The following is a 55,810-nucleotide window of genomic DNA, read 5'->3' on the forward strand; positions in this document are numbered from 1 at the left end:
CTATGCCCTTCCACTGACCTCCGGCGTCCTGCATGGCCGTTGCCCGCATGGTGAAGGAGACCGTTCCGCGGTTGATTTTGTGCAGCAGTCCTGAGCCCATGCCGAATGAGATATTCTCGGCCGAGAAGCCCATGCTTTCGAGCCGTCCCAGAATCATCTGAATGTCCTGAAGTGATACGCCATCCGATTGGAGCACCCGGACATTGCCATCTATGACCTTGAAACCCTTACCGTTGAGCCGCGTGCCAAAGGCATAGGCGAGCTGCGCGACGACCTGTACCGGTGTGTCGATAGGATCGCCACTGTCCGGACGCACGACAAGAACGCCACCCGCCTCTCGCACCTTCGCCTGAAGAGACTTGCCCCAGATTTCTGTGACCGCCGTATGGAGGTCGTAGCTGTCTGATACGACGGAATAGGCGCTGAAGCCGGAAAAGCGTTCGATCATGTTTGAATAAGCGTCAGTCTCACCGGCTTGGCCCCAAGCTGTGATGCTCGCATGTTCCGCAGACGGGATTGAATAGCCCGGCATATCGATGCCGTAATGCCGCCGTGCATGCAGGATCGCCGGCAGTGAATCCGAGCTGTTGAAGTGGACGAGATGTGCGGCGCCGCCGATGGCCGCCTGCTCGAGACTGGTGGTGCTCCTGCAGCCATAGTCGCTGATCCTGCTTGGCTGGAGCGCGGCAGGATCATCCGTCGTCCGATCGAGGAAAGGCTGAAGTGCAAGGCGAATGCGCCATGCAGTCGTGGCCACGGTCGACGGATACCAGATCGCGCGAAGCAAAGCGGTCTCCATATGCGAGGTCAACCAGGGCAGGTTCGGATCCGTATTGACGACCTGCATCATGGGCACGCCACGCCTGAGAGCCGCACCTTCGGGAATAGCTTCGATTCTCAGGGGCAGGTAGCCGCCATGAACGTCGACAATGCGCTGCCATCCCTCGCTGTCGAAAGGTTGCCCATGGACGCCCGCAATATCGGCAGCCTCCTTGATGTCCGCCATCACAATGGGCTGCGAGAGATACTCCTTGAGGAACATCTGCAAGCCGAAGAACATGAGCTCTGGACGAAACGACTGACCGCGCGTGGTCGCGACGGTGCTGATCGCCCGCGTACCTGCCGGATATTGCAGATACTGGCCGAGCTTGTAGCTGTCGGTGTTCAGGATCAGATTCTGTCTCATGCAGTCGATACTCTCGGTGGAATGCGCATCGACCCATATTGGGTGCTGTGCAATGCGCGAGGCTGACCCCTTTAGCATTTGTTAACCATGACGGCGCATGATTCCCGCTTGTCCATGCGACGTCTTCAAGGCCTGCCGACTAAGGACCGCCTGCCGATTGAATGCTAAGCGCCGCGATTTTTCCAGTTTCCGTCCATACCTCTTGATGAGGAACAGATGTTTACGCCCGTAGCGGGGGTGTCTGCCGCCCCCGCCCCACAGATCGGCTCGAAGCCTGCAGACGCTGCGCCAGTCGCGCGATCCGTCGCCACTGTGCCTGTTATGCAGCTGTCGGGCATGGCAGAGGCGGTGACTGGGCATCTGAATGTCGCGATGCTGTCACGGCCGAACGCTGATCCAGCCACAGTCATTGCCGATCTCATCGGGGAGGCACTCGGCATGGAGCGCCGCCCCGAAACGACAAGTGACTATCTCGGCCGGTTGGGCAACAGCCTCGCTGCCTTGTCTCCATCGGATCGGACGCGCCTACAGGCATTGGTGTCGAAAGCGCTCTCGTCTCTTCAGCTCGGAACCTTACTGGCGGCAATCCGGAACACTTCCGGCCCCGAATTGGTCGCCTTCACCCTCGATCTGGAAGCGTCGTTGGCGAAGAATGGCCAGTCGGCAGTCGTCCGTTCTTACCAAATGAACGAACTCGAGCAGCCCGTCTTATCAACGAAGGTGCCACCGTCGAACACCGCTGTGGCACAGAGCAACGGACAGTCTGTAGCCTCCCCATTGGAACAGACGAGATGGGAGCCTGCTGGACCCACAACGGGCCCAGTCGGGCGCGGCCAGACAGCCGCAGCAGAGGCGCTGTTACCGGCGGCGGGCAGACGGGTCGAAACTCTGAACTCCAACGGCCAGCAATTGTCGCGCACCGCCGGACCTGCCGTCGACCTCAATGCCACGACCGTAAAAATAAGCAGAGCGAATGCACCGGAGGGCGACGCCCGACCAGCGTCGCAGCCGCCGCTCACTCGAAACGAAACGGCCACTATCCCTGGTGCAACTCGAACGATGGATAGGTTGGGGCCGGACGCAAGGGTGACCGCAAGCAATCCGACGGCGACGCCAAGCCCCAAGCTGCCAAACTCCGCACAGGGCAAATCGGGCGCTCCGCCAGATGCTCCGCAACCCTTATCGAATATAGCGGATGGTGCGCCGGCGGTGCAGGCAAGGAAGGAAGGTCGCATACCCGACTTGCCGGTCTTCTTTGGCCCCACCGGTCCAGTGTCCATCCACGTCCCGTTTTCGCTCACGCCAGACATTGCGGATGAGGCCGAACTCTTGCGTGCACTACTGCGTTTGGGGTGGACGCAGGACGAGATGGAAATTGCCGATCAATCGGTCTCATCTCGCCATCCGCCAGAAAGCGGCCCAGCTGAGCAGGGTAGCCAATCCGCGGCTGCGCGAGGGCAGTTGGAAAAGGATGGCACCACGACGTCAGAGCAGCCGACCTTTTTCGAGGCGAAGGAGAAATCGAAACTCGCTCCCCCACCGCTTGCCTTTGAAGCCGCTGACTTCCACGCGCAAACCCAGATTCAGCGCGAAGGCCTCCCTTACGCGATCGTCCACTATCTCTTCGACGACCCGGCAGAGACCCAAGGACCGGCGCGTAGCGATGAGGAAGAGGATGACGCGGAGCAGCGAGAAAATCGTGAGGAAGAGGCAGGGAGCGAGAGCGACAATGAAGATGGCTCTGAGACCGAGATGTCGCTCGACGATGCAGATCAAATCGCTGAAGACTCAGCCCTCGACACCGAGCAGGGTTACTTGGTTCTGATCGATACAACGGAGATTGCAGACGATCGACAGGCTCCAAGGACCGCCACCCTACCGGCTCTATACGGCATAGACAGAGCGCAGGGTCTCTACCTGCGCCTGTCAGACGGCATCTGAACAAGACGCTCGAGGCATGAAAAAACCCGCCAGGATCGCTCCTGGCGGGTTCTTTATGATGCAAGCAACGAGAATTAGTCGTTGCTGCGGTTCTTCAGGGCTGCGCCCAGGATGTCGCCGAGCGAAGCGCCCGAGTCGGACGAACCGAACTGTGCGACGGCTTCCTTCTCTTCAGCGATCTCGAGAGCCTTGATCGACAGCATAACCTTGCGGTCCTTCTTGGAGAAGTTCGTGACGCGAGCGTCAAAAACCTGGCCAACAGAGAAGCGCTCAGGACGCTGGTCGTCACGGTCGCGAGCAAGGTCAGCGCGACGGATGAACGAGGTGATGTCTTCGTGAGCAACGAGCTTCACTTCAACGCCACCATCGTTGATCGCGATGACTTCGCAAGACACAACGGCGTTCTTGCGCAGGTCGCCGGAAGCGGCGGCATCGCCAACCGAGTCCTTGCCAAGCTGCTTGATGCCGAGCGAGATGCGTTCCTTCTCGACGTCAACATCGAGAACGACGGCCTTGACCACGTCACCCTTGTTGAACTCTTCGATGACCTGCTCGCCCGGACGGTTCCAGTCGAGATCCGACAGGTGAACCATGCCGTCAACGTCGCCTTCGAGGCCGATGAACAGGCCGAATTCGGTCTTGTTCTTGACTTCGCCTTCGACTTCAGTGCCGGCCGGATGGCTGAAGGCAAATGCCTGCCACGGGTTCTCGAGAGTCTGCTTGAGACCGAGCGAGATACGGCGCTTGGACGGATCGACTTCGAGGACGACAACGTCGACGTCCTGCGTGGTCGAAAGGATCTTGCCGGGATGAACGTTCTTCTTCGTCCAGGACATTTCCGAGATGTGGATCAGGCCTTCGATGCCCGGCTCCAGCTCGACGAATGCACCGTAGTCGGTGATGTTCGTGACGGTACCGGAGATCTTCTTGCCAACCGGGTACTTGGCAGCGATGCCATCCCACGGATCCGACTCGAGCTGCTTCATGCCGAGCGAGATGCGGTGGGTTTCCTGGTTGATGCGGATGATCTGAACCTTGACCGACTGGCCGATGGACAGGATTTCCGAAGGATGGTTGACGCGGCGCCATGCCATGTCGGTGACGTGCAGCAGGCCGTCGATGCCGCCGAGGTCAACGAACGCACCGTAATCGGTGATGTTCTTGACGACGCCGTCAACAACCTGGCCTTCTTCGAGGTTCTGAACGATTTCAGAACGCTGCTCGGCGCGGCTTTCTTCGAGAACCGTACGACGCGAAACAACGATGTTGCCGCGACGCTTGTCCATCTTGAGGATTTCGAAGGGCTGCGGGTTGTGCATCAGCGGGGTAACGTCGCGGATCGGACGGATGTCGACCTGCGAGCGCGGAAGGAAGGCAACGGCGCCGTCGAGGTCAACCGTGAAGCCGCCCTTGACCTGGTTGAAGATAACGCCTTCAACGCGCTCGCCAGCTTCGAACTTGGCTTCGAGCTTGATCCAGCTTTCTTCGCGGCGAGCCTTTTCGCGCGACAGAACAGCTTCGCCGAGAGCGTTTTCGATGCGCTCGACATAAACTTCGACTTCGTCGCCAACCTTCAGCGAACCGTCCTTGGAGCGGGCGCCGAATTCCTTGAGAGCGATGCGGCCTTCGACCTTGAGGCCGACGTCAACGATCGCGACGTCCTTCTCGATGGCCGTGACAATGCCCTTGGCGACATAGCCTTCGGCCAGATCGGTTTTGGCAAAGGATTCCTCGAGGAGGGCAGCAAAGTCCTCACGCGACGGGGTAGATACAGACATGGAAACTCCTAATCGCATCTTTTGGGATGCGCATGCGCCGGGGGTTGGTGTTGGTCATGGCCGATCCCGCATCCGCTCTACTGTGAGAGCAATCCGGCGCGAGGATGAGAAATCGGCTGAAGCGAGAGGACCGTTCCCCTCGCTGAGTTCATTTCGTCAAGGCAGCGTCGATCAGTGACTTCGCCGTCAAGAATGCGGCCTCTATACTCATTTCGGAAGTATCTAGCAAGTGCGCGTCTTCCGCAGGTTTCAACGGGCTGTCGGCGCGACCCATGTCGCGTTCGTCGCGCTTCTGCACATCGGCAAAAATCGAGGCAAAATCGGCCGCTCCACCCTTCGCCAGGATTTCGTCATAGCGACGTCGCGCACGCACATTTGGCGAAGCCGTCACATAGAGTTTCACATCCGCATCGGGGCAGACAACGGTGCCGATGTCGCGGCCGTCGAGGACAGTTCCTGGTTGGCGCACTGAAAAGGCGCGTTGCGCCTCGACCAGAGCCCGCCGCACGGCGGGCATCACGGCGATCTTGGATGCGGCCTCGCCGATTTCATGGGCAGACAGCACATCGCGGTCGAGCCCGGCCAGTTCGATGTCGAGCGCCATCCTCTCGGCCACGGCCTCGTCGTCCAGTGCCAACCCCTGATCGAGCAGGGCCTTGGCTGTCGCGCGATAGGTCAAGCCGGTATCGAGGTGGTGGAAGCCATAGGTTTCGGCGATCCGTCGCGACAATGTTCCTTTGCCAGCTGCGGCCGGCCCGTCGATGGCGATGATCATGCCTGTTGCCTATCCCCTTTGGTGACTGGTCTCTGGAACGTCTGTGCAGTGCAACTTTCAGGTCAGATACAGGCCCGTCGAGCTCTTGCCAAGCGATGACGCAGGCGCATGGGCTTGCCTTGAATGAAGGTCGCGGTGCCGCTCAGGGTGAGGGGTGCACGCGCAGCTGTACAAAAACCCTGAGTTTGCCTTTGACAGAAGGGATGGCAGCGATTAAGGGAGCCGACTACGGTTTGGCCGGCTTCGCGCCGGGCTGATGGCGCATGCCCCCTATTCTTCACGACTTCATGAGGCTTTGACAGTGGCGAAGGCAGAACTTGGAACGAAACGGACTTGCCCCGACACCGGCAAGAAATTCTACGACCTGAACAAGGATCCGATCGTGTCACCGTACACGAAGAAGTCCTGGCCGCTCTCCTACTTTGAGGAAACCTCGGTTGCCGCCATTATGGAGAAGGCTGAGGAAGAAGAGGTCGCGGAAGTCGATACCGAAAACACGGATGTCGAACTGGTCTCGCTCGAAGACGGTGATGACGCCGCCGGCGGCGACGACCTGCCGGATCTCGGTGACGACGAAGTCGAGATCGACGGCGACGACGATGACACCTTCCTGGAAGCCGATGAAGATGACGATGATGATGACATGACTGGTCTCATCGGCGTCACCGGCGACGACGACGAAGTCTGATTTTTCAAGGATTTCGAGCCCGGGCCTAAAAAAATGCCCGGGCTTTCATTTTTCGGCTTGCCATCTCCGACTGCCGGAAGTATCAAGCCGCCACCCCACCGGAAGCGTTGCTTTCAACGGGGTTCCCGGAGCCGGAATTCACCCGGTACCCTGATGGGGCTATAGCTCAGCTGGGAGAGCGCTTGCATGGCATGCAAGAGGTCAGCGGTTCGATCCCGCTTAGCTCCACCAAATTTTCCGACAACAGAACTATAAGGCACAAACCAGGTGTTGCGGACACCCGGCCTAGGCTCTTTGCTGTTTCCTATCTCATCCAGTGACGCAGTCGAACAGATTGCCGCGTTCGCGTTGCGCGCCTAGATCGACCTGGAACCAGTCGATGATCTTCCGGGTGTCGATGCTGATCTCGCCTTCGCGCAGGCGCAGCGTCAGACGGTGGTCACGGATGGCGATTGGAGTGCCAATATAAAGGCGGTCGGCGCCTGTGTCGTCTACGGTATCGATGGCGAAGCGCATCTGGGCTCCTGGCTGAAAAGTGATGCTGAAACCAATGACAATAGAGTGGGCTTCTAGTACGGCCTGCTTGAGTGAAGCTGGACATTTTTCGTCCCATTCCATCAGGTTGTTGGAGAAAGAGAGCGCATGTTCGTCATATCGAAGCTGTTCTGGATGCTGGCGCAGCCGCTTTCTCTGGTATTCTTCGGTGGGCTGGCGGCGCTTGCCCTTTTCGCGATTCGCCGGCGTAAGGCGGGGTTCGTTGTCCTGTCTCTGTCACTCTCCATACTCTTCTTGACGCTTTACACCACGCTCGGGACGGTTCTGCTCCAGCAGCTTGAAGCACGTTTTCCGCGACCAGATGCTGATCCGCACAGCGTTGCCTGCATGATTGTGCTGGGTGGCGCCTTCGAAACGGAAGTGACGACGTCGCGTGGCGGGATCGAACTCAATCAGGCCGCAGATCGATTCGTTGAAGCGCTCCGGCTCGCCGTCGCCAATCCGCAAGCGCGCATTCTGGTCTCTGGCGGTGATGGATCGCTCAGTGGCCAATACGAAGGGGATGCGGCAGCGTCGGTGCGGTATTTCCAGGCCTTCGGCATCGAGCGCTCACGTCTGATCGAGGAGCAGACATCGCGCAACACCGACGAGAATGTTGGAAACAGCCGCGTCCTGCTTCAGCAAGCCGGGCTCTCGAACTGCCTGCTGATCACGTCCGCGTTCCATATGCCGCGGGCGATGGGGCTCTTTCGCAAGCAGATGCTGGATGTGACGCCATGGCCCACAGATTTTCGGACGAGCGGAAAGGTGCGGTTTACTCTCGACTTCACGCAACCCACACTGAATGCCCAACAGACCGCAACGGCTGTGAGAGAATGGATAGGTCTTGCAAGTTACAGGCTGATGGGACGGATCGACGTGCTCTATCCCCAGCCATGAGCCTCATTTCTTCGAAATCGTCAGAAACTTGGTCCCGCGAACCCTGACCGTCATCTGGCAGGGCGCTTCGCCTTCTTTACGCTCGCAAAACTTCGGGTGCATCTTGAGGACGAAAACCATGTTGCCGAAGCGCTTGATAAAGTCGTAGGCGTAGATTTGAGCGGTGGCAATCATCAGATAGCCACCCTCCTTGACCTGCAGGTAGAAGTTATAGGGGCAGCCTTCCGCCGTGCAGTCTGGACCGCGAACGCCATCGCACATGACTTCACTGCTATTTGTCACCGCATCGACAATGCCGTCATTGTTGACGTCGATCCGGTCAATGAAGCCGCTTCCATAGCGCACCTCTTCGCAGCGCTTGCCGTAATAGGCCTTCTCGTAACTCTCGGGATCCTGCAGCAGTTCCTGCTGCGCCTGGGACGGTGCTGCTGCCAGAAGCATGATGCTGGAGAGAAAAACGCGTAAGGACAAGGACACGGTGTCGGGCTCCGAAACGAGAGTGTTTGCTGAGACTATCCGCTCCTGCTTGCGTCACCCTTAACGGCGTGATTGTAATCCCTGAAAAGACGAAGGAGAGACCGTGTCCCTGCTATCCTATCTCGATTATGCCGGCATTGCGCTGTTTGCCGCGACAGGCGCGCTTGCAGCGTCGCGCAAGCAATTGGACGTGATCGGTTTTCTGTTCTTCGCTGTTGTGACCGGGCTTGGTGGCGGTACCGTGCGTGACGTCGTCCTGGGGCGCGTGCCGGTCTTCTGGGTGTTGAACCCTGACTATATCCTGATTTGCTGTGCGATCGGTGTCGTCGTCTTCTTCACGGCGCACCTGGTCGAATCACGATACAAATTGCTGATTTGGCTCGATGCCATCGGCTTGTCAGCCTATTGTGTGATGGGGGCCGCAAAGGGGCTGGCGGCGACGGGCTCGCCGACAATCGCCATCGTGACCGGCACCTTGACTGCAAGCTTTGGCGGCGTCCTGCGTGACCTACTTGCAAACGAGCCCTCGGTCCTGCTGCGTCCGGAAATCTATATCACAGCGGCGTTGATCGGAGCGGCTGTATTCACAGCGGTTGAGGCGCTCGGTGCACCGTTGTATGTCGCGTCAGTCATCGGAGCGGCGGCCGCTTTCGCTATTCGCGGCGGCGCCCTCCATTTCGGCTGGACGTTCCCGACATACCGGCACAAGCCCGGACGCCATCCCGACGAAGTGATGTAAGGAAATCAGCCCTGCTTCGGGCGCAGCCGGATCACCACATCGACATGGGAGATTTCCATGCCCTCGGGCGCCGGCGGGAGATTTTCAATGCTGAGATTGTTGACTGGAATGTCCAGTACCCGGTTCTCGCCTTCGACGAAGAAGTGGTGGTGGTCGGAGACATTCGTGTCGAAATACGTCTTGGCGCTTTCCACCGCCAGCACTCGGATCAGACCGGCCTCGGTGAACTGGTGCAACGTATTGTAGACGGTAGCAAGCGAAACCGGGACGTCGGCCGCGATGGCTTCCTCGTGAAGTTCTTCCACCGTCAGGTGTCGATCACCCTTCGCGAACAAAAGGTCGGCCAATGCAATGCGCTGCCGTGTCGGGCGCAAACCCGAACGGCGCAGTTTCAGCTCGATTCCTGTTTGACAGGTGGCCATCGTCAAAGACGAACTCCGGTGTAATCGACGTTTCAACTCGAACACTCTGGATATAGCTGCAAAATCAGGCTCTTTCAATAGATCCGGAGCATTGGGCAATGGCGCGCTTCAAGCATGGTCTTTTTACAGCCTCGGGTCTGGTGATGGAACGGTCGTTAATGTATTCGACATCATGAAATCAACATGCCGAGCAGCGCACGGCCAGTGAAACGGAACCCCGATCGGCCAGGGCTTCAAATTGCCTCTGTCTTGCTCTATTGGGTCCCGTCATCCGAATGAAGCGAGTGGGGGGAAGAAGAAGCAAAATGGTTACGAGACAGTCCAGCTACAATTACGAAGAAATCCTCTCCTGCGGCCGTGGCGAGCTTTTTGGTCCCGGCAATGCGCAGCTGCCGCTGCCGCCTATGTTGATGGTTCACCGGATCACGGAGATTTCCGAAACCGGCGGCGCCTTCGACAAGGGCTTCCTCCGTGCAGAGTATGACGTTCGGCCCGATGACTGGTATTTCCCCTGCCACTTCCAGGGCAACCCGATCATGCCGGGCTGCTTGGGTCTTGATGGCATGTGGCAGTTGACCGGCTTCTACCTTGGCTGGCTCGGTGAGCCGGGACGCGGCATGGCGCTGTCGACCGGTGAGGTTAAGTTCAAGGGCATGGTGCGTCCGGAAACCAAGCTTCTTGAATATGGCATCGATTTCAAGCGCGTCATGCGCGGTCGTCTGGTGCTCGGCACTGCGGACGGCTGGTTGAAGGCCGATGGCGAAACTATCTATCAGGCAACCGATCTGCGTGTCGGTCTGTCGAAGGACAAGACGGCCTGATCCGGCCTGTCCGAATCCGAAATTCAGTAAGAAGGTCAGAGAAATGAGACGGGTTGTAGTAACAGGTCTTGGCGTGGTGTCCTCCATCGGCGCCGACGCAGCCGAAGTGACCGCGTCGCTGCGCGATGCGAAATCGGGCATCAGTTTTTCTCCCGATTTTGCCGAGCACGGTTTCCGGTGCCAGGTCTGGGGCAAGCCCAGTCTCGATCCGACAGAGATGGTCGATCGCCGCGCCATGCGCTTCCTGTCGCAGGGCGGGGCGTGGAACCATGTTGCGATGAAACAGGCAATTGCCGATTCGGGTCTTGAAGAAGGCGACTACGCCCAGAATGAGCGCGTGGGTATCATCATGGGGTCCGGTGGCCCGTCGACGAAACAGATTGTCGAAGCCGCGGACATCGTGCGCCAGAACAACAGCCCGAAGCGCATTGGGCCGTTTGCTGTCCCCAAGGCCATGTCTTCGACAGCGTCTGCGACGCTTGCCACCTGGTTCAAGCTGCACGGCGTCAACTACTCGATCTCGTCCGCTTGCTCGACCTCGGCCCATTGCATTGGCAATGCCTATGAGATGATCCAGTGGGGCAAGCAGGACATGGTCTTCGCCGGCGGTCACGAAGATCTCGACTGGACCATGTCGTCCCTCTTCGATGCCATGGGTGCGATGTCCTCGAAATACAACGATACGCCGTCTACGGCGTCGCGTGCTTATGACATCTCGCGTGACGGTTTCGTCATTGCCGGTGGTGCGGGCGTGCTGATCCTGGAAGAACTCGAACACGCCAAGGCGCGTGGCGCGAAGATCTACGCTGAAATCGTCGGCTATGGCGCGACCTCGGATGGTTACGACATGGTCGCTCCATCAGGTGAAGGTGCGAAGCGCTGCATGCGCCAGGCGCTGTCGACCGTGACCGGCGACGTCGACTACATCAACACGCATGGTACCTCGACGCCTGTTGGCGATTCCAAGGAAATCGGTGCGATCCGTGAAGTGTTCGGTGACAAGATCCCGCATATTCAGTCGACCAAGTCGCTGACGGGGCACTCGCTCGGTGCGGCCGGCGTCCAGGAATCCATCTATGGCCTCCTGATGATGCAGGAAAAGTTCATCGGAGAAAGCGCCCACATCACCGAACTCGATCCAGAGTTCGACGGTGTGCCCGTCGTGCGCAAACGCATCGACGACGCAAAGATCGATACGATCCTGTCGAACTCATTCGGCTTCGGTGGCACCAATGCCACGCTGGTTTTCCAGCGCTACAACGGTTGAGCGTCTAGCTCGTTTGATCGAGGCTGGCTGCAGCCTCGAGGTTTCGCGTGTAAAGGCCAGTTTGCCTGAAGATTGATCTGCCGGTATTTTGCGGATGGCAGATATGAAAATGCCTGGCGCGTTTGACGCGCCAGGCGAATAAACCGGAGTGGTCCGCAAGCCGTGGGAGTACGGCTTACTCCGATGCAGAGATTTCGTCTTTTGCGATAGTCCCCGTCAGCAACGCTGAACTGATTGCCTGCATGACATTGCGCGCGCCAAGTTTCGCCTGTGCGGAACTCAGGGCGAGTTCGAACCGTCCTTGCGGAAGGTCGAGAATTCGTGCGGCCTCTTGCGGCTGCAGTCCCTCGGCAATGAGCCGCAGGCAAGATACTTCTGTTTCCGTGAGGCCGGACGATGTCCGAGCAGAACACGGCGTAGTTCTTAGTGTATTCATGACAAGTTCAAACCGACGGGAGGAGGGGTGCTGGCATCCGTATGCCACGCGACCTGTGCGGCTCATAAATCGATTTAGATCCGTCTGATTGCCTTTGGCCGCCAATTTTTTATCAGCCCACACTAATTCAGCGACGGCATGAAGAAAGCGCGCCTGTTAAGCAGAGCGGCCTTCTCGAACTTCTGTCGGAGTGCCGCCGAACCAACGGGTGACGGACCGCGTGAAAGCGCTCGGCGCAGAGTATCCGAGCCTGTAGCAGATCTCCGAGAAGGGCAGATCGCTCTGCGTGAGAAGGTTGAAGCTCACGTCTCGCCGAACTTCGTCTTTGATGTCGTTGAGGCTCGTCCCATGTTCTGAAAGACGCCGCTGAAATGTCCGTTCCGACAAACCGAAATAGCCGGCGATTTCGGCGAGGGGACTGTCCTCGTCCGCCACATGCAGAAGCAGATAACGGCGGACCTGTTCGACGAAGTCACTGGTGGCTGCATCGATGGTCGGCCGGAGGTTGCGGCACTGAAGGTCCATCAACTCGAACAGACGCCGATCTCCGACTGGGTTTACCGTGCCGAGAAAGCCTTGCGGGAACCGCACCGAGTTCATGCCGGCACCGAACGCCAGTCTCCGGGATAAATATTGCCGATAGGGTTGGGTATTGCGCGGTCGCGGCCGTTCCAGTTCGATCTCGATCAGCCCGGCTGCATCCGGGGCGACATCACGTGCCCGGGCCATGACAAGGGCCACGGACATGTCGACATACTGGTCACGTTTCACGATGACAGGGGCAAACGTCCAATCGAGGCGCGCACCAGCGTCATCGATCGTCAGACGGGAATAGCTGGTATGGGTGATGTACTGGATATGTGTGTCGATGAAGCGGACGAAGTCGAGGCCGGTCGGAGCCGACATGAGCCCGTATCCAAAAGGTCCCGTAGCGCCCGCTTCAAAAGCGCGAACACTGGTGACCCCAAAAGCTTCGTCATCTGCGAGAAGCGCACAGGCCTCCAGAAGGCGACACAGGCGATCGAGACTGATGCGCGCAGTCAGGTCCTGAAAACTCGCGGGATCGATGTCCAGCGCCTTGCAAATCGGCCCTATGTCGATTCCATAGCTCGCCGCATGAACAACGACGGCCGAGGCAAGCCCGGCGACGGTGGTCAATTCATCTGTAACAGTCCGGACAGTCATTGGCCGGCGGCGCCTCAGGGTAAAAGCTTGACGCCCGAAGCTAAGTCAACGCCGACCGGGAGTCGAGGGCGATCGCGCGCCATCGACTTCACGCTGAGGTGAGAACGCTTAGCGCTTCGCCCACAAGACCTTGAAACGGGAATTCCGGCAGGTTTCCCCGGAGTGCTTAAACAGGCTCGCAAGCGCGTTTTCATAAGGCAGGCCGCGATTGGCCACCATCAGCAGGCTGCCGCCGCTTCTGACCGAGTCTGCTGCGGCCTTGATCATGGCTGCGCCAATGGAGGGTTCGGCAGCATGGCCTTCGTGGAACGGCGGATTCATGATGATGAGATCATACTTCTCCTTGGGCGGCTCCGTGCCAAGATCCTGCCAGAAGAAGCGTGTGGTAAGGTTAGGGCAGTTGCGCGCAAGATTGCGGCGCGCGTGCTCAAGCGCCGTATGGCTGGCCTCGAAGAGATCGATGCGGTTGGTGCGAGGCGACGTTTGTGCCAGCATGACCGAAAGATACCCCCACCCGGCGCCGAAGTCGGCTGCGTTCCCGTCGAAATCCGTCGGCAGGCGGCTGGCCAGCAGTTCGGAGCCATCGTCCACATGGGCATGCGAGAACAGCCCGGCGCGTGTTTCGAAGCGCCCTTCGACAGAGACGGTTTTCGCAGCCAGCGTCGCGACGGCCGCTGACACATCGGCCGGCACCGAGATCCAGATCGCCACGCCATGATATTTCGGCATGGATTCGGGCGCCAGGCCAAGGCGATCGAGCTGCTTGCGGAGAGGTAGGATGCCATCTTCCTTTGCGCCGGCGATAACGATCGTGCCACCCGTCTTCACCCGCTGCAGGGCTTCGGCCACACGATCTTCGCTCAGTCCCTTGTGCTTGCTCGCAAGCACCAGCGCCACATCGAAATCATCACCTTCGATGGCGGGGGTCGGATTGAGATGCGCGGCTGCGAGCCGGAGGAATTCCGGGCGGAATTCCTGAACCAGCGACAGTTCAGCTTCGAAGCCTTCCGGCTTGGCAAAGCCGGCCTCGGCACCGAGAAACAGGACGCGGCTGCCGGCCAGGGGCAATGCCACGGCTTCCGTAACAAAGGGATGGAACAGCGTCTTCAGTGTTTCGCGGCTCATGGGACGGTCTTTCTTCGAATTACAAAAAAGGCGCGGGAAGGTTTCCCGCGCCTGGAAGAGGGTGCCGAGGCGCCCTTATTCGGCGGCTGCGTCGCCTTCGGCCCGCTTGATTTCCTGGCCGGTGGCCTGGTCAACGACCTTCATCGACAGGCGAACCTTGCCACGCTCATCAAAGCCCATCAACTTGACCCAAACCTTGTCGCCTTCCTTGACGACGTCAGAGGTCTTGGCAACGCGCTCGGAAGCGAGCTGCGAGATGTGCACGAGGCCATCACGCGAGCCGAAGAAGTTGACGAAGGCGCCGAAATCGGCGGTTTTCACAACGGTGCCTTCGTAGATCACGCCAACTTCTGGCTCTGCAACGATCGAGTGGATCCACTTGCGGGCCGCTTCGATTTCCTTGCCAGAAGAAGAAGCGATCTTGATCGTGCCATCGTCTTCGATGTTGATCTTGGCGCCGGTCTTTTCAACGATTTCGCGGATGACCTTGCCGCCCGAACCGATGACTTCACGGATCTTGTCGACCGGGATGTTCATCACTTCGATGCGCGGTGCGAATTCGCCAAGCTGCGAGCGACCTTCCGTGATGGCGTTCGCCATTTCACCGAGAATGTGCTTGCGGCCGTCCTGTGCCTGCGCCAGAGCCACCTTCATGATCTCTTCGGTGATGCCGGCGATCTTGATGTCCATCTGCAGAGAGGTGATGCCGTCGGCAGTACCTGCAACCTTGAAGTCCATATCGCCGAGGTGGTCTTCGTCACCCAGGATGTCGGAGAGAACGGCAAAGCGCTCGCCTTCCAGGATCAGACCCATGGCGATACCGGCAACCGGCTTGGCCAGCGGAACGCCGGCGTCCATCAGAGCGAGCGACGTGCCGCAAACGGTTGCCATCGAGGACGAGCCGTTCGACTCGGTGATCTCGGAGACGACGCGCAGCGTGTAAGGGAACTGCTCTGCAGACGGCAGCATCGGGCGGATAGCGCGCCAGGCGAGCTTGCCGTGACCGATTTCGCGGCGGCCCGGGGAACCCATGCGACCGGTTTCACCGACCGAGTAGGGCGGGAAGTTGTAGTGCAGCAGGAAGCGTTCCTTGTACATGCCGGTCAGCGAGTCGACATACTGTTCGTCTTCGCCGGTACCGAGCGTGGCGACAACGATCGCCTGGGTCTCGCCGCGGGTGAAGAGGGCCGAACCGTGCGTGCGCGGCAGGATACCGACTTCCGACACGATCGCACGAACGGTCGACAGGTCGCGGCCGTCGATGCGGCTCTTGGTGTCGAGGATGTTCCAGCGAACGATCTTTGCCTGCAGGTGCTTGAAGACGGCGCCGATGACTTCATTGGTGTACTTCGGCTCTTCGCCTTCCGGGAAGAAGTGTGCCTTCACCTTGGCCTTGACGGCGTCGACGGCGGCGTAGCGATCAGCCTTCTGGGTGATCTTGTAGGCAGCGCGCAGTTCGGTTTCGGCGATCGAGAGCATTTCGGCTTCGAGAGCGGAATGATCTTCCGGTTCGAATTCACGTGGTTCCTTGGCGGCAACTTCAGCGAGCTTGATGATCGCGTCGATGACCGGCTGGAAGCCCTTGTGGCCGAACATCACGGCGCCGAGCATGATGTCTTCGTTGAGTTCCTTGGCTTCCGACTCGACCATCAGGACGGCGTCCTGTGTGCCGGCGACGACGAGGTCGAGAACCGACTCGTCCATCTCGTCGAGATGCGGGTTCAGAACATATTCGCCGTTGATGTAGCCGACGCGTGCGCCGCCGACCGGGCCCATGAAGGGAACGCCGGAGAGCGTCAGCGCTGCAGAAGCCGCAACCATCGACAGGACGTCTGGGTCGTTCTCAAGGTCGTGCTGCACGACGGTGACGACGACCTGCGTGTCGTTCTTGTAGCCTTCCGGGAAGAGCGGGCGGATCGGACGGTCGATCAGGCGGGAAACCAGCGTTTCCTTTTCCGACGGACGACCTTCGCGCTTGAAATAGCCACCCGGGATCTTGCCGGCGGCATAGGTCTTTTCCTGGTAGTTGACGGTGAGCGGGAAGAAGTCCTGGCCCGGCTTCGGCGACTTGGCCGAAACAACGGTGGCGAGAACGACGGTTTCGCCGTAGGTCGCGAGAACGGCGCCATCAGCCTGACGGGCGATCTTGCCCGTTTCCAGCTTCAGCGGACGGCCTGCCCATTCGATTTCGACGGTATGGGTGTCAAACATATCTTGTCCTTCATATGCGAAAGCTCGGTCACCTACGTAAGCGCGGGGGAGGGCATTTCGCATTGTGCTGACGCATCACGGGCAAGACAGTGGGAGGCTTCGGTTTCGGCGCTGGCCGATGTCTCGCCGGTTCGGCGGGGAAGCATCCAACAATCCTGCCCCATGACAGGTCATCGGTTGGCATCGACAGCACCGGCCCATCCGGGCTGTCAGTCGTTCCGGGCATTGTTGCGCGGAACCGGTCGCGGGTTGTTTCAGCCCTACCCGGAAAGGCGACCGGCGGACCTTCGCGAAGAAGGTCCGCCGGGAATTCGATTAGCGGCGGATGCCGAGGCGCGTGATCAGGGTCGTGTAGCGGGCCTCGTCCTTCTTCTTGACGTAGTCGAGAAGCGAACGGCGGCTCGAAACCATGGTCAGAAGGCCACGACGCGAGTGGTTGTCCTTCTTGTGGCCCTTGAAGTGATCGGTCAGGTTGTTGATCCGCTCGGTCAGGATCGCAACCTGGACTTCCGGCGAACCAGTGTCGCCTTCGTTGATTGCGTATTCCTTGATGAGCTCAGCCTTGCGCTCTGCAGTGATCGACATCGGAAATCCTTTCTGGATAACTTGAGGATAAGGACGCCAAAGGCCGGGATGTCGTCCAGCATTGGCCATGAATGCAGGCACCAGAGGTGCCAGCTGGTGCGGCCTATACTCCATTCCCTGCGGAAAGGAAAGAGCCGCCTAAAGGAAGGCCTCAGGTGAAGACCCGGCGGGGATGGAACTCTCCGCCTGCGATTTCGCCAATGGCGATCAGCTTCCCGCCGGAAAGCGCAACAGCCTCAGGCTCGGCCACAGGCGCGTCACGTCCACGCACGATGATCGGATTGCCCATGCGCAGGCGGTGGGCCTGGTCATCGGTGATCCGCAGTTGTGGCAGGCTGGAGAGGGCCTGTGCCGTGTCGAGCAGGAAGGCGTCGAGTGCCGCCAGACGTTCGTCCCGGTCATCGATGCTTTCCAGAGCAACGAGCTCTGCAAGCGGCACCATCATGTCCTCGGCAAAGGGCGCGACATAGCTGCGCCGCAGGGTCGAGATGTGGCCGTAGCATCCAAGGTCACGACCGAAGTCTCGGGCAAGCGATCGCACATAGGTGCCCTTGCCGCATTCCACCTCGAAATGCGCCTTGTCGTCCTCGCATTTCAGAAGCGTCAGGCGGTGCACTTCGACCTCGCGCGAGGGGATCTCGACCGTTTCGCCATCGCGTGCAAGGTCATAGGCCCGTTCGCCGGCAATCTTGATTGCCGAAAACTGCGGCGGGATCTGGTTGATCGTGCCAGTATAGTTTGGCAGCAATGCGCGGATTTCGTCCTCCGTCGGGCGCTTGTCGGAGGTCTGTGTGGCCTCGCCCTCGAGATCGTCGGTGGCGCGCTCTTCACCCCAGGTCACGGTAAATTCGTAGATCTTACGGCCGTCCATGACGTAAGGCACGGTCTTGGTCGCATCGCCAAGCGCAATCGGCAGCATGCCCGACGCCAGCGGGTCGAGCGTGCCGGCATGACCGGCCTTCTGGGCATTGAACAACCACTTGATCTTGCCGACCGCTTCGGTCGAGCCGAAATCCACCGGCTTGTCGAGAATGAGCCAACCCGAGATCGGGCGGCCCTTGGGCTTTCTGGGTTTGGACATCTAAGTCTTTTCTTAGTCTTGATCTTCATCGGTCCCGAGGTCACGCTGGACCTCCGGCGAGCGCAAGAGCGCATCAATCTTCTGGTAGTTGTCAAAGCTGGTGTCGTCGCGGAAGCGTACTTCCGGCATGTACTTCAGCTGCCGAAGCTGGTTGCCCAAGCGACCGCGTATGAACTTCGCATGTTTGTTCAAAGCGGCAATGACCGCGTCATGATCCTTCACGCCGAGCGGCGCCACGTAAGCAGTCGCCATCTTAAGGTCCGGCGACATCCGGACTTCCGAGACCGAGATCACCGTCTTTTCGATGAGATCATCGTTCACTTCCCCGCGCTGAAGCACCTGGGTGATTGCGGCGCGCACCTGCTCGCCGACGCGCAGCATGCGCTGCGAAGGTGCCGAAGAGGTTGGTTTTGTCATTTTGTTCCTGACTTCAATCTAGATTTAAGCGCCGCGACAACTGTGCCTATCAGCAGTGGCATAACGAAAGAGATCGACATGATGAGCCCAGACGAGCCCGTTCTGCAACCTTCGGCGATCATCGACAGAATTGCTGGGTCCTCGGGATCGTCCGAAAGGCCGAGCAGCACCATGCCCATCGATAGCAATGTGATCGGCCAAGCCAACCAGCGCCAGCGCTTGAGAATGCCGACGGACAATAGGATTGTGATGATCAGGGACCATACCGCACTGCCGGCGATCTCGCTGGTGATTGTGATAGGGCCACTCGCTGGATTCCAGCCACCCTTGTCGCAGACCTCCGCGTAGCCGTTCGTCGCATAAAGAAAACAGACGATGACTATCGCCACCGTCTGCTTGTTTCGCTGGCTGCCAGAGGCAGTCATGACCTTTAGAGCGTACGCGTGATGTGTTCCACGCGGAAGCACTCGATCGTATCGCCGGCGCGGATGTCTTCGTAGTTCTCGAAGGCCATGCCGCATTCCTGACCCATCGGCACTTCGGACACTTCGTCCTTGAAGCGCTTGAGCGTCTTGAGCTTGCCTTCGTGGATGACGACGTTGTCGCGCACCAGGCGGACGCCAGCCCCACGTTCGACCTTGCCTTCGATAACACGGCAACCGGCAACCTTGCCCGTCTTCGTGATGTTGAAGACTTCGAGGATTTCGGCATTGCCGAGGAAAGTCTCGCGACGTTCCGGCGACAGAAGACCCGACATCGCTGCCTTCACGTCATCCACCAGATCGTAGATGATGTTGTAGTAGCGGATCTCGATGCCGCCGCGGTCTGCAGCGGTTCGTGCCTGTGCATTCGCACGGACGTTGAAGCCGATGATCGCGGCATCTGAGGATTCGGCAAGCGCGATATCCGATTCCGTGATGGCGCCGGCGCCCGAGTGGACGATACGGGCCCGCACTTCGTCGGTGCCGAGCTTGTCGAGCGAAGCGATAATCGCTTCGACCGAACCCTGCACGTCCCCCTTGATGACCAGCGGGAATTCCTTGAAGCCGGTGTTCTGAAGCTTGCTCATCATCTGCTCGAGCGAACCGCGCTGGCCGGACTGGCGGGCAGCCGCCTTGTCGCGTGCCAGGCGCTGGCGGTACTCGGAGATCTCGCGAGCGCGGGCCTCGTTTTCAACGACCGCGAAACGGTCGCCGGCAGCAGGCGTACCGGAAAGGCCGAGGATTTCGACCGGCATGGCCGGACCGGCTTCCTTGACATGGTCGCCCTTGTCGGTGACGAGCGCGCGAACACGGCCCCACTGATCGCCGGCAACGATGATCTGGCCCGGCTTCAGCGTGCCCTTCTGGACAAGAACGGTCGCAACCGCGCCGCGGCCACGATCGAGCTGTGCTTCGATGACAACACCTTCAGCAGTACGGGTCGGGTCGGCCTTGAGGTCGAGAATTTCGGCCTGGAGCAGGACGGCTTCGAGCAGCTTGTCGAGGTTCGTCTTGTTCTTCGCCGATACTTCGACGTCGAGCACTTCACCGCCGAGCGATTCAACAAAGACTTCGTGCTGCAGAAGCTGCTGGCGGACCTTGTCCGGCTTGGCTTCGTGCTTGTCGATCTTGTTGATCGCCACGATGATCGGCACGTTGGCCGCCTTGGCGTGGTTGATGGATTCGATCGTCTGCGGCATCACGCTGTCATCGGCCGCAACCACGAGGATCGCGATGTCCGTCGCCTGTGCACCGCGGGCACGCATGGCCGTAAAGGCGGCGTGGCCGGGGGTGTCGATGAAGGTGATCTTCTGACCGTTCTGCTCGACCTGATAGGCACCGATATGCTGGGTGATGCCACCGGCTTCGCCAGAAACGACGTTTGCCTGACGGATGGCATCGAGCAGCGAGGTCTTGCCGTGGTCGACGTGACCCATGATGGTGACGACAGGCGGACGCGAAACCATTTCAACGGCGTCATCGGCCTTGTTGAAGATGCCTTCTTCAACGTCGGATTCAGAGACGCGCTTTACGGTATGGCCGAATTCGGTCGCAATGATTTCGGCGAGGTCGGCGTCAATGACGTCGCCCGGCTTCATCATCTGGCCTTCCTTCATCAGGTACTTGATGACGTCGACGGCGCGTTCAGACATACGCTGCGACAGTTCCTGAATGGTGATGGTTTCCGGAAGGATAACCTCGCGCATAACCTTTTCGCGGGTTTCCTGCATCTGCGAGCGGCGGAACTTTTCCTGGCGGCGGCGCATGGAGGCCAGCGAACGACCGCGTGCGCCACCTTCGTCATCCACGCCAGCACTGGTAACCGTAAGTTTGCCGCGGCGACGATCTTCCTCTGCCTTCGGACGGGCAGGGACCTTCGCCGGTGCCGGTGCAACGACCTTGCCGCGACCAGGCAAGCCGCGCGGCGGTCCACGATCATCATCGTCGTCATTGGCCTTGCGGCCACGCACGAAGCCCGGTGCACCAGGAGCAGCGGGCGCTGCAGCCGGCGCCGGTGCAGATGCCGCAGGGCGTACAGCGACGGGCGCTGCAGCAACGGGTGCAGGTGCTGGCTCAGGTTCAGGCTCGACAACGGGCTCTGCGGCGCGGCGTGCGGCTTCTTCGGCTGCAATGCGTGCAGCTTCGATGGTTTCCACCCTGCGGCGCTCTTCTTCGATGGCGCGCTGCTTGGCTTCTTCGACTTCGCGGGCCTGCGCTTCAACCAGCGCGCGGCGACGAGCGTCCATTTCGCTGGCTGACAGGTCGTGCAGGACGGCGCCACGCGGACGTTCCGGCTGACGCTGCTGCTGCGGCGGGCGCTGCTGCGCGGGGGCCGGCTGGTGCACGCGGGTCTGCTGTTGAACAGGGCGCGGGGCGACCGGGGCGGGCGCCGGCGTCGGCGTGACCGGGGCAGGTGCCGCAGGTTCAGCGCGGATCGGCGTGATCGGCTTTTCGTCCTGTGGGCGTGTCACGCGTCGCTTTACAGTCTCTACGACGACGGACTTCGTACGTCCGCGCCCCATGTCCTGGCGCACGGTACCCTGGCTCATCCCCGAGGGTTTCAGGGTGAGAGTCTTCTTCACGCCGATTGTCTTGTCGTCTTTGTTGTCCGTCATTCCGTTCCCGTTCCTTCGAGCGGGGCCGGATGCCGTGCATCAGACCTCGCCGTTCACATACTGTCCTAAACCACGGGGGCCGACCTTCGTCGGTGACCGCGTCATTGTGATTTCAGGCCAGCGCGCGAAACCTGCGGCGCTTGGCCACGATAGGTTTCGAGCAGAGTTGCGCGTTTCACTACACCTTCACCCGCCTGCCCTGCAAGCGCGCAAGCATGGATAAACGCATTCTGGCCCATCAGTTCGTCCAATTCCGCCCCGGAAAGCAGGTGAAATGCGGGAACTTCCGCATCTGCTCCTGTTCCAAGGTGCCAGGCCTTTCGGGCCTGGTCGATCTTTCTCACACCATCCGCTGCAGCATCCAGCGAGTGGAATACTGCAAGCGCCTCGCCACTTCTGACTGCAGCCTCGACCTTGGCCGATCCGCTGATGAACTGTCCGGCCTTTCGGGCCAGGTTCATCATCCCGCAGAGCTGCGAGATCAGAAGACGTTCAACGGTTGATCCGAGCGCCGGATCAACCTTGACTTCCCGCTTCAGGGCCCGGGCGAAAAGCTTTTTCGCCACGGCCTTGTCGACAGCCTCGCGTCGCGGGCTAACCCAGCAACCCCGACCGGGAAGCGTCCGCTTCAGGTCGGGAACGATTGTCCCATCGGGAGCAGCCACGAACCGCAGAAGCGTTTCCGGCGCGCCGCTCTCGCGGGTCACGATGCACATCCGTCCGTTCACGTCGGAAAGGTCGAAGTCATCTTCGTCCTTCTCCACGTCCGGCGACTGGATGGTCATCACGCTTCCTGCTCGGCTTCTGCCTCGCCTTCCACTTCGACTTCAGCTTCGGCCGCCAGATCTTCTTCGGTGATCCAGCCGGCAGAGAGGCGCGCCTGAACAACCATGGCTTCGGCTTCGGCACGCGAGATTTCGAACTTCGAGAACAGGCCCTCGAACTTCTTCGTCTCGCCATTCTTCCGCTCGCTCCAGCCGACGAGGTCGTCAGCGGCGCAGCCGGCAAAGTCTTCAATCGTCTTGATGCCGTCCTCGCCGAGGGCGACCATCATCGCGGACGTCATGCCCTCGATCTGGCGCAGCTCGTCCGCCACGCCGAGTTCGCGGCGCTTGGCATCCATTTCGGCTTCGATCTTGTCGAGATACTCGCGTGCACGGGTCTGGATTTCCTGTGCGGTATCTTCGTCAAAGCCGTCGATCGAGGCGATTTCGTCAATGTTGACGTAAGCCACTTCTTCAACCTGGGCGAAGCCTTCCGACGCCAGAACCTGGCCGACCATCTCATCAACGTCGAGAGCGTCCATGAACAGGTTCGTACGCACGTTGAATTCCTTCTGACGGCGCTCGGATTCTTCCGCTTCCGTCATGATGTCGATATCCCAGCCGGTCAGCTGCGATGCCAGGCGAACGTTCTGGCCGCGGCGGCCGATGGCCAGCGACAGCTGTTCGTCCGGCACGACGACTTCGATGCGTTCTGCATCTTCATCAAGAACGACCTTGGCGACTTCAGCCGGCTGAAGGGCGTTGACGATGAAGGAAGCCGGATCCTGGCTCCACGGAATGATGTCGATCTTTTCACCCTGCAGTTCGCCGACGACGGCCTGAACGCGCGAACCACGCATACCGACGCAGGCGCCGACCGGATCGATCGACGAGTCGTTCGAGATGACGGCGATCTTGGCGCGCGAACCCGGGTCACGGGCAACCGACTTGATCTGGATGATGCCGTCGTAGATTTCCGGCACTTCCATGGTGAACAGCTTCACCATGAACTGCGGATGGGTACGCGACAGGAAAATCTGCGGTCCACGCTGTTCACGACGCACGTCGTAGACATAGGCACGCACGCGGTCGCCGTAGCGGAAGGCTTCGCGCGGGATCATCTCGTCGCGACGGATAATGCCTTCACCGCGGCCGAGATCAACGATCACGTTGCCGTATTCGACGCGCTTGACAGTGCCGTTGACGATTTCGCCCATACGGTCCTTGAATTCGTCATACTGACGGTCGCGCTCGGCTTCACGCACCTTCTGCACGATGACCTGCTTGGCCGACTGGGCAGCGATACGGCCAAAATCCATTGGCGGCAGCGGATCGGCAATGAAGTCGCCGAGCTTGGCGTCGACATTGCGGTCGCGGGCCAGTTCAAGCGCGATCTGGGTCGAGTAGTCTTCGACCTTTTCGACCACCTCAAGAAGACGCTGCAGGCGGATTTCGCCAGTCTTCGAGTTGATGTCGGCGCGGATGTTGGTTTCGCTGCCGTAGCGCGAGCGGGCGGCCTTCTGGATCGCGTCGGCCATGGCGGCGAGCACGATTTCGCGGTCGATCACCTTTTCACGGGCAACGGCATCTGCAATCTGCAAGAGCTCGAGCCGGTTAGCACTGACTGCCATTGTCTAGGTCTCCGTCTTCACGCCCGGGCTTATCGCCTCGGGGCTATGGGTCAAACGTTATGCTTCGCTGTCGTCTTCGTTTTCGTCGTTCTGGTTCGCGGCCTGCGCCTTGGCGAGCTTGTCGGCTCGGAGCGCGTCACGGATCAGATCGTCCGTCAGGATGAGCTTGGCTTCGGCAAGCGCATTAAACGGGATCGTCACCCGCGGCTCCTCGCCATAGGCGACCTGGTCGCGCTCAAGCGTAAAGGCCTCATGCGTCACATCAGCAATTGTGCCACGGAAGCGCTTGCGGTTGTCGACGAGGATCGACGTTTCGCACTTTACCAGATGGCCCTTCCAGCGGGTAAAGTCCGACTTGCGCACCATCGGCCGATCGATGCCCGGGGACGAGACTTCGAGGTGATAGGCCTTGTCGACCGGATCATCGACGTCGAGCGCCGGCGAGATCGCCGTCGACACGGCTTCGCAATCTTCAACGGTCATCGTGCCGTCGTTGCGCTCGGCCATAACCTGCAGCGTCAAACCGTTCTGGTTCATCATGCGGACACGAACCAGCTTGAAATCCATCGCGACGAGCACGGGCTCGATAATGTCTGCGATACGACGGTCAAGGCCCGTCTCGGTGATGATCCGTGCTTCGCCGGCTTCCGGCATCGGCATGTCTTCGGACAATCGTCATACTCCCGATTGGCTGTGATCGCCAATAAAAAAGAGCGGGTCCTTGCGGCCCCACTCTTCATCTGTCGATCAAGAATTTGAAGCTCGTATACGCCAATGGCCTCCGGAATGCAAGCTTTTCGCCACGCGGTGAAAACAAACTTGCCTGTGGTGCGTTGAAGGGTGCAAGTTCGCAAACAGCCGCAGGCTTAAGTCCTCGGCATCTCCCGGAAAACAACCGAGCATCCGTCGTGTCCCATCCCCGATCGCCCCTGCTGCCGCTCCGGAACGAAGCTTACCGGCGGATCTGGTTCGCCAGCATCTCTTCCAATCTGGGCGGCTTGATTCAGGGCGTGGGGGCCGCCTGGATGATGGCGTCCATTTCGACCTCTGAAAACATGGTCGCCTTGGTCCAGGCGTCGAACACGGCGCCGATCATGCTGCTCTCCCTGATCGCCGGCGCCATTGCGGACAGCTTCGACCGTCGAAGAGTGATGATCGGGGCACAACTGTTCATGATCATGGTCTCGGCGCTCCTTGCGCTCTTTGCCTTTCTCGATTTGCTCAGCCCCTGGGGATTGCTTGGCTTCACCTTCCTCATCGGGTGTGGCACGGCGCTTAACAACCCGTCATGGCAGGCATCGATCGGTGATATCGTTCCGCGTACGGACCTGCCGGCTGCTGTTTCTCTCAACAGCATGGGCTTCAACATCACGCGGAGTGTTGGCCCTGCCATCGGCGGTCTGATCGTTGCGGTGGCGGGTGCAGCAGCCGCCTTCACCGTCAATACGGTCTCATATTTTGCATTGACCTATGCGCTTTACCGCTGGAGGCCGGAGTTCCCCAAGAACCCGCTGCCACGCGAGCAGCTCGGCCAGGCAATCTTTGCCGGCATCCGCTATGTCTCCATGTCGCCCAATCTTGGCAAGGTTCTCTTTCGTGGCTTCGTCTTTGGCCTGACCGCAACTGCCATCATGTCCCTCCTGCCGATTGTCGCCCGGGATCAACTGAATGGCGGTCCTCTGGTCTTCGGCGGTTTGCTCGGTGCCTTCGGCTTTGGCGCCATCATTGGGGCGCTTAACAACCAGCGCCTCCGTGATCTCCTGTCCAGCGAAGACATCGTGCGAGTTTCGTTTGCGGGCTTTGCGGTAGCCGCCGCAATGACCGGTGTCAGCAGTTCCGTCTGGTTGACGGCAGTGGCACTCGTACTCGCCGGGGCCTGTTGGGTTCTCGCGCTCTCGCTCTTCAACACAGTCGTTCAGCTGTCAACGCCGCGCTGGGTGGTCGGTCGTTCCCTCTCGCTCTATCAGACTGCGACCTTCGGCGGCATGGCGCTCGGAAGCTGGCTCTGGGGCAGCATTGCGGAAAGTCATGGATCCGGTCAGGCTCTGGTTGCGTCGAGTTTCCTGATGATCGCAGGCCTGCTGATCGGCTATTTCCTGCCCATGCCCGCCTTCAAGACACTCGATCTCGATCCCCTCAATCGCTTTGCCGAGCCGGCACTGCGGCTCGACATCAGGCCCCGCAGCGGTCCGATCGTCGTGCAGGTCGATTTCGAGATTGATGACGCCGACGTCTCGGAGTTCCTGCACGTGATGACAGAGCGCCGCAGGATCAGGATCCGCGATGGAGCCCGGAACTGGGCCCTGATGCGCGATCTGGAAAATCCGGATCTATGGACGGAGACCTACCACGTCGCCACCTGGGTAGATTACGTGCGCCACAATCAACGGCGCACCAAGGCAGATGCGGAAATCACAGATCGTCTGCGGGACCTGCATCGCGGCAAGGAGCCTCCGCGGGTTCACCGGATGATCGAGCGCCAGGCGATCCCGCCGTCAGACGACGTCTTTCATCAGCCGCACATCGATCATCATTAAGGCCCTGGATCAGCGAAGCTTTGTCTTCAGGTCCGCACTGGGATAGCACGTCGGCTGCAATCCGTTCTTGACCTGCCATTCGCCCAGTGAACGCCGTGTCTTGAAACCCGGCAGACCGTCAACCTTGCCGACATCATAGCCCTGCGCCACCAGCGCCTGCTGCATGGCAAGCACGTCGGAGCGCAGCATCTTGCCAATATTATCCCACGGTGCCCGGAAGGCGCCGCCGCCATTGGCAATACGGTCTGAGAGATTGCCGATGAACAGCGCATAGAGATCGGAGTTATTGTATTCTTTCAGCACGTAGAAGTTCGGCGTGACCAGGAATTCGGGACCATGCGTGCCAGCCGGCACAAGCATCATCGCGGGCAGCGAATTTTCGCCGCGCGGAAAGGCTTTTCCCGTGATCCGGCTGAGCCCGTCTGCGGCCCAGGCGGATACCGCCTTTGCCCGATCAGGTCCTTCCTGCGCGCATGAAACGCCAGCCGGGATCGTGATCTCGTAACCCCAGTCGCGCCCCTTCTGCCAGCCGCTCTTCACCAGATAGTTGGCGATCGAGGCGAGCGCATCCGGTACCGAGTTCCAGATGTCGCGTTTGCCGTCTCCGTCGAAGTCTACGGCATATTTTAGATAGCTGCTTGGCATGAATTGCGGCTGACCAAGCGCGCCCGCCCAGGAGCCCATCATTTTGTCCGCTGAAACGTCGCCGCTTTCCAGCATGTGCAGGGCGGAAATCAGCTCCTGCTGGAACAATGGCTTGCGGGTCGACATGAAGGCCTTGGTCGTCAGGACATCTATCGCGGAATAGGGCAACTTCGCTCGCCCATAACCGGATTCACGGCCCCAGATCGAAACGACGATCGAGCCGGGCACGCCATACGTGGCTTCGATACGACGCAGGGTGGAGGCATGCTGCGAGGCAAGCGACTTGCCAGTCCCTGCCAGCCCCTGCAGCCGCTTTTCGTCGAAATAGGGCGCCGGAGACGAGAACTCCGCCTGGCTCTGCGTCTGCTCTTTAGGGGGGGCTGTACCGGGCGGCACCAGGTCGGGCAGTTCCCAGTTCAGCTGCACGCTGCGAAGCGTCTTGTCGAAAACGTCACGTCCAACGCCGGCGTCTTTCGCCGCCTGCCAGAGGTCGGTTTCGATCCACTGCCGGAATTGTGCCTCCACCTGGGCGCGAGAGGGGGCGGCCTCGGCCATTGTCGCAAAACCGAAAGCGGTGGAAACGGCAAGAGCGAGCCGCAACAGCGACCGGGGCTTGGAAGCCATGGGGGATCTCCCGTCTGGAACGTCAGATCGCCGTACGGGCGCGAAGCGCCGCCGACAGGGTGCCTTCATCGAGATAGTCGAGTTCGCCGCCAACGGGCACGCCATGTGCAAGCCGGGTGACCTTGACCTCGAGTCCCGTCAGATGATCGGTGATGTAGTGGGCGGTGGTCTGGCCTTCAACTGTGGCATTGACCGCGATGATGATCTCGTTGACGCCGCCCTTCGAAACGCGGTCGATCAGTCCCTTGATGTTAAGGTCATCAGGGCCGATGCCATCGAGCGGCGACAGTGTGCCACCGAGAACGTGGTAGGCCGCATTCATCGCGCCGGCCCGTTCCAAAGCCCAGAGATCCGAGACATCCTCGACGACGATGATCACCGACTGGTCGCGCTGCACATCGGTGCAGACAGTGCAGGGATCCATCGTGTCGACATTGCCGCAGCAGGAACAGATCTTCACCTTGTCATAGGCCTCGCCCATTGCGTGACCAAGGGGGCCCAGGAGCTGGTCCTTCTTCTTGATCAGGTGCAGGGCCGCCCGCCGCGCAGAGCGGGGCCCGAGCCCCGGCACTTTCGCCAGAAGCTGGATGAGTTTTTCGATTTCGGGGCCGGTGACTCGCTTTGCCATGGCGGGTTTCTAGCCCATATAGTTGCCAAACGGAATCGCAGAACACGAGACGAACAATGAAAATCCTCGCCGTCTGCCTCGGCCGACCGGAAATCCTGGCCGGCAAGAAATACAAGACGGGCATCAACAAGCAGCCGCTTAACGGGGCGATCATGGTTGATTGCGAGGGGCTGGTCGGTGATGCGATCCTGAACCGCAAGCACCACGGTGGTGTCGATCAGGCCGTTTACATCGAAGGGTCGATTGATCTCGACTGGTGGTGCGCGGAGCTTGGACGCGATCTGCCTTTCGGCACCTTTGGCGAAAACCTTGTGATTGACGGTCTGGAAAGTGCCATGCTGGCAGCCGGTGATCGGCTGAAGATCGGTGAAGTGATCCTCGAAATCACCTCCGCGCGGATTCCCTGCGCGACATTCGCCGCACAGATGGGCGAACCGACCTTTGTCAAGCGTTATACCCATGCGGCCCGTCCGGGTGCCTATGCAAGAGTACTGCAGGGTGGAATGATCGAATCCGGGCAAGCCGTCCAGTTTACGCCCTGGTCGGGCGAGCGCGTGACAGTCCGGGAGATGATGGCGACCTTCGGCAGAAGGCTGAGCGATCCCGATCGCGCCCGCTATCTTGCGGCCCCCGTCCACTACAAGGTCAAGGACGCGATCCGTACCGGCAAGATGTGATGTTTGGGCGAAGGTCTAAGTCATGCCGGGCTTTACCCGCCCCATCCTCCTCGCCATCATGGCGCCCGAGTGGAGCAGTGATGGAACAGAGGATAACAGAACTAACCGCTGCCGACGGCGTGCGGCTGACAGGGCATTGGTGGCCGGCTGCTAAGCCCTCTGCGGCAGGGACCGTCATCATCAATCCCGCGACCGGCGTGCACGCTCGCTATTATCATCGCTACGCAGCCTACATCGCCGCACGTGGCTTCGCCGTCCTCACCTATGATTATCGCGGAATCGGGCTGTCTCGTCCCGAGACCCTTAAAGGATCGACCTTCACCTGGCGCCAGTGGGGCGAGCAAGATTTTGACGCGGCGCTGCGCCATGCGCTCGATCTCGACTGCACAGGCAGGGTTCTTGTTGTTGGCCACAGCATCGGCGGATTCCTGCCGGGCTATTCCCCAGCCTCAAACCAGATCGCGGCCATGCTCTCTGTCGGTGGGCAATTCGGCTATTGGGGTGACTACGCGCTAACTCGCCGCCTTCCCCTGTTTCTCAAATGGCATGTCGCAATGCCTGCCATGACGCTCGCGCTCGGTTACTTTCCTGGCAAGCGTCTCGGATGGCTTGAAGATCTGCCAAAAGGGGTCGCCTATGGCTGGGGGCTGCAGCAGGACCGGGCGGAGCAGGGCTTGTCCGGTCAGGCAGCCGAGGTCATGCGCGAGCGCTTTGCAGGTGTCGCGACCCCAATCCTCAGCGTCACGATGACGGATGATGAATTCGCAACGCCCAAGGCGATCCGCCGTGCCATGCGTTACTATTCCCGGGCACCCGTCACCAAGATCCTGCTGTCACCAAAGGACCTGGGTCTCGCGCGGGTTGGTCACTTCGACCTCTTCCACGCTCGGCATGAAGAGGGCTTCTGGCGGCAGAGCCTCGACTTCCTGCGCGAGGGGCGAAATCCTTGGGCCGATCGGGTCTATATCTGATCAGACCCGATCGCCGCGGATGTCTTAGAACGGGAACTTCATGCCCGGCGGAAGCGGAATGCCGGCTGTCAGCGCCGCCATCTTTTCCTGCGCCTGGGCCTCGCCCTTATCCTTGGCATCCTTGTGGGCAGCAACGATCAGGTCTTCCAGGATCTCGACATCATCTTCTTTGAAGAGCGACGGGTCGATCTTGATGCTGCGCATCTCGCCCTTGCCGGTCAGTACGACGGTCACGAGGCCACCGCCGGACTTGCCTTCGATTTCAAGTGCAGCGATTTCCTCCTGCATCTTTTCCATCTTGGACTGCATTTCCTTGACCTTGCCCATCATGCCCATGATGTCGCGCATCGTCGTCTCCTTTGGATGTTGTCTATCGTCCGGACAGCGTCGCGTCCTAGAACTCTATGTCGTCGCCGGGAAGGATGTCGCCTTCGGCGGATTCGGCCACGGCCGGTGCGGCCGGTAGCGCATCGTCTTCTTCGATGGCTGGCGTCTTGATGCGAACATCGGTGATCTTTGCGCCGGGAAAGCGCGAAAGGATGGCCGCCACGTCAGGATCCTGACGCGCATCTAGAAGCCGTGCCTCGCGATTGGAGGTGTCGACTTCAACAAGCGTCGGCGCACCCTTTTCGTTCGAAAGCGTGACCCACCAGGTTATGCCGGTCCATTCGGTGAGCCGGAGCTTCAATTCATTGACGATGGTGGGAGGGCATTGCGATTCCAGCCGGATTTCCAGTCGACCCGGTTCCATCTTGACCAGATGGACGAACTGCCGAAGCTGGGCCCGAAGCACGGGGCTCCGGTTTTTCGTGCAGAGATCGGCGATGTCATCCAGCGAATTGATCTCAACCGTCGGAATCGGCGCTTCCTGCGTTTTCGGTTGGATGCGCTCCATGCCTTGCGGCAGGGACTGGCCCGCCGGCACGCTGGTCAGATGTGCCACCGGCTGCCCGTTGGCGATCCGGGGGGCGGCGTCTGGCGATGCCTGTGCAACGGCTTGTACCCGCATCGCCATCGAAGCGCCGCCACCGCCGTTCGGGCGGGGGGCTGAAGGACCGCGATCGGCGCCGCCTTGGCCATCGTTCAGCTCAAGCAAGCGTCGTGCGGCATCTTCCGGTGACGGGAGATGGGCTGCATGCGCAAGCCGGATCAGCACCATTTCGGCAGCCCCCGCAGGTCGAGACGATGCCTCGGCTTCGGGGATGCCCTTGAGCAACATTTGCCACATCCGCGACAGGGTCGTCACCGAGACATTTTCGGCCAGGTCCGCACCGCGCAGGCGCTCCACTTCCGAGAGGGAGGGGTCCTGGGCTGCCGAGGGAATATATTTGAGGCGTGTTACGAGGTGGGTGAAGTCTGCGAGGTCTGTCAGCACAACGGTCGGGTTGGCGCCGGCCTCATACTGGCCACCGAATTCGGCCAGGGCCGCAGCGACATCGCCGCGCACCACGTGCTCGAAGAGGTCGACGATGCGTGCCCGGTCGGCAAGGCCCAGCATGGAGCGGACGGCGTCGGCATGCACCACGCCGCTGCCATGCGCAATTGCCTGATCGAGGAGCGAAAGGCCGTCACGTGCCGAGCCTTCTGCCGCGCGCGCGATCATCGCAAGCGCATCCTCATCGGCTTCAATGCCTTCCTTCGATGCGATGGTCGAAAAAAGCCCGACGAGATCGCCAGCACTGATCCGACGCAGGTCGAACCGCTGGCAGCGGGAGAGCACAGTGATCGGAACCTTGCGGATTTCGGTCGTGGCGAAGATGAATTTCACATGCTCTGGTGGCTCTTCGAGCGTCTTCAACAATCCGTTGAAGGCCGCCGTCGAGAGCATGTGCACTTCGTCGATGATATAGACTTTATAGCGCGCCGAAACGGGCCGGTAGCGCACCTGCTCGATGATCTCTCTGATGTCATCAATGCCGGTATGGGAGGCGGCGTCCATCTCGATCACGTCGACATGCCGGCCTTCCATGATCGCCTGGCAGTGCTCGCCGGGGATACGAAGGTCGATCGTTGGTCTGTCGATCTCGGGCGTCCGGTAGTTAAGCGCACGTGCCAGGATGCGAGCCGTGGTCGTCTTGCCGACCCCGCGCACACCGGTCAGCATGTAAGCCTGGGCGATCCGGCCGGTTTCAAACGCGTTGGTCAGCGTCCGAACCATCGGCTCCTGGCCGACCATCAGGTCTGTGAAGTCCTTGGGGCGATATTTTCGGGCGAGGACGCGGTATCCGCCGGGTGCGGGTTTGGCCTCTGCAGTGGGCTCTAAATCGCTCATCGCGTTGCCAGCTTCCCCGTCGCCCGCTGCCGGGCATGGCGCGGCCCGGTTTGGAAACAGAGGCCGGAAATGAAGTTGAGGTGGGAGGCTGGCACGATGACCCGTGCCGCGCTCGTTAGGGCTGCTTCCTTCCGGACCTGACCCGGTTGGCGAGTGGCTCGTCCACCACCAACCTCCCGAGGAGACATATCGGCAATTCCATCGCCGAATGCAAGCCAAGCGCAAAAAAAACTGCTACGCTGGAAAAAAACCGCAGCGGAGAGAAACGCCTTGGAACCCTTCGTTCTTGACGAACGCCTCGCCCGTGACAGCGAGTCCATCATGCAGCTAGGCCTCTGCGACTTGAGACTGTCGCATGACAGTCGCTGGCCATGGCTCATCCTTGTGCCCCAACGCCGAAACGTCAGCGAAATCTTCGACCTTGCTCCTCTGGATCAGGCCGTTCTGACCTTCGAACAGGTTACGGTTGCCGCGGCGCTTAAAACGGTCACCGGGGCAACGAAGATCAATATCGCAGCCATCGGAAACATCGTGCGCCAGCTTCACGTTCATATTGTCGCCCGTAGCGAAGGCGACCCGAACTGGCCGGGACCGATCTGGGGCTTTGGTCAGTCCGTGCCATATGAGCGCCCAGCCTTTGAGTTGATGAAGAACAGGATTCTAGAAGCCTGCCAATGAAAAATTCCATATTCCTGAACCACGCTCCGCATCTTGAACCGAGCGAACTCACCGCCTTCTCCGGGAATCGTCTGGACCGCGATAGCGAACATCGCGACGAGACTTCGCTCGTAAACGCCCTCAAGGTGGAGGGCACCCACATCCTCGCCTTTTCCGGCACACAGCTGGTGCTGAAGCATGATGGGCAGGTGCTCGATCCGCTCTTTGCGCCTTACGAACTGGCAGCGTTACAGCCTGATTTCGACAGTGCAATTCTCCTCGGCCACCAGCCGACCGGCGAGCCGCGCCTGGCGGTCCCTGTCGCGCTGAAGCCGGAAGACTTGTCGGCTGAGTTCAAGCCCGCCGATCCCCGCGCGCTGTTCCGCGACGCCCTCATCGGCGAGGATCTGCTCGGCGAAGTCGCTCAAGCGCTCAGCCTCCTGCGCTGGAATGCCGACAACAAGTTCTGCGGTCGCTGCGGCGCGGTCATGGAAGGCCGCATCGGCGGCTACAAGCGCATCTGCACAGGCTGCGCCCACGAAATCTTTCCCCGCACCGATCCCGTTGTGATCATGCTGGTGGTAGATGAGAAACACGACCGTTGCCTGCTCGGGCGCAGCCACCCTTTCCCGCAAGGCATGTATTCCTCGCTTGCCGGTTTCATCGAACCGGGCGAGACGATTGAAAACGCCGTCCGTCGCGAAACGCGCGAGGAATCCGGCATCACCGTCGGCCGCGTCCGCTATCACGCCTCGCAACCCTGGCCAATGCCGCATCAGCTGATGCTCGGCTGCTACGGTGAGGCGATCAGCGTCGACATCGATTTTGACAGTGTCGAGCTTGAGGATTGTCGATGGTTCACTCGCAACGAGATCGGCCAGATGCTCACTGAAGGAGTGGCTGACGGTCGGACTCTGCCGATTGCTGGAACGATTGCGCAACGTTTGGTGGAAGACTGGTACGAATGGCGGCATTGAGCCGCCATTCGATCACTTAGCTCAGAGCTTCCCGCGCATTGCATGCGCTTTGTACACGCCGAGAATGCGCACCTTCTCCGAGAAAAAGCGCAGCTCTTCCAGCGCCCGCCGGACCGGCGCATCGTCCGGATGTCCCTCAATGTCGGCATAAAACTGCGTCGCCGTGAACTTGCCGCCGATCTGGTAGCTTTCCAGCTTGGTCATGTTCACCCCGTTTGTCGCAAAGCCTCCCATTGCCTTGTAGAGGGCAGCGGGAAGATTGCGCACATTGAAGACGAAGGTGGTGATGAACTGTTCGTCCGGGGTCGTCCGCTTCGGGTCATCCTCATCGCGTGCGAGCACGACGAACCGTGTCACGTTGTTTTCCGAATCCTCGACATTCTCGGCAATGATATCGAGCCCGTAGAGCGAGGCAGCGAGTCGGGGGGCAAGCGCCGCCATGCTGCGGTCGCCTTTTTCAGAGACCAGCTTGGCAGCTCCAGCCGTATCGCCTGCGACCACAGCCTTCCACCCATGGCTGCGGATGATTTTCCGGCACTGGCCAAGCGCATGGATGTGACTGTGAACGGTCCGGATCTCGTCGAGTTTCACGCCCGGCAGCACCATCAGCTGAAACCGGATCGGCATGAAGTATTCGCCGACGATATGCAGGCGCGACAGCGGCAGCAGGTAGTGGATGTCGGCGACGCGTCCGGCCAGCGTGTTTTCGATCGGGATCATCGCCAGATCCACCTCGCCGGTCTCCAGCGCAACGAAGGCGTCCTCGAAGGTCGGGCAGGGCAGCGGCTCCATGGTCGGGAACATGTCGCGGCAGGCCATGTCGGAATTGGCGCCGAAGTCGCCTTGGAATGAAATCTTGTTGGTAGGGGCCAAGGGAATGAGGTCCTTAGTTTGAGGAGGCCGAGAGGATCAGCCGCGCCTTTTCGAGATCGGCAGGCGTGTCGACACCAAGCGGTACGGTGTTTACCACTTCGACATCGATGCGCATGCCGGCTTCCAGCGCACGCAACTGTTCGAGCGATTCTCGCTTTTCCAGCGTCGACGGCGAAAGGGTGACGAAGCGTTCCAGCGCTGTCCGTCTATACGCATAGAGACCGATGTGATGGTACAGCGGGCCGCCGCCATGCGGGGCGGTTGCTCGGGTGAAGTAGAGCGCCCGCAAACGACTGTCTGAGAGCGGCGAGCCCACTACTTTTACGACGTTCGGATTTGTCTTTTCGTGCTCATCGATTATCTCGACGGTGAGCGTCGCGATATCCACGGCGGGATCCTCAAGCGGCCGGAGTGCCGCACGGATGGTTTGCGGATCAATCGTCGGCAGGTCGCCCTGGACATTGATCACGATCTTGGCGCGGCCTTCCGGGTCGACCTTGCTCAGCGCCTCGAATATCCTGTCCGAGCCCGATTGGTGATCGACCCGCGTCATCACGACTTCGAAACCCGCCGCCTCGACGGCATCATAGGTTCGCTGGTCATCGACGGCCACGATGATTCGTCCGACATCCGCTTCCTGCGCCCGTTTTGCCACCTGCACGATCATCGGAAGACCGGCAATATCGGCCAGCGGCTTGCCCGGCAAACGGGTGGACGCCATACGTGCAGGGATGAGGACCAGCGTTTCGTCGCTTTTGCCGCTATTCATGGTCCTAACCCCTTCAAATCACCGCAGAGAAGTGTCAAAAAGTCCCAGTTGCGGGACCATAATCGTGTTGCAAGTGTTATGCAAAAGACATAGGTTCCGCCCGATTTCAAGGTCGTCCGGTTGCTGATCAGCCGACTGCATGGGGAGCTTTGCAGATGAACTCTTATACCAACATGGGCGTCGGTGCGTTTCTCGGCACCGTATTCGTCCTGATGTCCGTCTCCATCGCATCGGAAGGTATTTTCCATGCGGAAGAGCCGGAGCAGCAAGGCTTTGCCATCGTAGCCGAAGAGACGGCCGAGGCTGGTGCCGCACCGGAGGCTGCTGCAGCCACCCCGATCGCCGTTCTTCTGGCCAGCGCTGATGCCACTGCCGGCGAAGGCGTATTCAAGAAGTGTGCGAGCTGTCACACCGTCGACAAGGGCGGCGCCAACAAGGTTGGCCCGAACCTCTATGGCCTTGTCGACCGCCCGATCGCTTCGCATGAAGGTTTCAGCTACTCCGCAGCCATCACGGAATTCTCCAAGGGTGGCAGCGAGCTCTGGACCTGGGATCACCTGAACGAATTCCTCACGGCTCCGAAGAAGCACATTCCTGGCACCGCCATGGGCTTCGCCGGGATCAAGAAGGATGACGAGCGCGCCAACCTGATCATGTATCTGCACACCATGGCTGACAGCCCTGTTGCGCTGCCGACCCCGGATGCTGCTGCTGCGACCGAAGCCCCGGCTGCTGATGCAGCTGCTGCTCCGGCCGCTCCTGCTGAGACGCCTGCTGCTCCCGCCGAAGCGCCGGCAGCCGCACCGGCGAACTGATTGATCTCAGGTTTAATGTCTATCGGAAACGCCCGGCTTCGGCCGGGCGTTTTCGTTTGTGCATTCTTTATAAAAGAAGAAGAGCCCAAAGCGAGACGGTTAGGACGCCGACTGCCGTTGACAGCGTGATGACACTTGCGGCCAGCCCCTGGCCGACGCCGAAGCGGTTTGCGATCAACCACGCATTGATGCCCGTCGGCACAGAAGAGGTGAGAACCAGTGCGGCTGTCCATTGCGGCGAGAGGCCGAGAAGTGTCGCGACAGCCCACACACAGGCTGGCATCAGCACCAGCTTAATCGTGGAAACGACGCCGGCAATGCGAACATTGCCTGCCATGCCATATTGATTAAGGGTCATGCCCAGTGAAATCAGGGCCGCCGGTGCGGCCATGCCGGCAACCTGTGCGACGACATTGTCAAGAACGGCAGGGATCGGCACGCCGAGAGTTTGCACGATAATGCCGGCGATGAGACCGATGATGAGCGGATTGCGCACCAGGTTGAGTGCCACCTGCCGGCTGACCGCCATAAGGCCCTGCGAGGGGCGGCCGCTGGTTTTCTGTTCGGCGCGCTCCATGAGCAGCGTGCCGGCGATCATCATCAGCGGCAGATGAACAGCGAGCAGGATCGACATCGCCACAATGCCTTCAGGCCCAACCGTTCGTTCCACGAGCGGCAATCCGATGAAGACATTATTGGCAAAGCCTGCGGAGACGCCTGCCAGAACGCCGATGCGGCTGTCATGACCGAACACGCGCGTGGCAATCAGATGCCCGATAGTCCAGGCAATGGCGACGCCGGCAAAATAGGCGATCCACAGGCGGAACGGAGACGAGCCGTGGAAATCGGCATGTGCGATGGTTCGGAAGAGCAGCATCGGTACGGCGACCCGGAAGACAAAATCGCCGAGACCTTCGCCGATGCCCTCCTTGAGGACGCCGAATCGCACTAGCGACCAGCCGAAAAAGATCAGGATGAATATGGGGAGAACGTCTTGAGCAACAGATGACATGGGGGAGGAGCACGACTCTTGGGAGGAAGGATGATCCTTCTTAGGCCGACAAGTCTTGCAGACCAAGCATAGGGTGGTGCTTGGAAACAGAAAGTATGTAGAGCGTGCTTTTATGGCCAGACTGCGGGGATCCGATCGCCAGTACATCCGTGGTCGATCAGCCCCGACAGTGAGGCCATCATGGCCACAGGCCAGATGTCTCCGACCCTGAGTATGGAAATGCCAGCAGCCCGTAACACAATGATGACAGCCCGTGTTCCGCTCTCTTTTTCCTTCCAATGCTCGGAAAAAGCACTATGAGGGCAGGAGACCAAAGGAGCCCAGACCTGATGAGCCAATATGACGTTCTGACCGTCGGCAATGCCATCGTCGACATCATCTCCCGCTGTGACGATCGCTTTCTGATTGAAAACGCGATCACCAAGGGTGCCATGAACCTGATCGATGCCGAGCGCGCCGAACGGCTTTACGCAATGATGGGGCCGGCGGTCGAAGCGTCCGGCGGGAGTGCCGGCAATACCGCAGCAGGCGTCGCAAATTTCGGCGGCCGGGCAGCCTATTTCGGCAAGGTCGCTTCCGACCAGCTCGGCGAAATCTTTACCCATGATATTCGCGCACAGGGCGTTCATTTCCAGACCAAGCCGGGTGATACCCGCCCGCCGACGGCACGCAGCATGATCTTCGTCACCGAGGACAGCGAACGCTCGATGAATACCTATCTTGGCGCCTGCGTCGAGTTTGGCCCTGACGATGTCGAGGCGGAAGTCGTCGCTCAGTCGAAGGTGACCTATTTCGAAGGCTATCTTTGGGATCCGCCGCGTGCCAAGCAGGCCATCCTCGACTGCGCAGCAATCGCCCACGAGCACGGTCGTGAAGTCTCGATGACGCTCTCGGACAGCTTTTGCGTCATGCGCTATCGGGATGAGTTTCTAGACCTGATGCGCTCAGGCAAGGTCGACATCGTCTTTGCCAATCAGCAGGAAGCGCTGGCATTGTATGAGACCGACGATTTCGCGACTGCCCTCGACAATCTATCCAGGGATTGCAAGCTTGCGGCCGTGACGCTCGGCGACCAGGGGGCGATCGTCGTCAAGGACGATCAGCGCATCAAGGTTCCAGCCTCGAACGTTACAAACCTTCTCGATACCACCGGTGCCGGTGATCTCTTCGCGGCAGGGTTTCTCTATGGATATACCGCCGGCCGTACACTTGAGGATTGTGCCCATCTTGGATGTTACGCCGCGGGCGTGGTAATCCAGCAGATCGGTCCGCGACCGATGTCGTCGCTTTCGAAGGGGGCCGCCAGTCTCGGGCTTATTTGAAGGCTTCACCCGGATAGGCACCCCAGATCTCGTTCTGCGAGACCCAGCCATTGACGCCCTGAATTTCACTCAGGCACCAGTTGCCATTGCACTCCTTGAGGCCGAGTACGACGCCGGGCTCAAGTTTGGCGACGACAGCGGCGGAAGGGGTCGAATCGCGTCGCATCATCACGTAGATGTTTTCGCCGTTCCCTTTCATCCATGGAGCGGCCACGGCGGTGCGTTCGCCGGTGAGCAGGGTTTGATTGACCCAACCCTCGGTGCCATCTGCGTCGCGGATCTGCCGCCAGTTCTCGTATTCCCGGATGATTTCCACCGGCAGCCCCGATTTCATGTAGCGCCATGAAACCGCGTAGTCGGTGCTGGGACCGATGCGTAGATTGACGCGCTCGGCCTTCAGGCTGACGAAACGCGGCAAGGGCAGGCCGCTCGGCCCCTTGGTGGAAGACTGAGCCGCACTCGGCTCAAGGCCTGCCATCATGGACAGGAGCAGAACATAGGAAGCGAGGCCAATACGGCTCATTGTCTGAAGCATGGTTGATCCAGGGCAGCCGGGTTGAAACGGAGCGGTTCCCGGAAACCGGGAATTCTTGGAGCTCGGGCACTTCATTGCAGCGGACTGACGAGTTTTGTTTGTCTTCGCCGACGGGTTTGATAGAAATTGCCCAGTGATGATGGAGTATCCTCCGTCTCGGTTAACGAGTTCTTTACGAGGCATCGATCCGACCCATGACGCAGCGGAAAAGACCCACGGTTTACATCACGCGGAAACTGCCGGATGCCGTGGAAACGCGCATGCGCGAGCTCTTCGATGCAGAGCTGAATATAGACGATAAACTCCGAACGCGCGAAGAGTTGATTGCTGCGGTGAAGGCCTGCGACGTGCTGGTGCCGACAGTCACCGACCGGATCGACGAATCGCTGATTGCAGAAGCCGGCCCACGCCTGAAGTTGATTGCGAGTTTTTCGAACGGGACCGACCACATCGATGTCGATGCGGCGGCCCGCAAGGGCATTACGGTCACCAACACGCCGAATGTTTTGACCGAAGACACGGCCGACATGACGATGGCCCTCATTCTCGCCGTACCGCGTCGGCTCGTGGAGGGCGCGCGGGTTCTGATGGACCGGCCGGGCGAATGGGAGGGCTGGTCCCCGACCTGGATGCTCGGACGCCGGATCTGGGGCAAGCGGATCGGCATCATCGGCATGGGGCGCATCGGCACCGCCGTTGCCCGCCGGGCCAAGGCCTTTGGCTTGTCGATCCACTATCACAACCGCAAACGCGTTCATCCGGGAACCGAGGAAGAGTTGGAAGCGACCTATTGGGATAGCCTCGACCAGATGCTTGCCCGGGTGGACATCGTCTCAGTCAACTGCCCGTCGACTCCGGCCACCTTCCATCTCCTCTCGGCGCGCCGCCTCGCCTTGCTGCAGCCGACGAGCTACATCGTTAATACGGCACGCGGCGATATTATCGACGAGGATGCCCTGGTTGAAGCCTTGCGCAATGGCAAGATCGCGGGTGCCGGTCTCGACGTGTTCGAGAAGGAGCCTGCGGTCAATCCGAAGCTGGTGAAACTGGCCAACGAGGGCAAGGTGGTTCTGCTGCCGCATACTGGATCGGCGACCATGGAAGGCCGTATCGACATGGGCGACAAGGTGATCATCAACATCCGCACCTATTTCGATGGCCATCGGCCACCGAACCGCGTTCTGCCAGGGCGAAACTGACGCATCGTCGCGTTAAGCGAGCCGCTTTTGCATCTCGATCGACGTCGTCCGGTCATAGCCGGCATGACGATTTTCCGCCGTTTTAACGAAGCCCCATGCGCCGAACCGCGCATGATTGCCGACGAGCTCGATCCGGGTTTCAAGCCGAAGGCTCGGGCGCCCCAGGTCCTGTGCAATGCGTTCCGCTTCGCGAAGGAGAAGGGTGCCAATGCCTCGCCCCTGAAAATCCGGATCGACCGCAAGCTTGCCGACATAGAGAAAATCGGGCTCTGGCCGCAGAAATGCGCAGCCAAGCAACTGGCCGTCGTCGTGGGCCACCAGACCGATTTCATCGCGTGCCTTCTCTTTCAGCCCTGCCACCGTCAGGCGGTGGGCGGAGGAGGGAGGATCGATCAAGGGGTCCATATAGGCAAAGGACCGAAGGATCAGCGTCAGAAGCCCCTCGTAGTCCGTGAATGTATCGGCGCCGATGCGCAGGATGGAAAGCGTCATCGTGCCGTCCCTCGTCTCTTGTAGCGAATTGTGTCGAAACGGGCGGCGAGCCCGTCATATATCAGAAGCCGTCCCACCAGGGGCTCGCCGATTGCGGTAATAAGTTTGATCGCCTCCATCGCCATCAGTGTGCCGATGACACCCGTCAGCGCCCCCACAACGCCGGCCTCTGCGCAAGCGGGTACCAGCCCTTCTGGAGGCGGTTCAGGAAAGAGGTCGCGGTAGCGGGGCAGCAACGCACCATCAGGTCCGGCTTCATACGGCTTGAGCACGGTGACGGTCCCGTCAAACCGACCGACGGCACCCGTGACAAGCGGTATTTGCGTCTGCTCTGCCGCGTCCGCAGCCGCATAGCGCGTCGTGAAGTTATCGGATCCGTCGATCAGCAGGGTATAGCGCGCTAAATGATCGGCGGCGAATGGCAGGTCGAAGCGCTGTTCGTGCCGAATTACACGGCAATGCGGGTTGAGACGGGCAATGGCCTGGGCTGCGCTCTCGGTCTTCTGCTCGCCGATCGTGCCCGTATCATGGATAACCTGGCGCTGCAGGTTGGAAAGCGAAACACCATCGTCATCAATAATGCCGAGCGTCCCAACGCCCGCCGCCGCCAGATATTGCAACACAGGCGAGCCGAGACCACCAGCACCGATGACCAGTACACGGGAGGCCTTCAGGCGTTGCTGCCCGTGGCCGCCGATCTCCGGTAGCAGGATATGACGATGATAGCGGGCAAGTTCTTCGGGTAGCAAGGGTTCCATGGCGTCCTTTATGCCACTGCGCCGAGCAGTCGAAAAGCCGTTTCACCCATCGAGATTGCCATCCTGCACGACAATAATCTGTGCGCGATCGCCCAGCGCGGAGAACATGTTGTGATCTGTTCCGGTCATGAACGCCTGGCCACCAAGAGCATCGATCCGGTCGAACAGGGCGGCACGACGGTTCTCATCCAGATGAGCGGCAATTTCATCCAGCAAAAGAACGGGCGCAAAGCCTGTCATGGTCGAAACCAGCCGCGCATGCGCCAATATCAGGCCGATCAGCAAGGCCTTCTGCTCGCCGGTGGAACAGCGGCCTGCATCCATGTCCTTTTCGATATGGCGCACGAGGAGATCAACCCGGTGCGGCCCATCCAGCGTGCGCCCCGCCGCCGCGTCACGGTAGCGGGATTGCTGCAACAGGTCCAGATAGCGCTCTTCAAGCGCAAAGGCGGGCGCATCAGGCATATCATCAAGGAAGCCGGTGAGTGCGAGCTCAGCCGAGGGGAAGGCAGATGTGTGCCGGTCGGCCTCGATCAGGCCAGAGAGAAGGCCGAGCATTTCCCGCCGGGCTGCAGCCATCGCAATGCCGAGCGCCGCCATTTGCTGTTCGATCCCGGTCAGCCAGGCTGGATCGAACCGACCTTCGGACAGAAGCTTGTTGCGACTGCGCATGGCACGTTCGAAATCGTTCGCGCGGCGTCCATGTGCCGGATCGAGGGAGAGGACCAGTCGATCGAGAAACCGCCGCCGATCCGCGGATGGGCCAGTAAACAGGCCGTCCATGGATGGTGTCAGCCAAATCACCCGCAGGTGGTCGGTGAGTTCATCGACTGATTTCGCCGGTGCCCCGTTGATCCGCAGCCGCCGGACCAGATTATCGTCCTCGGTTGTTTCTGTCCCCGTGCCGATATCGACCTCGCCAGCCATTCCTTCGATTGAAGCAAAAACAGAAAAACCGGCGGGCGCGCCAATGCGTGGAATATCGGCCAGCGCCGCGCGCCTCAGTCCGCGGCCCGGCGACAGAAGGGAGATCGCTTCCATGAAATTGGTCTTGCCGGCACCATTGTTCCCAACAAGTACGACGTGACGCCCGGCAAGCGTGAGGCTGGCCTGGGCATAGTTCCGGAAGTCGGTGAGCTTAAGCCTGTGGATCTGGATCTTGTCGGTCATCGGTCGGATTCGCTATTTCCCTGAGCTAGGGCTTCTGTGACGGCATGGCAAGGCAGATGCGCAGATCGGCACCGCTTTCCCTGCGTCTCTGGCCTTATGGAACGCGGGCGGGGATATGGTATTCTGGAGCCTCGTACGAGGAGAGAGTTCATGCACCCATCAGACGATCTCACGCCTGAAGAGCAGCGTTTGGATCATTGGCAGATGCTCCGGTTCCTTGCGGTCAACGCCTCCTTCGGCGCCCTGCTTGGCCTTCTCGTTGCAGCCGCCATTTTTTGGCTGGATATCGGGGGTGTCGGGGCCTCGCTGGCGCGATCCAGCCATCCTGTTCTGCCTGCCATGATGCTGGTCATTCCCATGGCGCTTACCTTCGCAGCCGCTGTCACAGCATCGGCCGTCATGCTCATGCCGTACAGGAAGAAGAAGCAGCGCTGAACCTGCCATCCTGGTCAAAGTGTTGGGTTTGACCTTAGACCAGACTTGCGGCATCAAGCACGTCAATACGAAAAAGGGACGGCGACATGGATACGGATCGCGAAAGGCTGACGACGCTTGAGGAAACGGTCGCGCACCAGGCTCGTGTCATCGAGGAACTCTCGGACCAGTTGGCGGAGCAGTGGAAGGTGACCGAGCAGACAAGAACCAAGCTCGATCGCTTGGTCGAACGGTTCCTGAGCCTTGAAGAGCAGGCGCTTGAGGCCCCCGCTATTACCCGGCCACCGCATTATTGAGGGATTTTGAGGCCACAGGCGCGCCTTGGCGCGTGAAGGATCTCGATCAGCGGATTGGCATACACTGGGGCTCTGTACAGTTCATCGTTTCCCAATCATGCGCGCAAAGCTCATACGACAGAAATAAAAAAGGCGGACCCAAGGTCCGCCTTTTATCGAGCCTGCAACTGTCTGATGTCAGTCGCTAAGCGTGTCGAAGAAGTCTTTCATCCGGGCAAAGAAGCCCGTCGATTCAGGATTGTTCTCCTTGGAGGACAGCTGGTCGAACTCCTGCAGCAGTTCTCGCTGACGCTTGGATAGCTTCTGCGGTGTCTCGATGCCGATCTGGATGTAGAGATCGCCAGTCTGGGATGACCGAAGAACCGGCATCCCCTTACCCTTGAGACGGAACTGCTTGCCAGCTTGAGTGCCTTCAGGAACGGTCACACGCGACTTGCTACCGTCCATCGTCACCACGTCAAACGTACCGCCGAGGGCTGCCGTGGTCATGGAGATCGGAACAGAGCAATAAAGATCTGCGCCGTCCCGCTGGAAGAACTCATGCGGTTTGACCGACAGGAATATGTAGAGATCGCCCGACGGCCCACCCCGAAGGCCCGCTTCGCCTTCGCCCTGCAAGCGAATGCGCGTGCCATCTTCGATGCCCGATGGGATATTGACCGATAGCGAACGCTCTTCGGTCACGCGACCCTGGCCGTGGCACTTGCCGCAGGGGTCGGCGATCGTTTGGCCCCTGCCGTGGCAGGTGGGGCAGGTGCGTTCGATTGAGAAAAAGCCCTGGGCCGCCCGGATGCGACCGGAGCCCTGACAGGTCGCGCAAGTCGAAGGTTTGGTGCCAGGTTTTGCACCAGTCCCTGTGCAGACTTCGCAGGTGATCGAAGTCGGAACCCTGATCTGGGCCGTCTTGCCGGCAAAGGCTTCCTCAAGCGAGATTTCCATATTGTAGCGCAGATCTGCGCCACGTTCCCGGCCACCGTTTGAGCGTGCGCGGCCACCGCGGCCGCCGCCCATCATCTCGCCGAAGATGTCTTCGAAAATGTCTGAGAAGCCGCCGCCGGCAAAGCCGCCACCACCGCCGCCGCCGCCCATGCCGCCTTGTTCGAAGGCTGCGTGGCCGAAGCGGTCATAGGCTGCGCGCTTCTGGGGATCCTTCAAGGTCTCGTAAGCCTCGTTGATCTCCTTGAATTTCTTTTCGGCTTCGCTGTCATCCGGATTTTTGTCCGGATGGTATTTCATGGCGAGTTTGCGGAAGGCGCCTTTCAGCTCCTTCTCGTCTGCGGTTCGGCTGACCCCGAGGGTCTCGTAAAAATCTGCCTTTGCCATGGTCTTATAAAGCTCTCAAAGCTTTCCCGATGCTCGTGTGGCTGCCAGATGATTTGCCTGCCTGCTTTTCACAGGTCTGCATGTCCTTCTGAAAGTCTGATGCCGCAGTCGACGCGTCCGCAAGAAGAAGCTTGCGCGCCTCTCCCTTGCTGATCAGGCCATCTGCGGCGGAAACTGCGACGAATGCCAGCGAGTGCGCGGCCATGTCGCAAGACGACACCTCTCCACCGTTTTCACGACGCGCAAGCGCCGCTTCGATGATCCGTCCGAGTTCGCTGCCGATGCGGGAAAGGGACTTGCTGTCCTTGGCGGAAATCGCCTTGGTCACTTGGGCTTCGGCGGCGCTCACCTGACGATGAACTGCGCTGGCCTGTCCTTTGTCCTGCGCCATGGCGCCGGTCGTAAGCACCAATGAAACCGTGGCTGGCGCAAGCGCCAGCCACGTGTGGAAACGACGTCCGAAGCTGACCTGCATCAGGCCGACTTCTTCGCGTCTTCGTCCTTTACTTCTTCATAGTCGGCATCGACGATGTTGTCGTCCTTGCCGCCGTCAGAGTCGCTTGCACCGGCATCCGCCTGCTGGGCTTCGTAGATCGCCTGACCAAGCTTCATGGAGACTTCCATCAGCGTCTGGGTCTTCGCCTGAATGTCTTCCGGCGACGGATCGGAGGCTTCCAGTGCCGACTTCAGGGCGGCGATGGCATCTTCGATCGACTTGCGGTCGCCTTCCGATACCTTGTCACCATAGTCCTTCAGCGATTTTTCCGTCGAATGAACGAGGCTTTCGGCGCTGTTCTTGGCTTCGACGACAGCGCGACGCTTCTTGTCTTCCTCAGCGTGAGCCTCGGCGTCCTTGACCATCTTCTCGATGTCGGCGTCCGAAAGGCCGCCAGAAGCCTGGATGCGGATCTGTTGCTCCTTGCCGGTGCCCTTGTCCTTGGCAGAAACCTGCACGATGCCGTTGGCGTCGATATCGAAGGTCACTTCGATCTGCGGAACGCCACGGGGTGCTGGGGGAAGGCCGACGAGGTCGAACTGGCCAAGCAGTTTGTTGTCCGCAGCCATTTCGCGCTCACCCTGCGAAACGCGAATGGTCACGGCCTGCTGGTTGTCGTCTGCAGTCGAGAAGGTCTGGCTCTTCTTGGTCGGGATCGTCGTGTTGCGGTCGATCAGACGGGTGAAGACGCCACCAAGCGTTTCGATGCCGAGCGACAGCGGGGTCACGTCGAGCAGAAGAACGTCCTTGACGTCACCCTGCAGAACGCCGGCCTGGATGGCGGCGCCAAGTGCCACGACTTCATCCGGGTTGACGCCCTTGTGCGGCTCCTTGCCAAACAGCTGCTTGACGACTTCCTGCACCTTCGGCATGCGGCTCATGCCACCAACGAGAACGACTTCGTCGATCTCGGCTGCGGTAACGCCGGCATCCTTGAGCGCTGCCTTGCACGGTGCGATCGTGCGCTGGACGAGATCGTCGACCAGGCTTTCGAACTTGGCGCGGGTCAGCTTCATCGTCAGGTGCTTCGGACCCGAAGCATCTGCCGTGATGAAGGGCAGGTTGATTTCGGTCTGCTGCGAGGACGACAGTTCGATCTTGGCCTTTTCAGCGGCTTCCTTCAGGCGCTGCAGGGCAAGCTTGTCGCCCTTCAGGTCGATACCCTGATCCTTCTTGAATTCGCCTGCGAGATATTCGACCAGACGCATGTCGAAGTCTTCACCGCCGAGGAAGGTGTCGCCGTTCGTCGACTTCACTTCGAAGACGCCGTCGCCGATTTCCAGAACCGAGATATCGAAGGTACCACCACCCAAGTCGTAGACGGCGATCGTCTTGCCATCCTTCTTGTCCAGACCATAGGCAAGAGCGGCAGCCGTCGGCTCGTTGATGATGCGCAGCACCTCAAGACCCGCGATGCGGCCAGCATCCTTGGTGGCCTGGCGCTGGGCATCGTTGAAGTAGGCGGGAACGGTGATGACGGCCTTTTCGACCTTTTCGCCGAGATAAGCTTCTGCCGTTTCCTTCATCTTCTGAAGGATCATGGCCGAGATCTGCGAAGGCGAATAGCCCTTGCCCTGAGCTTCGACCCAAGCGTCGCCATTGTCACCCTTGATGATCGGGAAGGGAACGAGGCCCTTGTCCTTCTCGACGGTCGGATCTTCGTGACGGCGGCCGATCAGGCGCTTGACGGCGAAGAGGGTGTTGGTCGGATTGGTGACGGCCTGGCGCTTGGCCGGCTGGCCGACGAGACGTTCACCGTCGTCGGAAAATGCCACCATGGAAGGCGTCGTGCGTGCACCTTCGGAATTCTCAATGACCTTCGCGTCCTTGCCGTCCATGACGGCAACGCAGGAATTGGTCGTGCCAAGGTCGATACCGATTACTTTTGCCATATTATTCTCTCCTTGAAGCAGGCTGTCGGAACCCCAATCAGGCAATTCCCTGACAGCCCCTCGACGTGGATGGTCTTGGATCTATTGCAGCGCTGCTGCGGTTATGTGGCGTATATAAGAAGCGAAATTTCTGACTGCAAGGCTCGAAATCCGCTGGAAATCGGGAAAAGAAGAGATTGCAGGACCTTCCCCGTCCTGTGGCGCTCCGTCCCGCTCAAACGTAGGACGAAGCTTCTATGCCGCAAGGCTTGCGTCTGGCTGCTTTGCGCCTTTTCGATGGTCTTCCTTACTGACCAAGTATCAGATCAAGCAGTGTGGTGCGTCGCCCACTTCCCTGTCCGCCGCCCACATCGCCTGGAGGCACAGGCCCCTCGAGAATGCGGTCTTCGTCCACGGGGTAGCCATCGTCCGGCGGATATTCGGAGTCGTAATAGTCGTCCTCAGCGGTCGGATACTGCGCCTGTCCTGGATCCTGAGCCGGCGGCTGAGCCTCTTGCTCGTCGCCCTGCAGAACGCCGGACAAGATTGAGCCTATAGTGGCGTCGTTTTCGGCCGGCGCTGGATCGACGTAACCGCCTCCAGGAAGCGGCGCGGGCGTCAGCCCCTTATGTGCTGCCATCATGAAATCATGCCAGGCCTTGGCCGGAAGGCCGCCGCCCGTCACTTTTTTCATCGAGTCGCCATTGTCGTTTCCGAACCAGACGCCAGTCGTCAGATTGCTGGTATAGCCGACAAACAGGGCGTCTCTGAAAGACTGTGTCGTTCCTGTCTTACCAGCCGCTTCCCAGCCCTTGAGCTTGGCGCGCTTGCCCGTGCCCCTGTCGATGACACCCTTCATCATCGTGTTCATGGATGCGACGACCGCATCATTGAGCACGCGCGGTGGCTCGAGGTAATTGTTCTCGTAGATCAGCGTGCCGTCAGTCTTGAGGATGCGGCGAACGATATAGGGCGTCGCCTTATAGCCGCCGTTCATGAAAGGCGCGTAGGCGGACGTCAGTTCAAGCAGAGAGACTTCCGAAGTGCCAAGGGCGATTGAGGCATTGCTCTGCAACTCTGAGGCAATTCCCATCCTATGCGCCACCTTGATCACCTGGTCAGGGCCCGCTTCCATGACGAGCTGAGCTGCGATCGTGTTCAGCGAATCCGCGAGCGCTCCGGCAACAGTCACCTGTCCGCGATACTTTTCGTCATAGTTCTGCGGCGTCCAGTTGCCGATCCGGATCGGGGCATCATTACGCAGCGAATTGGGCTGCACGCCCATTTCCATTGCCGCCGCATAAACGAAAGGCTTGAACGCAGAGCCTGGCTGGCGCTTTGCCTTGACGGCCCGGTTGAATTGGCTTTCCGAATAGTCGCGACCGCCGATCAGGGCGCGGATGGCGCCCGTACCATCTATCGAGACGAGTGCGGCCTGCGAGGTGTTGAATTTCTTGCCCTCCGCATCGAGGGTCTCGGTGATGACGGCCTCGGCCTTTTCCTCAAGACTAAGGTCGATCGTCGTCTCGACCACGATGTCTTCTGTGACCTTGCCGATCAATGCTGTGACGTCATCGCGCACCATATCGGCCACATACTGGCCAGCCCCGCTCCAGTAGCGCTTCGCCTTGGTCGGCGATTGGGTCATGGCCGTTTTGATGTCGTCCTCGGTGACGTAACCTTCTTCGCGCATGGCCTGCAGCACGACCTGGGCCCGCGCTTCGGCGGCCTCCGGATCGCGCGCCGGCGACAGCCGCGAGGGGGCTTTCAGCAGGCCGGCCAGAAGGGCCGCTTCGCCGAGATTGACGTCCCGGGCGGACTTGTTGAAGTAGCGCCGCGCCGCTGCCTCCACGCCATAGGCATTCGAGCCAAAGAAAACGCGGTTCAGATACATCGCGAGGATCTGGTCTTTTGTGTATTTTTGCTCAAGCCAGAAGGCGAGCAGAACTTCCTGGACCTTTCGCTCCACCGTTCGCTCGGGCGACAGGAAAAGGTTCTTTGCGAGCTGCTGTGTCAGCGTCGAGCCACCCTGCACGGCCCGTCCGCGGGTAATGTTGGTGAAGATCGCCCGCCCAAGGCCGAGCGGATCCACGCCATAATGCGAATAGAAGCGCCGATCCTCGATCGCCATCACCGCTTGCGGAATAAACGGTGACATTTCCTCAAGCGGCAGAGCCTCTCCCCCGGTCGCGCCGCGATTGGCAATCACGGTGCCTTCGACCGAAACGATCTTCATGTTGGGCGGGCGCTCGGGGATAGACCAGGTGCTGGCACTCGGCATCTGGGATGCGTAGTAACCGACGAGCCCAACAAGGCCGATCCCGCACCAGATCGACAGGACAAAACACCAGTAAATAAACTTTCCGAGGCCGAACCCGCCGCCGGACTGCCTGCTGCTCGTCCTTGAACCTTTGGCCTTGCGCGATCCGGCCGCTTGTTTCTTGCCCGAGGAGCGGCCCTTGCGTTTGCTGCCGATTCGATCGTCCTGATCGGCACGCAGGTCTTCGTCTTCCGATTCGTCCTGGAAGGTCGGTTCGATACGTTCGCGGTTTTTGCCTCGGCTCACCAAGGGGCTTCTGCTCCGGATGCTCGTCGATGGGCGTGCTTGCCTTGCGGCAATGGCGCTTGAGGTGGTGCATTCAATGTCGGACAGTTCACCTGCAATCGAGGCGAACACAACGCAAATGCATAATAAATGCGGCGATTTAAGGGGTGGTTAAAGCTGGGTAAACTATGCTTGGTTGCGGCTTGTCATTGGCACAGATCGACCCATTCGCCCTTCACCAGGTCGGCAAGCCGAACCGGAGAAATGCGGACGGCAGCATTCGTTGCGCCACCGGCCGGCAAGACCTCCTCAAACGCCCTCAAAGACTGGTCGCAATACACTTTCAATGGGAGTGGCAGGCCGAAAGGGCAGACACCGCCAACCGGATGGCTCGTGCTTTCCACGACCGCGTCCGCATCCAGCATGCGAGGTTTGGTGCCGAATCGATCCTTGAATTTTCGATTGTCCAGCCGCTTGGTGCCGGCCGTCACCACAAGCGCCACCTCCTCGCCGATCCTGACGCAGATTGTCTTTGCGATCTGGTCCGGCTCAACGCCATGGACCTCCGCCGCCAGTGCGACTGTCGCTGAGCTTGCCTCAGTCACAATCACGGTGAGGTCGGGGGCATGGTCGAGGAAAAACTGTCTGACAGATTCGAGGCTCATACGTACAGCCTAGACGAGGATGTAACGCGCCTTCAAGGCATTATTGTTAACAGGGCTTGAAACCGGATATCCCGTTCCCCATCTCCAGGTCACCACGCGACAGACCGCTTGTTTCGCTAAATCAGCAGAAACTTTGTTTCGGTTAACCGGTTGTTAAGTATCCAGGGCGATCTTTAAGCCATGGATCCTCGCTGCTTCGGCAGTCAAGCTTCCAATCGATCCGCATGGCACGTTTCCGCCCCCTGACCACGGATGTACTGGCAGGCAAAGCGTCGAAACGTAAAGGAAAGGCCGGTTTTTGACCGGCCTTTTTGCTTTTTGGGCGACTGCTTAGCGACTCGCCAGCGCGTCGAGGATCCGGATCCAGGACCGGATACCCTTGTGGTACGAGTTCAGGTCATATTTTTCGTTGGGTGAATGGATTCGGTCGTCGGTGAGCCCGAAGCCGACCAGAAGCGAATCCATGCCGAGCATTTTCTGGAAATCGCCAACGATCGGGATCGATCCGCCCATGCCGATGACGACAGCTGGCTTGGGCCATTCGTCGGACAAGGCGTTCTTCGCCTTGGTGAGCACCGGCGAATCATAGGAAAGCTGAATGGCTGGCGAGCCACCATGTTCGTGGAAATCAACCGAGCAGTCGGCGGGGATGCGCTCACGGACATAGGCGCGGAAGCTCTCGCGGATCTTTGCCGGATCCTGTGTGCCGACGAGGCGGAAGGAGATCTTCGCCGAGGCCTTGGCCGCAATCACCGTCTTGAAACCCTCGCCGGTGTAGCCGCCGATAATGCCGTTCACTTCGGCCGTCGGCCGGGCCCAGGTCAGTTCCAGCACCGAGCGGCCCTTTTCGCCGGATGGAATGGAAAGACCGACTTCGCCGAGAAAGCTTTCAGCTGTCCGTCCGAGGCTATCCCACGAGGCCTTGATGTTCGAGGGGGTCTCTTCGACACCGTCATAGAAGCCGGGCAGGGTCACGCGTCCGGTCTCGTCGTGCAAGTCTGCGAGGATCTTTGTCAAAATGTGAACGGGGTTGGCGGCTGCGCCACCGAAAAGGCCGGAATGCAGGTCGCGGTCGGCAGCCGTGATGGTGACTTCTTCGCCCACCAGGCCGCGAAGCGCAGCGGCAATTGCCGGCGTCTCGCGATCCCACATGCTGGTGTCGCAGACAAGGGCGAAATCAGCCTTGAGTTCAGCGGCATTGGCTTCGAGGAAAGGTTTCAGCGACGGCGAACCGGATTCCTCCTCGCCTTCAAACAGGATGGTAATCCGGACCGGCAGCGAACCCTTGACAGCCTTGTAGGCCCGGCAAGCTTCGACGAAGGTCAACAACTGGCCCTTGTCGTCGGACGTGCCGCGGCCGGTGATAACCTTGTGCCCCTCCTTCTCCTTGATCGCAGGCGCGAATGGATCGTCTTCCCAGAGATCGAGCGGGTCGACCGGCTGCACGTCATAGTGCCCGTAAAACAGGGCATGCGGCGCATCGGCGTTATCTGCCTGATGATGTGCCACCACCATCGGATGGCCGGGCGTATCGCGCAGCGAGGCGTCGAAGCCGAGTTCGGTCAGCGCTGTTACCAACCACTCGCCTGCCTTGCGGCAGTCGGCCTTGTAAGCCGGATCCGTCGAGATCGACGGGATGCGCACAAGGTCGAACAGCCGCTCGAGGCTCTGTGGCAGGGCCTCGTCGGCCTTGGCGAGGATGGGGGAGAGATCGGTCATGGCATTGTCCTGCAGGATTGAAATCGGCGGGACGATAGAGCAAACCGGACGCTGTTTCGAGGCGTAGGCCCAGTCAATTTTTCTGAACGGCGCAAACCGGCTCGCTAGGGCTTGCCGGAATTGGCGATCGCCCAGCGAATATACTCTTTCAGCAATTCCTTCTCAAAACGGCGAAATCCAGCAAAGACGGCGTCTTCTGCCTCCGCCACGGCTGTCTGTGCCTCCTCGCGCATCGCGCGCGCCTTCTCGGTCAGAAAAATCTGCTGGGCACGCTTATCCTTGGGGTGAACACGCCGCTCAACCAGGCCGTCGCGTTCCATCCGGGAGAGCGTATTGGCAATCGTCGCCTGCTCGACGTCGACGCGGTCGAGGAGTTGTCGCTGGGTCAGACCCTCTTCGGCCCACAATTCGATCAGGATCGGAAACTGGCCCGGCGAAAAGCCGAGCCTTGCAGCGCGCAGCTGCACGGCTCGCGTCATGCCGCGGGCAAACTGCGTCGCGAGAGATATGGCTGTTTCTGGACGTTGCCGAACCATGGTTGAGCCTGCGCGCTGACAATCGTGCGAATATCATCGCATGCGATTCATGTCCTGAAACTGACTATTTTGGGAGGGCTTTTCAACTGATCAAACCGAGGAGTTTCGGTTATTGACGGAGCCGCCATGGCGATAGGCGGGGGGACTGCCACGACGGCTCCGGAATGTGGGGACAAAGGCCCGGAGAGGGGGATAAGGCCTTTGCCCTAGTCTGAAGCGGCGGGGGACGAGCCTCATTCAGACTTCGGCGTGATCAGTCGCCGATGACAAGGATTTGTGGCGGGCAATGCGGTTTTTCAAGGGAATGCCGGATTACAAATCGGTAAGCTTTTCGTGAGCAAGCGCTACTGTATGCCCTCGCTCCGTGTCAGCTAAAGCTTTTCCCGGATGCAGGTCAAAGCCTCATGGACGTTTTGACCACGCCGCGCTATCCATGCCGACATGAAAACAGGCGATCATCTTTTCCTTGTCGACGGCTCGGGTTTCATCTTCCGCGCCTTCCACGCCATCCCGGCCCTGAACCGCAAGTCGGACGGTCTTCCCGTCAATGCGGTATCGGGTTTCTGCAACATGCTGTGGAAGCTTCTGCGCGATGCGCGCAACACGGATGTGGGCGTGACGCCGACCCATCTCGCCGTCATCTTCGACTATTCGTCGACAACCTTCCGCAAGGAAATCTATCCTCTCTACAAGGCGAACCGTTCCGCGCCACCGGAGGATTTGATCCCGCAATTCGGGCTCATTCGCCATGCGACCCGCGCCTTTAATCTCCCCTGCATCGAGACAGAGGGCTTCGAAGCCGACGATATCATCGCGACCTATGCCCGCCAGGCGGAAGCCGCCGGTGCCGACGTCACCATTGTATCCTCCGACAAGGACCTGATGCAGCTCGTCACTGCCAACGTACACATGTACGACGCGATGAAGGACAAGCAGATTGGCATTCCGGATGTCGTCGAGAAATGGGGCGTACCGCCGGAAAAGATGATCGATCTCCAGGCGCTGACCGGCGACTCGACGGACAACGTTCCCGGCATACCGGGCATTGGCCCGAAAACGGCGGCCCAACTGCTTGAGGAATTCGGCGATCTTGAAACCCTGCTGGCCCGCGCCGGCGAGATCAAGCAGGTCAAGCGTCGCGAAAACATCGTCGCAAACGCCGACCTTGCGCGTGTATCCCGCAAGCTGGTCGAATTGCGCACGGATGTGCCCCTCGAGATGGATCTCGACGCCCTCGTGCTTGAGCCGCAAGACGGGCCGAAGCTCATCGCCTTCTTGAAGACGATGGAATTCACCACCCTGACCCGCCGCGTTGCCGAGGCTTGTGACTGCGATGCCGCGGCAATCGAGCCGGTTGCTGTTCCAGTGGAATGGGGTGACGCAGCGCGTGGGCCTGATCTCGATAAGGCCGAAGCTGGCGCCTCACCTGCGCCAGAGAAAGCCCTGGTCGCTACATCTACGGTCACGACAGCGACTGTAAACGCGGCAGAGGGTAAGACCCCGGCAGATCTCTCCCGGTCTCGCGCGGAAACCTTTGCCAGCAAGCCGATCGACCGGACGTCCTATGTTGCGATCCGGGACCTTCCAACGCTGGAGAGCTGGATAGCTGCTGCCCGTGAAACCGGTCTTGTTGCTTTCGATACAGAAACCACCAGCCTCGATCCGATGCAGGCCGAACTGGTTGGCGTTTCGCTCGCCATGCAGGACAACACTAATTCACCGGGATCGAGCGATATCCGGGCGGCCTATGTGCCACTTGCCCACAAGACCGGCGTCGGTGACCTTCTTGGCGGGGGGCATGCCGAAGGTCAGATCCCGATGAGAGAGGCCCTGGCAGCATTGAAGGACCTGCTCGAAGATCCGTCCGTTCTCAAGGTCGCGCAGAACCTCAAATACGACTATCTCGTCATGAAGCGTCTCGGCATCGTTATGCAGTCCTTCGAGGATACGATGCTGCTGTCCTATGTGCTGGATGCCGGCAAGGGCAATCACGGCATGGACGCCCTGTCGGAAAAGTGGCTCGGCCACACGCCGATCGCCTACAAGGATGTGGCAGGCTCCGGCAAGTCTGCCGTCACCTTTGATCTCGTTGATATCGACCGCGCCACTGCCTATGCAGCGGAAGATGCCGACGTCACGCTGCGCCTCTGGCTGGTTCTGAAGCCGCGCCTCGCGGCTGAGGGGCTTACCCGTATCTACGAGCGTTTGGAGCGCCCACTGGTGCCGGTGCTGGCCCATATGGAGGAGCGTGGCATCACCGTCGACAGGCAGATCCTTTCGCGCCTTTCCGGAGAATTGGCCCAGAAGGCGGCCGCTGCCGAGGATGAGGTCTACGAATTGGCCGGCGAGCGTTTCAACATCGGCTCGCCCAAGCAGCTCGGCGACATTCTCTTCGGCAGACTAGGCCTGCCAGGCGGATCGAAGACCAAGACCGGTCAATGGTCGACCTCTGCTCAGGTCCTCGAAGATCTGGCTGCCGAAGGTGCACCACTGCCGCGCAAGATTGTCGATTGGCGTCAGCTGACCAAACTTAAATCCACCTACACGGATGCGCTGCCCGGCTATATTCATCCGGAAACGAAGCGGGTCCACACCGGCTATTCGCTGGCCTCCACGACCACTGGCCGCCTGTCGTCATCTGAGCCGAACCTGCAAAACATTCCGGTTCGTACGGCGGAAGGTCGCAAGATCCGTACGGCCTTCATCTCTACGCCAGGGCACAAGCTTCTGTCGGCCGACTATAGCCAGATCGAGCTGCGAGTCCTCGCCCATGTTGCGGATATCCCGCAACTGCGCCAGGCCTTTGCCGATGGCGTCGACATCCATGCCATGACCGCATCCGAAATGTTCGGTGTGCCGGTCGAGGGCATGCCGTCGGAAGTCCGCCGTCGCGCCAAGGCGATCAATTTCGGCATCATCTACGGTATTTCT

General features: G+C 60.0%; 53 protein-coding genes, 1 tRNA gene and 1 other RNA gene (2 of these 55 only partly in view). 18 read left to right on the forward strand and 37 right to left on the reverse strand.

The window, feature by feature from the left end:
* On the reverse strand, positions 1–1,186 hold the 5' portion of the coding sequence (locus ACSV9I_RS19545; RefSeq protein WP_438330458.1) for a nicotinate phosphoribosyltransferase. It extends 212 nt beyond the left edge of the window; the window shows 1,186 of its 1,398 coding nt (coding positions 1–1,186); the start codon lies at positions 1,184–1,186; its stop codon lies beyond the left edge, outside the window.
* Between the two features lie 216 nt (positions 1,187–1,402).
* Here ACSV9I_RS19545 and ACSV9I_RS19550 point away from each other — a divergent pair, with 216 nt between their 5' ends.
* Positions 1,403–3,127: a hypothetical protein gene (locus ACSV9I_RS19550; RefSeq protein ID WP_438330459.1), complete on the forward strand. Its 1,725-nt coding sequence runs from the start codon at positions 1,403–1,405 to the stop codon at positions 3,125–3,127.
* Between the two features lie 74 nt (positions 3,128–3,201).
* Here the strand turns inward: ACSV9I_RS19550 and rpsA are convergent, their stop codons facing one another.
* Positions 3,202–4,905: a 30S ribosomal protein S1 gene (gene rpsA / locus ACSV9I_RS19555; protein WP_054158270.1), complete on the reverse strand. Its 1,704-nt coding sequence runs from the start codon at positions 4,903–4,905 to the stop codon at positions 3,202–3,204.
* 148 nt (positions 4,906–5,053) lie between these two features.
* Entirely contained in the window at positions 5,054–5,680 is a 627-nt protein-coding gene (cmk, locus tag ACSV9I_RS19560; protein ID WP_438330460.1) for a (d)CMP kinase, read from the reverse strand.
* Positions 5,681–5,981: 301 nt separating this feature from the next.
* On the opposite strand from cmk, the gene ACSV9I_RS19565 reads away from it, so the two are divergent.
* Both ACSV9I_RS19565 and ACSV9I_RS19570 read left to right on the forward strand, forming a co-directional pair.
* Positions 5,982–6,368, forward strand: coding sequence for a TIGR02300 family protein (locus ACSV9I_RS19565; protein WP_054158268.1), 387 nt, complete (start codon positions 5,982–5,984; stop codon positions 6,366–6,368).
* A 155-nt stretch (positions 6,369–6,523) separates the two neighbouring features.
* Positions 6,524–6,599, forward strand: a tRNA-Ala gene (locus ACSV9I_RS19570).
* A gap of 78 nt (positions 6,600–6,677) precedes the next feature.
* Here ACSV9I_RS19570 and ACSV9I_RS19575 read toward each other — a convergent pair.
* Positions 6,678–6,884, reverse strand: a complete 207-nt coding sequence (locus tag ACSV9I_RS19575; protein ID WP_438330461.1) for a hypothetical protein — start codon at positions 6,882–6,884, stop codon at positions 6,678–6,680.
* Positions 6,885–7,010: 126 nt separating this feature from the next.
* Here ACSV9I_RS19575 and ACSV9I_RS19580 point away from each other — a divergent pair, with 126 nt between their 5' ends.
* Entirely contained in the window at positions 7,011–7,802 is a 792-nt protein-coding gene (locus ACSV9I_RS19580; RefSeq protein WP_438330462.1) for a YdcF family protein, read from the forward strand.
* Positions 7,803–7,805: 3 nt separating this feature from the next.
* On the opposite strand, the gene ACSV9I_RS19585 is transcribed toward ACSV9I_RS19580, so the two are convergent.
* Complete coding sequence (locus ACSV9I_RS19585; protein WP_054158265.1) at positions 7,806–8,243, reverse strand: hypothetical protein; 438 nt, start codon at positions 8,241–8,243, stop codon at positions 7,806–7,808.
* A 139-nt stretch (positions 8,244–8,382) separates the two neighbouring features.
* On the opposite strand from ACSV9I_RS19585, the gene ACSV9I_RS19590 reads away from it, so the two are divergent.
* Complete coding sequence (locus tag ACSV9I_RS19590) at positions 8,383–9,018, forward strand: trimeric intracellular cation channel family protein (protein ID WP_438330463.1); 636 nt, start codon at positions 8,383–8,385, stop codon at positions 9,016–9,018.
* 5 nt (positions 9,019–9,023) lie between these two features.
* Here ACSV9I_RS19590 and irrA read toward each other — a convergent pair whose 3' ends face one another.
* On the reverse strand, positions 9,024–9,440 hold the full coding sequence (irrA, locus tag ACSV9I_RS19595) for an iron response transcriptional regulator IrrA (protein WP_438330549.1): 417 nt from the start codon (positions 9,438–9,440) through the stop codon (positions 9,024–9,026).
* 305 nt (positions 9,441–9,745) lie between these two features.
* On the opposite strand from irrA, the gene fabA reads away from it, so the two are divergent.
* Both fabA and fabB read left to right on the forward strand, forming a co-directional pair.
* Positions 9,746–10,261 carry a 3-hydroxyacyl-[acyl-carrier-protein] dehydratase FabA gene (fabA, locus tag ACSV9I_RS19600; protein ID WP_054158262.1) on the forward strand — a complete coding sequence of 172 codons (516 nt, stop codon included), beginning with the start codon at positions 9,746–9,748 and terminating at the stop codon, positions 10,259–10,261.
* 43 nt (positions 10,262–10,304) lie between these two features.
* Positions 10,305–11,528, forward strand: a complete 1,224-nt coding sequence (gene fabB, locus ACSV9I_RS19605) for a beta-ketoacyl-ACP synthase I (RefSeq protein WP_438330464.1) — start codon at positions 10,305–10,307, stop codon at positions 11,526–11,528.
* Positions 11,529–11,703: 175 nt separating this feature from the next.
* On the opposite strand, the gene ACSV9I_RS19610 is transcribed toward fabB, so the two are convergent.
* From ACSV9I_RS19610 to rimP, 12 genes are all read right to left on the reverse strand, one after another.
* Positions 11,704–12,030: a LuxR C-terminal-related transcriptional regulator gene (locus tag ACSV9I_RS19610; RefSeq protein WP_438330550.1), complete on the reverse strand. Its 327-nt coding sequence runs from the start codon at positions 12,028–12,030 to the stop codon at positions 11,704–11,706.
* 90 nt (positions 12,031–12,120) lie between these two features.
* On the reverse strand, positions 12,121–13,149 hold the full coding sequence (locus ACSV9I_RS19615) for an AraC family transcriptional regulator ligand-binding domain-containing protein (RefSeq protein WP_438330465.1): 1,029 nt from the start codon (positions 13,147–13,149) through the stop codon (positions 12,121–12,123).
* Between the two features lie 108 nt (positions 13,150–13,257).
* The gene (locus tag ACSV9I_RS19620) at positions 13,258–14,274 is read right to left on the reverse strand and encodes a class I SAM-dependent methyltransferase (RefSeq protein WP_438330466.1); all 1,017 of its coding nucleotides are present in this window, start codon (positions 14,272–14,274) and stop codon (positions 13,258–13,260) included.
* A 75-nt stretch (positions 14,275–14,349) separates the two neighbouring features.
* Positions 14,350–16,485, reverse strand: a complete 2,136-nt coding sequence (gene pnp / locus ACSV9I_RS19625) for a polyribonucleotide nucleotidyltransferase (RefSeq protein ID WP_054158258.1) — start codon at positions 16,483–16,485, stop codon at positions 14,350–14,352.
* A gap of 315 nt (positions 16,486–16,800) precedes the next feature.
* Positions 16,801–17,070, reverse strand: a complete 270-nt coding sequence (rpsO, locus tag ACSV9I_RS19630; RefSeq protein ID WP_054158257.1) for a 30S ribosomal protein S15 — start codon at positions 17,068–17,070, stop codon at positions 16,801–16,803.
* A gap of 151 nt (positions 17,071–17,221) precedes the next feature.
* Entirely contained in the window at positions 17,222–18,151 is a 930-nt protein-coding gene (gene truB, locus ACSV9I_RS19635; RefSeq protein ID WP_438330467.1) for a tRNA pseudouridine(55) synthase TruB, read from the reverse strand.
* A gap of 12 nt (positions 18,152–18,163) precedes the next feature.
* Complete coding sequence (rbfA, locus tag ACSV9I_RS19640) at positions 18,164–18,568, reverse strand: 30S ribosome-binding factor RbfA (protein ID WP_438330468.1); 405 nt, start codon at positions 18,566–18,568, stop codon at positions 18,164–18,166.
* The gene (locus tag ACSV9I_RS19645) at positions 18,565–18,957 is read right to left on the reverse strand and encodes a hypothetical protein (protein ID WP_438330469.1); all 393 of its coding nucleotides are present in this window, start codon (positions 18,955–18,957) and stop codon (positions 18,565–18,567) included. The genes rbfA and ACSV9I_RS19645 overlap by 4 nt, the downstream gene beginning before the upstream one ends.
* A gap of 41 nt (positions 18,958–18,998) precedes the next feature.
* Entirely contained in the window at positions 18,999–21,665 is a 2,667-nt protein-coding gene (gene infB, locus ACSV9I_RS19650; RefSeq protein ID WP_438330470.1) for a translation initiation factor IF-2, read from the reverse strand.
* A 101-nt stretch (positions 21,666–21,766) separates the two neighbouring features.
* Positions 21,767–22,453: an RNA-binding protein gene (locus tag ACSV9I_RS19655; RefSeq protein ID WP_438330471.1), complete on the reverse strand. Its 687-nt coding sequence runs from the start codon at positions 22,451–22,453 to the stop codon at positions 21,767–21,769.
* The gene (gene nusA, locus ACSV9I_RS19660; protein ID WP_438330472.1) at positions 22,450–24,060 is read right to left on the reverse strand and encodes a transcription termination factor NusA; all 1,611 of its coding nucleotides are present in this window, start codon (positions 24,058–24,060) and stop codon (positions 22,450–22,452) included. The genes ACSV9I_RS19655 and nusA overlap by 4 nt, the downstream gene beginning before the upstream one ends.
* A 57-nt stretch (positions 24,061–24,117) precedes the next feature.
* Positions 24,118–24,720, reverse strand: coding sequence for a ribosome maturation factor RimP (gene rimP / locus ACSV9I_RS19665; RefSeq protein WP_156318546.1), 603 nt, complete (start codon positions 24,718–24,720; stop codon positions 24,118–24,120).
* Between the two features lie 248 nt (positions 24,721–24,968).
* On the opposite strand from rimP, the gene ACSV9I_RS19670 reads away from it, so the two are divergent.
* Positions 24,969–26,597 (forward strand): MFS transporter, encoded by a 1,629-nt coding sequence (locus ACSV9I_RS19670; RefSeq protein WP_438330473.1) that lies wholly within the window; start codon positions 24,969–24,971, stop codon positions 26,595–26,597.
* 9 nt (positions 26,598–26,606) lie between these two features.
* On the opposite strand, the gene ACSV9I_RS19675 is transcribed toward ACSV9I_RS19670, so the two are convergent.
* Positions 26,607–27,845, reverse strand: coding sequence for a lytic murein transglycosylase (locus ACSV9I_RS19675; protein ID WP_438330551.1), 1,239 nt, complete (start codon positions 27,843–27,845; stop codon positions 26,607–26,609).
* Between the two features lie 43 nt (positions 27,846–27,888).
* A complete protein-coding gene (recR, locus tag ACSV9I_RS19680; RefSeq protein ID WP_054158249.1) occupies positions 27,889–28,494 on the reverse strand; it encodes a recombination mediator RecR in 606 nt (201 codons plus the stop codon).
* A 56-nt stretch (positions 28,495–28,550) separates the two neighbouring features.
* On the opposite strand from recR, the gene ACSV9I_RS19685 reads away from it, so the two are divergent.
* Positions 28,551–29,171 (forward strand): MOSC domain-containing protein, encoded by a 621-nt coding sequence (locus ACSV9I_RS19685; protein WP_438330474.1) that lies wholly within the window; start codon positions 28,551–28,553, stop codon positions 29,169–29,171.
* Between the two features lie 80 nt (positions 29,172–29,251).
* Positions 29,252–30,142, forward strand: coding sequence for an alpha/beta hydrolase family protein (locus ACSV9I_RS19690; protein ID WP_438330475.1), 891 nt, complete (start codon positions 29,252–29,254; stop codon positions 30,140–30,142).
* Between the two features lie 24 nt (positions 30,143–30,166).
* On the opposite strand, the gene ACSV9I_RS19695 is transcribed toward ACSV9I_RS19690, so the two are convergent.
* The 3 genes from ACSV9I_RS19695 to ffs all read right to left on the reverse strand — a co-directional run bounded on the left by ACSV9I_RS19695 (position 30,167) and on the right by ffs (position 32,591).
* Positions 30,167–30,490 carry a YbaB/EbfC family nucleoid-associated protein gene (locus tag ACSV9I_RS19695; RefSeq protein ID WP_054158246.1) on the reverse strand — a complete coding sequence of 108 codons (324 nt, stop codon included), beginning with the start codon at positions 30,488–30,490 and terminating at the stop codon, positions 30,167–30,169.
* A gap of 46 nt (positions 30,491–30,536) precedes the next feature.
* A complete protein-coding gene (locus ACSV9I_RS19700; RefSeq protein WP_438330476.1) occupies positions 30,537–32,414 on the reverse strand; it encodes a DNA polymerase III subunit gamma/tau in 1,878 nt (625 codons plus the stop codon).
* Between the two features lie 80 nt (positions 32,415–32,494).
* Positions 32,495–32,591, reverse strand: an RNA gene (gene ffs, locus ACSV9I_RS19705) — signal recognition particle sRNA small type.
* Between the two features lie 93 nt (positions 32,592–32,684).
* On the opposite strand from ffs, the gene ACSV9I_RS19710 reads away from it, so the two are divergent.
* A complete protein-coding gene (locus ACSV9I_RS19710; protein ID WP_438330477.1) occupies positions 32,685–33,092 on the forward strand; it encodes an HIT family protein in 408 nt (135 codons plus the stop codon).
* Complete coding sequence (gene nudC, locus ACSV9I_RS19715; RefSeq protein ID WP_438330478.1) at positions 33,089–34,048, forward strand: NAD(+) diphosphatase; 960 nt, start codon at positions 33,089–33,091, stop codon at positions 34,046–34,048. Before ACSV9I_RS19710 ends, nudC begins: the two co-directional genes overlap by 4 nt.
* A gap of 21 nt (positions 34,049–34,069) precedes the next feature.
* Here nudC and ACSV9I_RS19720 read toward each other — a convergent pair whose 3' ends face one another.
* Together ACSV9I_RS19720 and ACSV9I_RS19725 are read right to left on the reverse strand one after the other, a co-directional pair.
* A complete protein-coding gene (locus ACSV9I_RS19720; protein WP_438330479.1) occupies positions 34,070–34,921 on the reverse strand; it encodes a prephenate dehydratase in 852 nt (283 codons plus the stop codon).
* Positions 34,922–34,934: 13 nt separating this feature from the next.
* Positions 34,935–35,690: a 3-deoxy-manno-octulosonate cytidylyltransferase gene (locus ACSV9I_RS19725; protein ID WP_438330480.1), complete on the reverse strand. Its 756-nt coding sequence runs from the start codon at positions 35,688–35,690 to the stop codon at positions 34,935–34,937.
* A 155-nt stretch (positions 35,691–35,845) separates the two neighbouring features.
* On the opposite strand from ACSV9I_RS19725, the gene ACSV9I_RS19730 reads away from it, so the two are divergent.
* The gene (locus ACSV9I_RS19730; protein WP_438330481.1) at positions 35,846–36,505 is read left to right on the forward strand and encodes a c-type cytochrome; all 660 of its coding nucleotides are present in this window, start codon (positions 35,846–35,848) and stop codon (positions 36,503–36,505) included.
* 67 nt (positions 36,506–36,572) lie between these two features.
* On the opposite strand, the gene ACSV9I_RS19735 is transcribed toward ACSV9I_RS19730, so the two are convergent.
* Positions 36,573–37,517: an AEC family transporter gene (locus ACSV9I_RS19735; protein ID WP_438330482.1), complete on the reverse strand. Its 945-nt coding sequence runs from the start codon at positions 37,515–37,517 to the stop codon at positions 36,573–36,575.
* Positions 37,518–37,846: 329 nt separating this feature from the next.
* On the opposite strand from ACSV9I_RS19735, the gene ACSV9I_RS19740 reads away from it, so the two are divergent.
* Positions 37,847–38,839: an adenosine kinase gene (locus tag ACSV9I_RS19740; protein WP_438330483.1), complete on the forward strand. Its 993-nt coding sequence runs from the start codon at positions 37,847–37,849 to the stop codon at positions 38,837–38,839.
* On the opposite strand, the gene ACSV9I_RS19745 is transcribed toward ACSV9I_RS19740, so the two are convergent.
* Positions 38,832–39,320, reverse strand: coding sequence for an SH3 domain-containing protein (locus ACSV9I_RS19745; protein WP_054158325.1), 489 nt, complete (start codon positions 39,318–39,320; stop codon positions 38,832–38,834). The genes ACSV9I_RS19740 and ACSV9I_RS19745 overlap by 8 nt on opposite strands.
* 248 nt (positions 39,321–39,568) lie before the next feature.
* On the opposite strand from ACSV9I_RS19745, the gene ACSV9I_RS19750 reads away from it, so the two are divergent.
* Positions 39,569–40,573 carry a 2-hydroxyacid dehydrogenase gene (locus tag ACSV9I_RS19750; protein ID WP_054158238.1) on the forward strand — a complete coding sequence of 335 codons (1,005 nt, stop codon included), beginning with the start codon at positions 39,569–39,571 and terminating at the stop codon, positions 40,571–40,573.
* 12 nt (positions 40,574–40,585) lie between these two features.
* Here the strand turns inward: ACSV9I_RS19750 and ACSV9I_RS19755 are convergent, their stop codons facing one another.
* From ACSV9I_RS19755 to recF, 3 genes are read right to left on the reverse strand one after another with little or no spacing between them, the layout of a single operon-like run.
* Positions 40,586–41,065 (reverse strand): GNAT family N-acetyltransferase, encoded by a 480-nt coding sequence (locus ACSV9I_RS19755; RefSeq protein WP_438330484.1) that lies wholly within the window; start codon positions 41,063–41,065, stop codon positions 40,586–40,588.
* Complete coding sequence (locus ACSV9I_RS19760) at positions 41,062–41,823, reverse strand: molybdopterin-synthase adenylyltransferase MoeB (RefSeq protein ID WP_438330485.1); 762 nt, start codon at positions 41,821–41,823, stop codon at positions 41,062–41,064. Before ACSV9I_RS19760 ends, ACSV9I_RS19755 begins: the two co-directional genes overlap by 4 nt.
* Positions 41,824–41,865: 42 nt before the next feature.
* Positions 41,866–42,993: a DNA replication/repair protein RecF gene (gene recF, locus ACSV9I_RS19765; RefSeq protein ID WP_438330486.1), complete on the reverse strand. Its 1,128-nt coding sequence runs from the start codon at positions 42,991–42,993 to the stop codon at positions 41,866–41,868.
* Between the two features lie 150 nt (positions 42,994–43,143).
* Between recF and ACSV9I_RS19770 the strand changes: the two genes are divergently transcribed.
* Positions 43,144–43,428 (forward strand): hypothetical protein, encoded by a 285-nt coding sequence (locus ACSV9I_RS19770; RefSeq protein ID WP_054158234.1) that lies wholly within the window; start codon positions 43,144–43,146, stop codon positions 43,426–43,428.
* An 86-nt stretch (positions 43,429–43,514) separates the two neighbouring features.
* Positions 43,515–43,724, forward strand: coding sequence for a SlyX family protein (locus tag ACSV9I_RS19775; protein WP_054158233.1), 210 nt, complete (start codon positions 43,515–43,517; stop codon positions 43,722–43,724).
* Between the two features lie 177 nt (positions 43,725–43,901).
* Here ACSV9I_RS19775 and dnaJ read toward each other — a convergent pair whose 3' ends face one another.
* From dnaJ to ACSV9I_RS19810, 7 genes are all read right to left on the reverse strand, one after another.
* Positions 43,902–45,047: a molecular chaperone DnaJ gene (gene dnaJ, locus ACSV9I_RS19780; protein ID WP_438330487.1), complete on the reverse strand. Its 1,146-nt coding sequence runs from the start codon at positions 45,045–45,047 to the stop codon at positions 43,902–43,904.
* A 4-nt stretch (positions 45,048–45,051) separates the two neighbouring features.
* A complete protein-coding gene (locus tag ACSV9I_RS19785) occupies positions 45,052–45,522 on the reverse strand; it encodes a hypothetical protein (protein WP_438330488.1) in 471 nt (156 codons plus the stop codon).
* Positions 45,522–47,435, reverse strand: a complete 1,914-nt coding sequence (gene dnaK, locus ACSV9I_RS19790) for a molecular chaperone DnaK (RefSeq protein WP_438330489.1) — start codon at positions 47,433–47,435, stop codon at positions 45,522–45,524. The genes ACSV9I_RS19785 and dnaK overlap by 1 nt, the downstream gene beginning before the upstream one ends.
* Before the next feature lie 286 nt (positions 47,436–47,721).
* A complete protein-coding gene (locus ACSV9I_RS19795; protein WP_438330490.1) occupies positions 47,722–49,983 on the reverse strand; it encodes a transglycosylase domain-containing protein in 2,262 nt (753 codons plus the stop codon).
* A gap of 182 nt (positions 49,984–50,165) precedes the next feature.
* Positions 50,166–50,624: a YbaK/EbsC family protein gene (locus tag ACSV9I_RS19800; RefSeq protein WP_438330491.1), complete on the reverse strand. Its 459-nt coding sequence runs from the start codon at positions 50,622–50,624 to the stop codon at positions 50,166–50,168.
* Positions 50,625–50,954: 330 nt separating this feature from the next.
* Positions 50,955–52,343 (reverse strand): dipeptidase, encoded by a 1,389-nt coding sequence (locus tag ACSV9I_RS19805; protein WP_438330492.1) that lies wholly within the window; start codon positions 52,341–52,343, stop codon positions 50,955–50,957.
* Positions 52,344–52,447: 104 nt separating this feature from the next.
* A complete protein-coding gene (locus ACSV9I_RS19810; protein WP_054158226.1) occupies positions 52,448–52,879 on the reverse strand; it encodes a MarR family winged helix-turn-helix transcriptional regulator in 432 nt (143 codons plus the stop codon).
* Positions 52,880–53,320: 441 nt separating this feature from the next.
* On the opposite strand from ACSV9I_RS19810, the gene polA reads away from it, so the two are divergent.
* Positions 53,321–55,810, forward strand: partial view of a DNA polymerase I gene (gene polA, locus ACSV9I_RS19815; RefSeq protein WP_438330493.1) — the 5' portion only. The gene runs 498 nt beyond the window's last position; the window shows 2,490 of its 2,988 coding nt (coding positions 1–2,490); its start codon is at positions 53,321–53,323; the stop codon falls past the right edge of the window.

Source organism: Rhizobium sp. G187, assembly GCF_051549525.1.
In the GTDB taxonomy this organism is placed as follows: domain Bacteria; phylum Pseudomonadota; class Alphaproteobacteria; order Rhizobiales; family Rhizobiaceae; genus Allorhizobium.

Excerpts from the sequence above, each read along its gene's own strand:
- ACSV9I_RS19550 (WP_438330459.1), top strand. The coding sequence starts at position 1,403 with ATGTTTACGCCCGTAGCGGGGGTGTCTGCCGCCCCCGCCCCACAGATC.
- rpsA (WP_054158270.1), bottom strand. The coding sequence starts at position 4,905 with ATGTCTGTATCTACCCCGTCGCGTGAGGACTTTGCTGCCCTCCTCGAG.
- cmk (WP_438330460.1), bottom strand. The coding sequence starts at position 5,680 with ATGATCATCGCCATCGACGGGCCGGCCGCAGCTGGCAAAGGAACATTG.
- ACSV9I_RS19575 (WP_438330461.1), bottom strand. The coding sequence starts at position 6,884 with ATGCGCTTCGCCATCGATACCGTAGACGACACAGGCGCCGACCGCCTT.
- ACSV9I_RS19580 (WP_438330462.1), top strand. The coding sequence starts at position 7,011 with ATGTTCGTCATATCGAAGCTGTTCTGGATGCTGGCGCAGCCGCTTTCT.
- ACSV9I_RS19585 (WP_054158265.1), bottom strand. The coding sequence starts at position 8,243 with ATGCTTCTGGCAGCAGCACCGTCCCAGGCGCAGCAGGAACTGCTGCAG.
- irrA (WP_438330549.1), bottom strand. The coding sequence starts at position 9,440 with ATGGCCACCTGTCAAACAGGAATCGAGCTGAAACTGCGCCGTTCGGGT.
- fabA (WP_054158262.1), top strand. The coding sequence starts at position 9,746 with ATGGTTACGAGACAGTCCAGCTACAATTACGAAGAAATCCTCTCCTGC.
- fabB (WP_438330464.1), top strand. The coding sequence starts at position 10,305 with ATGAGACGGGTTGTAGTAACAGGTCTTGGCGTGGTGTCCTCCATCGGC.
- ACSV9I_RS19610 (WP_438330550.1), bottom strand. The coding sequence starts at position 12,030 with ATGAGCCGCACAGGTCGCGTGGCATACGGATGCCAGCACCCCTCCTCC.
- ACSV9I_RS19615 (WP_438330465.1), bottom strand. The coding sequence starts at position 13,149 with ATGACTGTCCGGACTGTTACAGATGAATTGACCACCGTCGCCGGGCTT.
- ACSV9I_RS19620 (WP_438330466.1), bottom strand. The coding sequence starts at position 14,274 with ATGAGCCGCGAAACACTGAAGACGCTGTTCCATCCCTTTGTTACGGAA.
- pnp (WP_054158258.1), bottom strand. The coding sequence starts at position 16,485 with ATGTTTGACACCCATACCGTCGAAATCGAATGGGCAGGCCGTCCGCTG.
- rpsO (WP_054158257.1), bottom strand. The coding sequence starts at position 17,070 with ATGTCGATCACTGCAGAGCGCAAGGCTGAGCTCATCAAGGAATACGCA.
- truB (WP_438330467.1), bottom strand. The coding sequence starts at position 18,151 with ATGTCCAAACCCAGAAAGCCCAAGGGCCGCCCGATCTCGGGTTGGCTC.
- rbfA (WP_438330468.1), bottom strand. The coding sequence starts at position 18,568 with ATGACAAAACCAACCTCTTCGGCACCTTCGCAGCGCATGCTGCGCGTC.
- infB (WP_438330470.1), bottom strand. The coding sequence starts at position 21,665 with ATGACGGACAACAAAGACGACAAGACAATCGGCGTGAAGAAGACTCTC.
- nusA (WP_438330472.1), bottom strand. The coding sequence starts at position 24,060 with ATGGCAGTCAGTGCTAACCGGCTCGAGCTCTTGCAGATTGCAGATGCC.
- rimP (WP_156318546.1), bottom strand. The coding sequence starts at position 24,720 with ATGCCGATGCCGGAAGCCGGCGAAGCACGGATCATCACCGAGACGGGC.
- recR (WP_054158249.1), bottom strand. The coding sequence starts at position 28,494 with ATGGCAAAGCGAGTCACCGGCCCCGAAATCGAAAAACTCATCCAGCTT.
- ACSV9I_RS19685 (WP_438330474.1), top strand. The coding sequence starts at position 28,551 with ATGAAAATCCTCGCCGTCTGCCTCGGCCGACCGGAAATCCTGGCCGGC.
- ACSV9I_RS19690 (WP_438330475.1), top strand. The coding sequence starts at position 29,252 with ATGGAACAGAGGATAACAGAACTAACCGCTGCCGACGGCGTGCGGCTG.
- ACSV9I_RS19695 (WP_054158246.1), bottom strand. The coding sequence starts at position 30,490 with ATGCGCGACATCATGGGCATGATGGGCAAGGTCAAGGAAATGCAGTCC.
- ACSV9I_RS19700 (WP_438330476.1), bottom strand. The coding sequence starts at position 32,414 with ATGAGCGATTTAGAGCCCACTGCAGAGGCCAAACCCGCACCCGGCGGA.
- nudC (WP_438330478.1), top strand. The coding sequence starts at position 33,089 with ATGAAAAATTCCATATTCCTGAACCACGCTCCGCATCTTGAACCGAGC.
- ACSV9I_RS19725 (WP_438330480.1), bottom strand. The coding sequence starts at position 35,690 with ATGAATAGCGGCAAAAGCGACGAAACGCTGGTCCTCATCCCTGCACGT.
- ACSV9I_RS19730 (WP_438330481.1), top strand. The coding sequence starts at position 35,846 with ATGAACTCTTATACCAACATGGGCGTCGGTGCGTTTCTCGGCACCGTA.
- ACSV9I_RS19735 (WP_438330482.1), bottom strand. The coding sequence starts at position 37,517 with ATGTCATCTGTTGCTCAAGACGTTCTCCCCATATTCATCCTGATCTTT.
- ACSV9I_RS19740 (WP_438330483.1), top strand. The coding sequence starts at position 37,847 with ATGAGCCAATATGACGTTCTGACCGTCGGCAATGCCATCGTCGACATC.
- ACSV9I_RS19745 (WP_054158325.1), bottom strand. The coding sequence starts at position 39,320 with ATGATGGCAGGCCTTGAGCCGAGTGCGGCTCAGTCTTCCACCAAGGGG.
- ACSV9I_RS19750 (WP_054158238.1), top strand. The coding sequence starts at position 39,569 with ATGACGCAGCGGAAAAGACCCACGGTTTACATCACGCGGAAACTGCCG.
- ACSV9I_RS19755 (WP_438330484.1), bottom strand. The coding sequence starts at position 41,065 with ATGACGCTTTCCATCCTGCGCATCGGCGCCGATACATTCACGGACTAC.
- ACSV9I_RS19760 (WP_438330485.1), bottom strand. The coding sequence starts at position 41,823 with ATGGAACCCTTGCTACCCGAAGAACTTGCCCGCTATCATCGTCATATC.
- recF (WP_438330486.1), bottom strand. The coding sequence starts at position 42,993 with ATGACCGACAAGATCCAGATCCACAGGCTTAAGCTCACCGACTTCCGG.
- ACSV9I_RS19770 (WP_054158234.1), top strand. The coding sequence starts at position 43,144 with ATGCACCCATCAGACGATCTCACGCCTGAAGAGCAGCGTTTGGATCAT.
- ACSV9I_RS19775 (WP_054158233.1), top strand. The coding sequence starts at position 43,515 with ATGGATACGGATCGCGAAAGGCTGACGACGCTTGAGGAAACGGTCGCG.
- dnaJ (WP_438330487.1), bottom strand. The coding sequence starts at position 45,047 with ATGGCAAAGGCAGATTTTTACGAGACCCTCGGGGTCAGCCGAACCGCA.
- ACSV9I_RS19785 (WP_438330488.1), bottom strand. The coding sequence starts at position 45,522 with ATGCAGGTCAGCTTCGGACGTCGTTTCCACACGTGGCTGGCGCTTGCG.
- dnaK (WP_438330489.1), bottom strand. The coding sequence starts at position 47,435 with ATGGCAAAAGTAATCGGTATCGACCTTGGCACGACCAATTCCTGCGTT.
- ACSV9I_RS19800 (WP_438330491.1), bottom strand. The coding sequence starts at position 50,624 with ATGAGCCTCGAATCTGTCAGACAGTTTTTCCTCGACCATGCCCCCGAC.
- ACSV9I_RS19805 (WP_438330492.1), bottom strand. The coding sequence starts at position 52,343 with ATGACCGATCTCTCCCCCATCCTCGCCAAGGCCGACGAGGCCCTGCCA.
- ACSV9I_RS19810 (WP_054158226.1), bottom strand. The coding sequence starts at position 52,879 with ATGGTTCGGCAACGTCCAGAAACAGCCATATCTCTCGCGACGCAGTTT.